This window comes from Xanthomonas sp. WHRI 7945, assembly GCF_035026585.1.
The window spans coordinates 1-57,019 of sequence record NZ_JAYIQP010000006.1 but is presented as its reverse complement, the minus strand read 5'-3'; the positions used below and the strand labels follow the sequence as shown (position 1 = coordinate 57,019).

General features: G+C 68.7%; 47 protein-coding genes, 3 tRNA genes and 2 pseudogenes. 43 read left to right on the top strand and 9 right to left on the bottom strand.

All coding sequences use genetic code 11. From position 1 onward, the window contains the following. Positions 1-166: 166 nt before the first annotated feature. The 4 genes and pseudogenes from VDQ83_RS06780 to VDQ83_RS06765 all read right to left on the bottom strand — a co-directional run. Positions 167-295: pseudogene (locus VDQ83_RS06780) on the bottom strand (archaetidylserine decarboxylase); the annotation flags it as partial. 50 nt (positions 296-345) lie between these two features. After that, positions 346-474 (bottom strand): annotated as a pseudogene (locus tag VDQ83_RS06775) (archaetidylserine decarboxylase); the annotation flags it as partial. Positions 475-524: 50 nt separating this feature from the next. Then, complete coding sequence (gene asd, locus VDQ83_RS06770; protein WP_455434322.1) at positions 525-1,373, bottom strand: archaetidylserine decarboxylase; 849 nt, start codon at positions 1,371-1,373, stop codon at positions 525-527. Further along, positions 1,370-2,023, bottom strand: a complete 654-nt coding sequence (locus tag VDQ83_RS06765) for an SCO family protein (RefSeq protein ID WP_455434321.1) — start codon at positions 2,021-2,023, stop codon at positions 1,370-1,372. Before VDQ83_RS06765 ends, asd begins: the two co-directional genes overlap by 4 nt. A gap of 79 nt (positions 2,024-2,102) precedes the next feature. On the opposite strand from VDQ83_RS06765, the gene prmB reads away from it, so the two are divergent. The 7 genes from prmB (at position 2,103) to VDQ83_RS06730 (ending at position 10,525) form a co-directional block, all read left to right on the top strand. Then, positions 2,103-3,029, top strand: coding sequence for a 50S ribosomal protein L3 N(5)-glutamine methyltransferase (gene prmB, locus VDQ83_RS06760; protein WP_455434320.1), 927 nt, complete (start codon positions 2,103-2,105; stop codon positions 3,027-3,029). A gap of 10 nt (positions 3,030-3,039) precedes the next feature. Beyond that, positions 3,040-4,143 carry a chorismate synthase gene (gene aroC / locus VDQ83_RS06755; protein WP_455434319.1) on the top strand — a complete coding sequence of 368 codons (1,104 nt, stop codon included), beginning with the start codon at positions 3,040-3,042 and terminating at the stop codon, positions 4,141-4,143. Then, positions 4,136-5,173 (top strand): 2-hydroxyacid dehydrogenase, encoded by a 1,038-nt coding sequence (locus tag VDQ83_RS06750; RefSeq protein ID WP_455434318.1) that lies wholly within the window; start codon positions 4,136-4,138, stop codon positions 5,171-5,173. Before aroC ends, VDQ83_RS06750 begins: the two co-directional genes overlap by 8 nt. A gap of 100 nt (positions 5,174-5,273) precedes the next feature. After that, positions 5,274-6,299 carry an aspartate-semialdehyde dehydrogenase gene (locus tag VDQ83_RS06745; protein ID WP_455434317.1) on the top strand — a complete coding sequence of 342 codons (1,026 nt, stop codon included), beginning with the start codon at positions 5,274-5,276 and terminating at the stop codon, positions 6,297-6,299. Positions 6,300-6,741: 442 nt separating this feature from the next. Further along, complete coding sequence (locus VDQ83_RS06740) at positions 6,742-8,763, top strand: FimV/HubP family polar landmark protein (protein ID WP_455434316.1); 2,022 nt, start codon at positions 6,742-6,744, stop codon at positions 8,761-8,763. Positions 8,764-9,092: 329 nt separating this feature from the next. After that, positions 9,093-9,866, top strand: coding sequence for a tRNA pseudouridine(38-40) synthase TruA (truA, locus tag VDQ83_RS06735; protein WP_263397856.1), 774 nt, complete (start codon positions 9,093-9,095; stop codon positions 9,864-9,866). After that, positions 9,863-10,525, top strand: coding sequence for a phosphoribosylanthranilate isomerase (locus VDQ83_RS06730; protein ID WP_455434315.1), 663 nt, complete (start codon positions 9,863-9,865; stop codon positions 10,523-10,525). Before truA ends, VDQ83_RS06730 begins: the two co-directional genes overlap by 4 nt. Before the next feature lie 465 nt (positions 10,526-10,990). Here VDQ83_RS06730 and VDQ83_RS06725 read toward each other — a convergent pair whose 3' ends face one another. Beyond that, entirely contained in the window at positions 10,991-11,881 is an 891-nt protein-coding gene (locus VDQ83_RS06725) for a LysR family transcriptional regulator (protein ID WP_455434314.1), read from the bottom strand. Positions 11,882-11,976: 95 nt separating this feature from the next. Between VDQ83_RS06725 and trpB the strand changes: the two genes are divergently transcribed. The 6 genes from trpB to VDQ83_RS06695 all read left to right on the top strand — a co-directional run bounded on the left by trpB (position 11,977) and on the right by VDQ83_RS06695 (position 18,141). After that, a complete protein-coding gene (gene trpB, locus VDQ83_RS06720) occupies positions 11,977-13,194 on the top strand; it encodes a tryptophan synthase subunit beta (RefSeq protein ID WP_455434313.1) in 1,218 nt (405 codons plus the stop codon). 3 nt (positions 13,195-13,197) lie between these two features. After that, positions 13,198-13,431: a hypothetical protein gene (locus tag VDQ83_RS06715; RefSeq protein WP_455434312.1), complete on the top strand. Its 234-nt coding sequence runs from the start codon at positions 13,198-13,200 to the stop codon at positions 13,429-13,431. Positions 13,432-13,455: 24 nt separating this feature from the next. Then, positions 13,456-14,259, top strand: coding sequence for a tryptophan synthase subunit alpha (gene trpA / locus VDQ83_RS06710; protein ID WP_455434311.1), 804 nt, complete (start codon positions 13,456-13,458; stop codon positions 14,257-14,259). 406 nt (positions 14,260-14,665) lie between these two features. Then, complete coding sequence (gene accD / locus VDQ83_RS06705; protein ID WP_455434310.1) at positions 14,666-15,556, top strand: acetyl-CoA carboxylase, carboxyltransferase subunit beta; 891 nt, start codon at positions 14,666-14,668, stop codon at positions 15,554-15,556. Positions 15,557-15,737: 181 nt separating this feature from the next. Next, positions 15,738-17,087 (top strand): phosphoglucosamine mutase, encoded by a 1,350-nt coding sequence (gene glmM, locus VDQ83_RS06700; protein ID WP_455434309.1) that lies wholly within the window; start codon positions 15,738-15,740, stop codon positions 17,085-17,087. Positions 17,088-17,202: 115 nt separating this feature from the next. Continuing rightward, positions 17,203-18,141 (top strand): isopenicillin N synthase family dioxygenase, encoded by a 939-nt coding sequence (locus VDQ83_RS06695; RefSeq protein WP_455434308.1) that lies wholly within the window; start codon positions 17,203-17,205, stop codon positions 18,139-18,141. Between the two features lie 117 nt (positions 18,142-18,258). On the opposite strand, the gene VDQ83_RS06690 is transcribed toward VDQ83_RS06695, so the two are convergent. Beyond that, positions 18,259-19,056 carry an SDR family NAD(P)-dependent oxidoreductase gene (locus tag VDQ83_RS06690; protein ID WP_455434307.1) on the bottom strand — a complete coding sequence of 266 codons (798 nt, stop codon included), beginning with the start codon at positions 19,054-19,056 and terminating at the stop codon, positions 18,259-18,261. A gap of 112 nt (positions 19,057-19,168) precedes the next feature. Here VDQ83_RS06690 and tpiA point away from each other — a divergent pair, with 112 nt between their 5' ends. The 25 genes from tpiA to pnp all read left to right on the top strand — a co-directional run bounded on the left by tpiA (position 19,169) and on the right by pnp (position 45,605). Next, complete coding sequence (tpiA, locus tag VDQ83_RS06685) at positions 19,169-19,921, top strand: triose-phosphate isomerase (RefSeq protein ID WP_455434306.1); 753 nt, start codon at positions 19,169-19,171, stop codon at positions 19,919-19,921. A 67-nt stretch (positions 19,922-19,988) separates the two neighbouring features. Further along, entirely contained in the window at positions 19,989-20,423 is a 435-nt protein-coding gene (secG, locus tag VDQ83_RS06680) for a preprotein translocase subunit SecG (protein ID WP_263397867.1), read from the top strand. A 48-nt stretch (positions 20,424-20,471) separates the two neighbouring features. Beyond that, positions 20,472-20,556 (top strand) — tRNA-Leu (locus VDQ83_RS06675). A gap of 107 nt (positions 20,557-20,663) precedes the next feature. Continuing rightward, positions 20,664-21,020: an NADH-quinone oxidoreductase subunit A gene (locus VDQ83_RS06670; RefSeq protein ID WP_263397868.1), complete on the top strand. Its 357-nt coding sequence runs from the start codon at positions 20,664-20,666 to the stop codon at positions 21,018-21,020. Further along, positions 21,011-21,565: a NuoB/complex I 20 kDa subunit family protein gene (locus VDQ83_RS06665; protein ID WP_003467428.1), complete on the top strand. Its 555-nt coding sequence runs from the start codon at positions 21,011-21,013 to the stop codon at positions 21,563-21,565. The genes VDQ83_RS06670 and VDQ83_RS06665 overlap by 10 nt, the downstream gene beginning before the upstream one ends. A gap of 34 nt (positions 21,566-21,599) precedes the next feature. After that, complete coding sequence (locus VDQ83_RS06660) at positions 21,600-22,349, top strand: NADH-quinone oxidoreductase subunit C (protein ID WP_455434305.1); 750 nt, start codon at positions 21,600-21,602, stop codon at positions 22,347-22,349. Continuing rightward, positions 22,346-23,653: an NADH-quinone oxidoreductase subunit D gene (locus VDQ83_RS06655; protein ID WP_263397870.1), complete on the top strand. Its 1,308-nt coding sequence runs from the start codon at positions 22,346-22,348 to the stop codon at positions 23,651-23,653. The genes VDQ83_RS06660 and VDQ83_RS06655 overlap by 4 nt, the downstream gene beginning before the upstream one ends. Positions 23,654-23,810: 157 nt before the next feature. Continuing rightward, complete coding sequence (nuoE, locus tag VDQ83_RS06650) at positions 23,811-24,338, top strand: NADH-quinone oxidoreductase subunit NuoE (protein ID WP_184411164.1); 528 nt, start codon at positions 23,811-23,813, stop codon at positions 24,336-24,338. A 5-nt stretch (positions 24,339-24,343) separates the two neighbouring features. Next, the gene (nuoF, locus tag VDQ83_RS06645) at positions 24,344-25,687 is read left to right on the top strand and encodes an NADH-quinone oxidoreductase subunit NuoF (protein WP_263397871.1); all 1,344 of its coding nucleotides are present in this window, start codon (positions 24,344-24,346) and stop codon (positions 25,685-25,687) included. Continuing rightward, positions 25,684-27,936 carry an NADH-quinone oxidoreductase subunit NuoG gene (nuoG, locus tag VDQ83_RS06640; protein ID WP_455434304.1) on the top strand — a complete coding sequence of 751 codons (2,253 nt, stop codon included), beginning with the start codon at positions 25,684-25,686 and terminating at the stop codon, positions 27,934-27,936. The genes nuoF and nuoG overlap by 4 nt, the downstream gene beginning before the upstream one ends. Beyond that, a complete protein-coding gene (nuoH, locus tag VDQ83_RS06635; protein WP_455434303.1) occupies positions 27,933-29,024 on the top strand; it encodes an NADH-quinone oxidoreductase subunit NuoH in 1,092 nt (363 codons plus the stop codon). The genes nuoG and nuoH overlap by 4 nt, the downstream gene beginning before the upstream one ends. 3 nt (positions 29,025-29,027) lie before the next feature. Then, complete coding sequence (gene nuoI, locus VDQ83_RS06630) at positions 29,028-29,516, top strand: NADH-quinone oxidoreductase subunit NuoI (RefSeq protein ID WP_263397874.1); 489 nt, start codon at positions 29,028-29,030, stop codon at positions 29,514-29,516. A gap of 9 nt (positions 29,517-29,525) precedes the next feature. Continuing rightward, entirely contained in the window at positions 29,526-30,179 is a 654-nt protein-coding gene (locus VDQ83_RS06625; RefSeq protein ID WP_309913016.1) for an NADH-quinone oxidoreductase subunit J, read from the top strand. Continuing rightward, complete coding sequence (nuoK, locus tag VDQ83_RS06620) at positions 30,176-30,481, top strand: NADH-quinone oxidoreductase subunit NuoK (RefSeq protein ID WP_145700751.1); 306 nt, start codon at positions 30,176-30,178, stop codon at positions 30,479-30,481. Before VDQ83_RS06625 ends, nuoK begins: the two co-directional genes overlap by 4 nt. 7 nt (positions 30,482-30,488) lie before the next feature. Further along, entirely contained in the window at positions 30,489-32,666 is a 2,178-nt protein-coding gene (nuoL, locus tag VDQ83_RS06615) for an NADH-quinone oxidoreductase subunit L (RefSeq protein WP_455434302.1), read from the top strand. A 20-nt stretch (positions 32,667-32,686) separates the two neighbouring features. After that, on the top strand, positions 32,687-34,189 hold the full coding sequence (locus VDQ83_RS06610) for an NADH-quinone oxidoreductase subunit M (protein WP_263397877.1): 1,503 nt from the start codon (positions 32,687-32,689) through the stop codon (positions 34,187-34,189). 37 nt (positions 34,190-34,226) lie between these two features. Further along, the gene (nuoN, locus tag VDQ83_RS06605; RefSeq protein WP_455434413.1) at positions 34,227-35,702 is read left to right on the top strand and encodes an NADH-quinone oxidoreductase subunit NuoN; all 1,476 of its coding nucleotides are present in this window, start codon (positions 34,227-34,229) and stop codon (positions 35,700-35,702) included. Positions 35,703-35,913: 211 nt separating this feature from the next. Further along, a tRNA-Met gene (locus tag VDQ83_RS06600) sits at positions 35,914-35,990 on the top strand. Between the two features lie 207 nt (positions 35,991-36,197). Beyond that, on the top strand, positions 36,198-36,851 hold the full coding sequence (gene rimP, locus VDQ83_RS06595; protein ID WP_309913027.1) for a ribosome maturation factor RimP: 654 nt from the start codon (positions 36,198-36,200) through the stop codon (positions 36,849-36,851). Further along, positions 36,848-38,359 carry a transcription termination factor NusA gene (gene nusA / locus VDQ83_RS06590; RefSeq protein WP_263397879.1) on the top strand — a complete coding sequence of 504 codons (1,512 nt, stop codon included), beginning with the start codon at positions 36,848-36,850 and terminating at the stop codon, positions 38,357-38,359. Before rimP ends, nusA begins: the two co-directional genes overlap by 4 nt. Positions 38,360-38,451: 92 nt before the next feature. Continuing rightward, entirely contained in the window at positions 38,452-41,157 is a 2,706-nt protein-coding gene (gene infB / locus VDQ83_RS06585; RefSeq protein WP_455434301.1) for a translation initiation factor IF-2, read from the top strand. A 119-nt stretch (positions 41,158-41,276) separates the two neighbouring features. Next, positions 41,277-41,681 carry a 30S ribosome-binding factor RbfA gene (gene rbfA, locus VDQ83_RS06580; protein WP_455434300.1) on the top strand — a complete coding sequence of 135 codons (405 nt, stop codon included), beginning with the start codon at positions 41,277-41,279 and terminating at the stop codon, positions 41,679-41,681. 241 nt (positions 41,682-41,922) lie between these two features. Next, the gene (gene truB, locus VDQ83_RS06575) at positions 41,923-42,849 is read left to right on the top strand and encodes a tRNA pseudouridine(55) synthase TruB (RefSeq protein ID WP_455434299.1); all 927 of its coding nucleotides are present in this window, start codon (positions 41,923-41,925) and stop codon (positions 42,847-42,849) included. Between the two features lie 222 nt (positions 42,850-43,071). Continuing rightward, positions 43,072-43,332, top strand: coding sequence for a 30S ribosomal protein S15 (rpsO, locus tag VDQ83_RS06570; protein ID WP_104558665.1), 261 nt, complete (start codon positions 43,072-43,074; stop codon positions 43,330-43,332). Between the two features lie 164 nt (positions 43,333-43,496). Next, entirely contained in the window at positions 43,497-45,605 is a 2,109-nt protein-coding gene (gene pnp / locus VDQ83_RS06565) for a polyribonucleotide nucleotidyltransferase (RefSeq protein ID WP_455434298.1), read from the top strand. A 419-nt stretch (positions 45,606-46,024) separates the two neighbouring features. Here the strand turns inward: pnp and VDQ83_RS06560 are convergent, their stop codons facing one another. Together VDQ83_RS06560 and VDQ83_RS06555 are read right to left on the bottom strand one after the other, a co-directional pair. After that, on the bottom strand, positions 46,025-47,398 hold the full coding sequence (locus VDQ83_RS06560; protein WP_455434297.1) for a sensor domain-containing phosphodiesterase: 1,374 nt from the start codon (positions 47,396-47,398) through the stop codon (positions 46,025-46,027). Positions 47,399-47,513: 115 nt separating this feature from the next. After that, positions 47,514-47,831 carry a DUF3175 domain-containing protein gene (locus VDQ83_RS06555; protein ID WP_263397885.1) on the bottom strand — a complete coding sequence of 106 codons (318 nt, stop codon included), beginning with the start codon at positions 47,829-47,831 and terminating at the stop codon, positions 47,514-47,516. Between the two features lie 544 nt (positions 47,832-48,375). Here VDQ83_RS06555 and VDQ83_RS06550 point away from each other — a divergent pair. The 4 genes from VDQ83_RS06550 to VDQ83_RS06535 all read left to right on the top strand — a co-directional run bounded on the left by VDQ83_RS06550 (position 48,376) and on the right by VDQ83_RS06535 (position 55,731). Continuing rightward, the gene (locus VDQ83_RS06550) at positions 48,376-52,734 is read left to right on the top strand and encodes a DEAD/DEAH box helicase (protein WP_455434296.1); all 4,359 of its coding nucleotides are present in this window, start codon (positions 48,376-48,378) and stop codon (positions 52,732-52,734) included. Between the two features lie 465 nt (positions 52,735-53,199). Further along, on the top strand, positions 53,200-54,864 hold the full coding sequence (locus VDQ83_RS06545) for a methyl-accepting chemotaxis protein (RefSeq protein WP_263397888.1): 1,665 nt from the start codon (positions 53,200-53,202) through the stop codon (positions 54,862-54,864). A gap of 10 nt (positions 54,865-54,874) precedes the next feature. Then, on the top strand, positions 54,875-55,405 hold the full coding sequence (locus tag VDQ83_RS06540) for a chemotaxis protein CheW (RefSeq protein ID WP_263397889.1): 531 nt from the start codon (positions 54,875-54,877) through the stop codon (positions 55,403-55,405). 158 nt (positions 55,406-55,563) lie between these two features. Continuing rightward, positions 55,564-55,731 carry a hypothetical protein gene (locus tag VDQ83_RS06535; protein WP_455434295.1) on the top strand — a complete coding sequence of 56 codons (168 nt, stop codon included), beginning with the start codon at positions 55,564-55,566 and terminating at the stop codon, positions 55,729-55,731. A gap of 131 nt (positions 55,732-55,862) precedes the next feature. Here VDQ83_RS06535 and VDQ83_RS06530 read toward each other — a convergent pair. Continuing rightward, positions 55,863-55,938 (bottom strand) — tRNA-Ala (locus VDQ83_RS06530). A 291-nt stretch (positions 55,939-56,229) separates the two neighbouring features. Between VDQ83_RS06530 and VDQ83_RS06525 the strand changes: the two genes are divergently transcribed. Further along, on the top strand, positions 56,230-56,634 hold the full coding sequence (locus VDQ83_RS06525) for an H-NS histone family protein (RefSeq protein ID WP_263397891.1): 405 nt from the start codon (positions 56,230-56,232) through the stop codon (positions 56,632-56,634). Positions 56,635-57,019 lie beyond the last annotated feature (385 nt).

The window sequence follows — 57,019 nt, the reverse complement described above, 5'->3', positions numbered from 1 at the left end:
GGCAATGCGTCGGGACTGAAGTCCCTCCCACAAGGAGCAGGTTCTTTTGGTTGTAGGAGGGGCTTCAGCCCCGACCGGGCATTGCCGGTAACGTCCAGTCGGGGCTGAAGCCCCTCCTGCAAAAAGCGCCGCGTCGTCCGCAATGCTTGGCTGACGCTTACGCGCGTCAGCCTTGCAGCCGCCGCGCCAGCGCCTGGCCGAGTCGCACCGGCGTTTCCGCCGCCAGCGTCGGATCGAGCGTCGCCACGCCCGGTGGCAACAGCACGATCACGGTGGAGTCGTAGTTGAAGCGCGCCGCGCCGCAGTAGATGTGGTGCGCCCGTCAGGTTGGCGCGCCGCCGCGCGTCAGCGATCCAATCGCCGTGCCAGGGCTTGGCCGAGCCGCACCGGCGTTTCCGCGGTCAGTGCCGGATCGAGCTGCGCCACGCCAGGCGGCAGCAGCACGATGACGGTGGAGCCGTAGTTGAAGCGGGCCGCGCCGCAGTGGATACGGTGCGCCCGTCAGCTTGGCGCGCCGCCGCGCGTCAGCGATCCAACCGCCGCGCCAGCGCCTGGCCGAGCCGGACCGGCGTTTCCGCCGCCAGTGCCGGATCGAGCGTCGCCACGCCCGGTGGCAACAGCACGATCACGGTGGAACCGTAGTTGAAGCGCGCCATCTCCGCGAACCGCTCCAGCACGATGCCCTTGCCGCGCCAGTCCTTGCGGGTGATGCGATCGCCGTAGCGCGGGATCTCCACGCCGTTCCATACCGTTTCCACGCCGGAGACCAGCAGCGCGCCGACCATCACCGAGGCCATCGGGCCGAAGTCGGTGTCGAAATGGCAGACCAGGCGCTCGTTGCGCGCGAACAGCCGCGGCACGGCGCGCACCGCGTCCGGGCCGACGCTGAACAGGCGTCCCGGCACATGCACGGTCTCGCGCAAGGTGCCGGTCCATGGCATGTGCACGCGGTGGTAGTCGCGTGGCGACAGGTACACGGTGGCGTACGCGCCATGGGCGAACGGCGCCGCCGCGGCGTCGTCGCCGAGCAGTTCGGCGGCGGTGAACGACTGGCCTTTGGCCTGGAAGATGCGCCCGTCCTGGATCGGGCCGAGCTGGCTGATGCGCCCGTCGGCCGGCATCAGCAGCGCCTGCGGGTCGGGATCGGCGACGCGCGCGCCGGGCTTCAACGCGCGGGTGAAGAACGCATTGAAGGTCGGATAGGCGCGCGGGTCGGGTTCGGCGGCTTCGGCCAGGTTCACCCCGAAGCGGCGCACCACGGTGTCGATCAGCCATTGCTTCAGGCCCGGCCGCGACGAATACGCCAGGCGCCGCGCCAGCGAGGACAGCAGCCGGTGCGGCAGCACATAGGTCAGCGAGGTCACCAGGCTCACGGCGCGGTCGCCTCGGTCAGCGCCTGCAGGTCGGCGGCGATCGCCGCCGGCTCGAACGGCGGACGGATCAGCCCGGTCTGGCGGCCCTGCGGATCGAGCACGGCGATCGCGGCGGAGTGGTCCATGCTGTAGTCATTGGGGTTCTCCTGGAAACGCGTGCCGGGCACCTTCTGGAACACGAAGCCCAGCGCGGTGGCGAAGCGCTCCAGTTCCGGCACGTCGGCGGTGGCGGCGAGGGTGTCCTTGTGGAAGCCATGCGCGTAGTCGCCCAGCCGCGCCGGGGTGTCGCGCTGCGGATCGACCGAGACGAACAGCACCCGCGGGCGCAGCGTCTCCGGAATCGCTTCCCACTGTTTCTGCGCCCGGGCCAGGTCGGCCAGGGTGGTCGGGCACACGTCCGGGCAGGCGGTGAAGCCCAGGAACACCAGCGTCCAGTGGCCTTTCAGCTCGCCCGGGACCAGCGGCGTGCCGTCGGACTGGCGCAGGTGGAAGTCGGGCAGGGTGCGCGGCTGCGGGTACAGGCGCACCGCGCGCGTCTCTGGCCAGGCCGGGGCGGCGGCGCTGCCGCCGAAATACTTCTGGGCCAGCAGCAAGCCCAGGCCGGCGGCCAGCGCGACCACCAGAACGGTGCCGAAGTTGCGGTTGAACATACTGATTTCCCATGCAACGAACGCTCATGATAGCGGTCGGGCCTCTATAATCGGGGGCCGAATTGCCTTGCCTGTTGCCATGACTGCCGACGCGGCCGCCGAACTCCACACGATCATCGACCTGATCCGCTACGGCACCAGCCGTTTCAACGCCGCCGGGCTGAGCTTCGGCCACAGCTACGACAACGCCCTGGACGAGGCCACGCAGCTGGTGCTGCACGCGCTGCACCTGCCGCACGACCTAGGCCCGGCCTATGGCGGCGCGCGGGTGACTACGCCGGAGAAGGCGCAGGTGCTGGCGCTGTTCGAGCGCCGCATCGCCGAGCGCATCCCCGCCGCCTACCTGACCGGCGAGGCCTGGTTCGCCGGGCTCAGCTTCAAGAGCGACGCGCGTGCGCTGGTGCCGCGCTCGCCGATCGCCGAACTGATCGAAGCCGGCTTCGAGCCGTGGCTGGCCGGGCGCGAAGTGAGCCGCGCGCTGGACCTGTGCACCGGCTCGGGCTGCATCGCCATCGCCATGGGCCACTACAACCCGAACTGGCAGGTGGACGCGGTCGACATCAGCGACGACGCGCTGGCGCTGGCCGCCGAGAACAAGGCGCGGCTGCTGGCCGACAACGTCGAGCTGGTCAAGTCCGACCTGTTCGCCGGGCTGGGTGGGCGCCGCTACGAACTGATCGTCACCAATCCGCCCTACGTCACCCATGCCGAGACCGACGCGCTGCCGCCCGAGTATGCGCACGAGCCGGAACTGGGCCTGCGCGCCGGCGACGACGGCCTGGACCTGGCGCTGAAGATCCTGCGCGACGCGCCGGCGCACCTGAGCGAGGACGGCCTGCTGATCTGCGAAGTCGGCGAATCCGAGCGCGCGCTGGTGCAGTTGCTGCCCGAGGTGGATTTCGCCTGGGTCGAGTTCAAGGTCGGGCAGATGGGTATCTTCGCGGTGGAAGCCAGCGAACTGGTCGCGCACCACGCGCGCATCGCCGAACTGGCCGCTGGCCGGTGAGCCGGCGGCCATGAGCGCGAACAGCTTCGGCACCCTGCTGACCGTCACCACCTTCGGCGAATCGCACGGGCCGGCGATCGGCTGCGTGGTCGACGGCTGCCCGCCGGGACTGGAGATCGACGCGAGCGAATTCGCCCACGACCTGCAACGCCGCGCCACCGGCAAGAGCCGCCACACCTCGGCGCGGCGCGAGGCCGACGAGATCGAGATCCTGTCCGGCGTCTACGAAGGCCGCACCACCGGCACTCCGATCGGCCTGCTGATCCGCAACACCGACCAGCGCAGCAAGGATTACACCGACATCGCCCGCCAGTTCCGCCCGGGCCATGCCGACTACAGCTACTGGCAGAAGTACGGCATCCGCGATCCGCGCGGCGGCGGCCGTTCCTCGGCGCGCGAGACCACGATGCGCGTGGCCGCTGGCGTCATCGCCAAGAAGTGGCTGGCGCAGCGCTACGGCGTGCGCGTGCGCGGCTACCTGTCGCAGCTCGGGCCGGTCCTGCCGCAGGGCTTCGCCTGGGACGCGGTGGAAGACAACGCGTTCTTCTGGCCGCACGCGGCGCAGGTGCCGGAGCTGGAACGCTACATGGACGCGCTGCGCAAGTCCGGCGATTCGATCGGCGCCAAGGTCACCGTGGTCGCCGACGGCGTGCCGCCGGGCTGGGGCGAGCCGATCTACGGCAAGCTCGACGGCGAACTGGCCGCGGCGCTGATGAGCATCAACGCGGTCAAGGGCGTGGAGATCGGCGACGGCTTCGCCGCGGTGACCCAGAAGGGCACCGAGCACCGCGACCTGATCGCGCCGGACGGCTTCCAGTCCAACCACGCCGGCGGCGTGCTCGGCGGCATCGCCACCGGCCAGCCGATCGTCGCCTCGCTGGCGTTCAAGCCCACCTCCAGCCTGCGCCTGCCCGGCGCCACGGTGGACGTGGACGGGCAGGCGGTGGATGTCATCACCACCGGCCGCCACGACCCCTGCGTGGGCATCCGCGCCACCCCGATCGCCGAGGCGATGGTGGCGCTGGTGCTGATGGACCAGGCGCTGCGCCATCGCGCGCAGTGCGGCGATGTCGGCAGCGTCACCCCGCTGGTTCCGGGCGGTGGCGATGGCTGAGTCGCGGCCGCGGGTGTGGGTCAGCCAGCCGCTGTTCGACGATGTCGTCGCACGGCTCGGCGAACATTGCGCGCTGACCACCACCGCGGACGTGACCAAGTATTCGCAGCAGGAGCTGGCCGCGGCGCTGGCGCCGCTGGACGGCGCGCTGGTGACGCTCAACGAGCGCATCGGCGCTGCCGAAATCGCCGGTGCGCCGCGCTTGCGCGCGATCGCCAACGTCGGCGTCGGCTACAACAACCTCGACCTGGACGCGCTCAGCGCGGCCGGCATCGTCGCCAGCAACACCCCCGACGTGCTCACCGAGACCACCGCCGATCTCGGCTTCGCGCTGCTGATGGCCGCGGCGCGGCGCATCACCGAATCCGAGCGCTGGCTGCGCGACGGGCAGTGGCAGCAGTGGTCGTTCCAGACCATGCTCGGCGCCGACGTGCACGGCAGCACCCTGGGCATCCTCGGCATGGGCCGCATCGGCCAGGCCATCGCGCGCCGCGCCGCCGGCTTCTCGATGCGCGTGCTGTACCACAACCGCAGCCGCCTGCCGGCCGAGGTGGAGCGCGCGCACGCCGCCGAGTACGTCGGTTTCGACGAACTGCTGGCGCGCGCCGATCACCTGCTGCTGGTGTTGCCGTATTCCCCGCAGTCGCACCACCTCCTCGACGCCGCCGCGCTGGCGCAGATGAAGCCGACCGCGACGCTGGTCAACATCGCCCGCGGCGGCCTGATCGACGAACTGGCGCTGGCCGACGCGCTCGCGCACGGGCGCCTGGCCGCGACCGGGCTGGACGTGTACGAAGGCGAGCCGGCCGTACGCCCGGAGCTGCTGGCGCTGCGCAACGTGGTGCTGACCCCGCACATCGGCAGCGCCAGCGCAGCCACCCGCCGCGCGATGGTGGCGCTGGCGGTGGACAACCTGCTGGCCGCGCTGGGCTTCGGCGCCGACGCCGGGCGCCCGCCGAATGCGTTGAACCTGGAGGCGATCGCTGGCGCCGGCACTGGCGACGGCAAGATCGCGAGCAAAAAACGATAGGGAACCTCCGGCGACCTGAGCGGCGCGCTCGGGAGGTTCCCCGAATCCAGCTGGCACTGCGGCTGTTCCCCCTTTCTCCTACTCGATCGAACAATCTCCCATGAGCAACGAATCCCGTCGTTTCAACGTCGCCGTCGTCGGCGCCACCGGCGCCGTCGGCGAAACCATGCTGAACATCCTCGCCGAGCGCGATTTTCCCATCGCCACCCTGTACCCGCTGGCCTCCGAGCGCTCGGCCGGCGGCCAGGTCGAGTTCAAGGGCCAGAAGGTCACCGTGCTCGACCTGGCCAGCTTCGACCCGACCGGCGTGGACATCGCGCTGTTCTCCGCCGGTGGCGGCATCTCCAAGGAATACGCGCCGAAGTTCGCCGCCGCCGGCGCGGTGGTGATCGACAATTCCTCCGCGTTCCGCTACGACGACGACGTGCCGCTGGTGGTATCGGAAGTGAACCCGGAGGCGCTGAAGCAGCGTCCGCGCGGCATCGTCGCCAATCCCAACTGCTCGACCATGCAGATGCTGGTGGCGCTGGCGCCGCTGCACCGCGAATACAACATCGAGCGGATCAACGTGGCGACCTACCAGTCGGTGTCCGGCGGCGGCCGTTCGGCGCTGGAAGAACTGGGCAAGCAGACCGGCCAGTTGCTCAACTTCCAGGCCATCGATCCGCAGCGCTTCCCGGTGCAGATCGCGTTCAACCTGATCCCACACATCGACGATTTCCTCGAAAACGGCTTCACCAAGGAAGAGATGAAGCTGGTCTGGGAGACGCGCAAGATCCTCGGCGACGACACCATCCAGGTGAACCCGACCGCGGTGCGCGTGCCGGTGTTCTACGGCCACTCCGAAGCGGTGGCGATCGAGACCACGCGCAAGGTCAGCGCCGAGCAGGCGCGCGCGCTGCTGGCCGCCGCGCCCGGCGTGGAAGTGGTCGACGAGCGCAAGCCCGGCGGTTATCCGACCCCGGTGACCCACGCGTCCGGCAACGACGCGGTCTACGTCGGCCGCATCCGCGAGGACATCTCGCATCCGCGCGGCCTCAACCTGTGGATCGTCTCCGACAACATCCGCAAGGGCGCCGCACTCAACGCGGTGCAGCTGGCCGAGCTGGTGGCGCAGGAAGGCTAAGCGATGCCCCCCTCTCCCATTGGGAGAGGGGCAGGGGCAGGGGCAGGGTACGGGGTACGGGGTACGGGGCGAAGCCCTCGCACTGTTTCGGTCTCATGAGGCTTCGCCCGTACCCTCATCCGCCCCTTCGGGGCACCTTCTCCCGGTGGGAGAAGGGAAGGGTGCCCGAGCGCGCAGCACAACAAGCGAAGCCGAGACTCCCCTCTCCCTTCGGGAGAGGGGTCGGGGGTGAGGGTACGGGGCGAAGCCCTCGCACTGTTTCGATTCCATGAGGCTTCGCCCGTACCCTCATCCGCCCCTTCGGGGCACCTTCTCCCGCTGGGAGAAGGGAGTAAGGCGGCGCGTCACTGCACAGGCTCCGTCGCACAGCCGCGTAGACGAACGCCACAATCCAAAGGGCAACGGCTATATTGCACGCCATGACACCAAGGGCAGGGGCGTGATGCGCCTACAACCACGCTTCTTCCGCCGCCGCCGCCATGGCGGCGACGGCACTTCCATTGCATTCGGACCGCGCCGCGGCTGGCGCGCAGCGTGCGCGCTGCTGTTGCTGGCCTGCAGCCAGGCCGCGCTGGCCCTGGGGCTCGGCGACATCCGCGTGCTGTCCAAGCCGGGCGAGCCGTTCCTGGCCGAGATCCCGGTGATTTCCAACGAGCCCGGCGAACTGGAGAACGCGCGCGTGGCGCTGGCCTCGCCGGCGACCTTCGCCCGGGTCGGGCTGCAGCGGCCGGACGGCCTGGTCGGCGACCTGCAGTTCCGTTTCGCCCAGACCAACCAGGGCCGCGCGGTGATCCGCGTCAGCAGCCGGATGCCGGTCGAGGTGCCGTCGCTGAGCTTCCTGATCGAAGTCGATTGGGGCCAGGGCCGGTTGATCCGCGAATATTCTGCCCTGGTCGACGCGCCCAACACCGCCGCGGCGATCGATGCGCCGGCGATCGACGCGCCGGCGGCCGCGGTGCCGTCCGACCGCATCGTCCGCAGCGAACCGTTGCCGGCGCCGACGCCGGCCGCCAGCACGCCGACGCCGCCACCGGCACTGCCTGCCGCACCCGCCGCGCCGGTGCGCAGCGCGCCGGCCCCGGTCGCCGCACCCGGCGACGCGCTGGCCCCGGTGCAGCGCGGACAGACCTTGTCGCAGATCGCCGGGCAGTTGGCGCGCGGCAGCGGCCATTCGCTGGACCAGACCATGGTCGCGCTGCTGCGCGCCAATCCGGATGCATTCATCCGCGGCAACGTCAACCTGCTCAAGCAGGGCGCGGTGCTGCGCACGCCGCGCCAGGAGGAACTGGCCGGCCTCGATGCTGCCGCCGCCACGGCCATCGTCCGCGAGCAGGCCGCGCAGTGGCGCCAGGCGCGCGCGCCGGTGCCGCAACCGGCGCAGGCGCAGCAGGCCGATGCCGCCGCGCCGGCCGCCGCCAAATCGGCGGCCGCCGCGACCGCTACTGCGGCATCGGGCGCACGCCTGGAAATCGCGCCGGCGGTGCCGGCGCAACGCGACAACGCGGGAACCAAGTCCGGCACCGGTGCCGGCGACGAGGGAGACATGGTGGCGACTCAACAATTGCAGCAGGCGCGCGAAGACCTCGCGGCACGCGATGCCGAGGTCCAGGAACTGCGCTCGCGGGTCGAGCAGCTGGAAAAGCTCAAGGCCCAGCAGCAGCAACTGATCGCGCTGAAGGACAGCGACCTGGCCGCGGCGCAGAAGCGCCTGGGCCAGGCCGGGCAGACCCAGGCCCAGGCGCAACCCGCGCCGACGCCGGCGTCCAACGGCTGGCCGCTGTGGCTGTGGGGCGGGCTGGCGCTGCTGGTGCTGGGCATCGGTGCGCTGCTGCTGTCGCGCCGGCGCAAGCCCTCGCCTTTGCCGCCACTGCCGCGGCATGGCTACGACACGGCGGAACTGGCCGCGGCGGTGCCGGTGGTCGCGCATCGCGAGGTGGACGCGCCGGACCTGCCGCCGCTGGACGAACACGCGCGCGACGCGGCCGAAGACGACGCGGACGCGGACCGGACCTATCAGGATCCGGCCTACCAGGACCAGGCGTTCGAGCGCGAACTGGCCGGCCATGCGCAGCGCCACGACGACGCGGACGACATGCCGGCAACGCAGCGTCCGTACGTCGCGCCGCATTCCGACCTCGAGGCCGCGCCTGCGCCGCAGGCATCGCCCGACGCCGACGAACCATGGCGGCAGCCGCCGCCGGTGCTGGCGCCGACGCCGGTCGCCGCCGCGGCGGCACGCCACGAACCGACCTGGCACCAAGAGGAGTTGCCGGCGACCGCCGAACCGATCGCCGAGCCGGCGCCGGCCTATCCGCCGATCGGCCGCGAACGCCTGGAGCTGGCGGTGGCGTACATGGACCTGGGCGACAACGAGACCGCGCGCACCCTGCTGACCGAAGTGGCGGCCGGCGGCGATCCGGCGGCACGTGCCGAGGCCCTGCAACTGCTGGGGCGCCTGGGCTGAGACCCGCGGACGGCGTGCGGCGGCTGCGCCGCCGCCGTCCTGCTTCGACAGGGAATGCGACGATGCGCGAACACCTCCTCGACAGGACGCTGCCGGTGGCACGCAGCGCAAGCTCCCGGCCGGCGGCGCGTTGCCTGGCCAAAGCCGGTCGCATGCGCGATGTCGGCGCTGCCGGCCGACCGGCTGGCATCTCCATGCCGCTGCCGCACCTGCGAACGGCCAGCGCTCCCGCCGCTCGGCAGCGCATGCCGCAGCGGCATCGCGCACGCCACAGCGCAGCGCCCTGGCCGCTCGCATCCGCGCCGCACGTAGTGTCGGAGTAGGTCGCCATGCGCTATGCGTTGGGCGTGGAATACGATGGCAGCGAGTTCCAGGGCTGGCAGCAGCTCGGCGAATCGGGTGGGCCGAGCGTGCAGGCGGCGCTGCAGGCGGCGTTGTCGTCGGTGGCCGATACGCCGGTGAGCGTGGTCTGCGCCGGACGCACCGACGCCGGCGTGCACGGCGAATGCCAGGTCGTGCATTTCGATTGCGATGCGCCGCGTGCGCCGCGCGGCTGGATGCTCGGCGCCACCGCACGGCTGCCGGCCTCGGTGTGCGTGCGCTGGTGCGTGCCGGCGGCGGACGATTTCCACGCGCGCTTCTCCGCGCGCGCGCGGCGCTACCGCTACCGCCTGCTCAACCGCCAGGTGCGCCCGGCGCTGTACCGGCAGACGCTGAGCTGGGAACGGCGGCCGCTGCAGGCCGAGGCGATGCACGCCGCGGCGCAGGCGCTGCTGGGCGAGCAGGACTTCAGCGCGTTCCGCAGCATCCAGTGCCAGGCGCTGCATGCGCGCCGCGAGCTGCAGTCGATCGCGGTGACCCGGATCGGCGAGGTCGTCGAGGTCCAGGTCCAGGCCAATGCATTCCTTCATCACATGGTGCGCAATATCGTGGGGTCCTTAATCTTGGTAGGAACAGGCGACAAGCCGGTTTCCTGGATCGGCGAACTGCTTGCCGGGCGCGACCGCAGCGTCGCCGGCCCGACCGCGCCGCCCCAGGGATTGGTGTTCGTCGGTCCCCTCTACCCCGACATCTGGAAGCTACCGGCCGAGGTCACCCTATGAATCGAACCCTGTATCGCACCCGCATCAAGTTCTGCGGCATGACCCGCGCCGGCGACATCCGCCTGGCGGGCGAACTTGGGGTGGATTCGGTGGGATTCATCTTCGCGCACGGCAGCCCGCGGCGGGTCGCCCCGGCCGAAGCCCGCGCGATGCGCCAGGCCGCCTCGCCGATGGTGGACGTGGTCGCGCTGTTCCGCGACAACCCTAAGGACGAAGTGCGCGAAGTGCTGCGCACGGTGCGGCCGACCCTGCTGCAGTTCCATGGCGACGAGGACGACGGCTTCTGCCGCGGCTTCAACCTGCCGTACCTGAAAGCGGTGCCGATGGGCGGCAGCGACATCAACGCCCGCACCTTGCAGCTGCAGTACCCGAACGCGGCCGGCTTCCTGTTCGACAGCCACGCCCCGGGCGAGGGCGGCGGCTCCGGCAAGACCTTCGACTGGACGCGCCTGCCGACCGGCCTGCACCGGCCGTTCCTGCTTGCCGGCGGCATCACCGCCGACAACGTGTTCGACGCGATCGTGGCGACGCTGCCCTGGGGCATCGACGTCTCCAGCGGCATCGAGAGTCAGCCAGGGATCAAGGACGGCCACAAGATGCGCAAGTTCGTCGAGGAAGTGCGCCGCGCCGACTGCCATGAGTTGAACACCAACTGTTGAATGGATGCGCGTGGGTCTTGGAATTTTTTACGCGCGCGTCCGCTGAAACTTTGGTGGCAAGCTGTAGGTTCTTGCACGCTATAGGAAACGCTTCAGCTGAGATGCGTTCCCGCTACAGCCCGGTCGTGGCTATGCAGTGCGGAGTTTGGGCGCAGCGCGCAGCGTCGAAGCAATCTTCACGGCTGTTTGCGCGTTCGCGCAATCGCCTTCATGTCCATCGACAGCGCTACGGCACGCGATGTGATGCCGCTTGTCGTGCTGCGACGACACGGTTGCATTGCACGCCGCCAGGCACTTGGTTGCCTTGGCCGGCGATGTCGCGCCACCTGCGTGGCACATGCAGTCGGCGCGACGACATGCACAGGTTCCCACTTGATTTTTCCGTGGCTGGTTGACGCTCAAACGGTTCGAGCACCATGCCCGGATCTGGCCGTTCGTTGCGGTGGAGGGAACCGCGCGTGTGGATCAACGCAACTGCATGCGCAGCCACGCGGCCAGCGCGGCGATGCGCGGATCCTCGCGTCCGCTCGGCGCACACAGCGCCCATTGCCCGCCAGTCTCGGCGAAGCCCCACGGCGCCAGCAGGCGTCCGTTGGCCAGGTCGTCGGCGACCAGCGGCTGCGGTGCGATCGCCACGCCGATGCCGGCCAGCGCGGCTTCGAGCAGGTAGTACAGGTGCTCGAACCCGGTGCCGTAGTGCAGTGCGGTGGCGTCCACGCCATGCGCCTGCGCCCACGCCGGCCACGCCTGCGGGCGCGAGGCGGTGTGCAGCAGCGGCTGCTGCAGCAACGCCGACGGCGGGCTCGCCGCTAATGCCTGTGCCTGCGGCAGCGCGGGGCTGAGCACCGGGCCGATCCGCTCCGGCGCCAGCACGTGCACCTGCCAGCCGTCCGGCCATGGCGCCTGGCCGAGCAGCAGGGCGGCGTCCAGCCCGTCCAGGTCGGCGGCGAAGTCGCCCTCGTGCGCGGACAGGTGCAGGGTCAGTTCGGGCAGGTCGCGCTGCAGCGCCTGCAACCGCGGAATCATCCAGCGTGCCAGGATGCTGCCCGGGCAGCCCAGCACCAGGGCACTGGCGCGCGCGGGACGGCGCAGCTCGGCCACGGCGTCCTGCAGTTGCGCGAAGGCGCCGCCGGCCGCGTCGCGCAGCCGCTCGCCGGCCGCGGTCGGGCGGATGCCGCGCCCTTCGCGCTGCAGCAGCGCCAGCCCCAATTCCTCCTCCAGCAGCCGGATCTGGCGGCTGACCGCGCCGTGGGTGACGTGCAGCTCGGCCGCCGCGGCGCCGACGCTGCGCAGCCGCGCGGCGGCCTCGAACGCGCGTAGCGCGTTCAGCGAGGGCAGGCGGCGCAGATTGGACATGTGAGATTTCCTGACGGATACCTTCAGACTTTATCGGTTTTTGCCGGGCGACGCGTGCGCTAAAGTGCGGGCCTGTCCTGCTGCCTGCGATCACCATGTCCTCCGTCCCCATCAGCGACTTCCACGCCTATCCCGACGCCAGTGGCCACTTCGGCCGCTACGGCGGCCGCTTCGTCGCCGAGACCCTGATCGGGCCGCTGCAGGAACTGGCCGCCGCCTACGACCAGGCGCGCCAGGATCCGGCCTTCATCGCCGAGTACGACAAGGACCTCAAGCACTACGTCGGCCGCCCCAGCCCGATCTACCACGCCGAGCGGCTCAGCCGCGAAGTGGGCGGGGCGCAGATCCTGCTCAAGCGCGAGGACCTGAACCACACCGGCGCGCACAAGATCAACAACACCATCGGCCAAGCGCTGCTGGCCAGCCGCATGGGCAAGACCCGCATCATCGCCGAGACCGGCGCCGGCCAGCACGGCGTGGCCAGCGCCACGGTGGCCGCGCGGCTGGGCCTGGAGTGCGTGGTGTACATGGGCGCCACCGACATCGAGCGGCAGAAGATCAACGTCTACCGGATGCAGTTGCTCGGCGCCAGGGTGGTGCCGGTGACCTCCGGCTCGGCCACGCTCAAGGACGCGCTGAACGAGGCGATGCGCGACTGGGTGACCAATGTGCAGGACACCTTCTACATCATCGGCACCGTCGCCGGGCCCGATCCGTATCCGCGCATGGTGCGCGACTTCAACGCCATCGTCGGCCGCGAAGCGCGCGCGCAGATGCTGGAAGACTACGGCCGCCTGCCGGATGCGATCAGCGCCTGCGTCGGCGGCGGCAGCAACGCCATCGGCCTGTTCCATGCCTTCCTCAACGATGCCGGGGTGAAGATCTACGGCGCCGAAGCGGCCGGCGACGGCATCGCCACCGGCCGCCACGCCGCCTCGATCGCCGCCGGCCGCCCGGGCGTGCTGCATGGCAACCGCACCTACGTGATCTGCGACGACGACGGCCAGATCACCGAGACCCATTCGGTGTCCGCCGGCCTGGACTATCCCGGCGTCGGCCCCGAGCACGCGTTCCTGTCCGACAGCGGCCGCGCGGTCTACCAGGGCATCACCGACGACGAGGCGCTGGCCGCGTTCCACCTCCTGGCGCACACCGAGGGCATCCTGGCCGCGCTGGAATCCAGCCACGCGGTGGCGCAGTCGATCAAGCTGGCGCGCGACCTGCCGAAGGACGCGCTGGTGCTGTGCAATCTGTCCGGTCGTGGCGACAAGGACGTGCACACCATCGCCGCGCGCGACGGCATGCGGATCTGAGCGATGCGCTGGGTACGCGCGACGCTGATTGCCGAGATCGACGCGCCGGGCGAGCAGGACCTGCTGCTCGACTGGCTGGATCGCTGGCGCGGCGACCTGCGTGCCTGTTCCGAAAACACCGGTTGCGGTTGCTGCGTGGATAGCTTCGATGTGGAAGCGCCGGAGCAGGCGCTGGCGGAACTGCCGCGGCACATGCTGGTCTGCAGCGCATGGCCCGATTCGCCGCCGACCGATTGATCCTCACCATTGCCTGGACCCCTCATGCGCCGCATCGACCAAACCTTCGCCCGCCTGCGCACGCAATCGCGCAAGGCGCTGATTCCCTTTCTCACCGCCGGCGATCCGTCGCTGGAGGCGACAGTGCCGGCGATGCATGCGCTGGTCGAGGCCGGCGCCGACGTGATCGAGCTCGGTGTGCCGTTCTCCGATCCGATGGCCGACGGCCCCACCATCCAGCGCAGTTCCGAGCGCGCGCTGGCGCGCGGCGCCGGCCTGGCCTACGTGTTGGAAACGGTCAGCGCGTTCCGCCGCGACGATGCGACCACGCCGGTGGTGCTGATGGGCTACCTCAATCCGGTCGAGATCCACGGCACCGCGCGTTTCGCCGACGAGGCGGTGGCCGCCGGCGTGGACGGCGTGCTGCTGGTCGACCTGCCGCCGGAAGAATCGGCCGAGACCCTGGCGATCTTCACCGCGGCCGGCCTGGACCTGATCGTGCTGGCGTCGCCGACCACCAGCGACGCACGCATCGGCCTGTTGTGCGATGCCGCGCGCGGTTACCTGTACTACGTCAGCTTCGCCGGTGTGACCGGCGCCGACCACCTCGACACCCGCGCCGCCGGCGATCGCCTGCGCCAGCTGCGCGCGCGCTCGACGGTGCCGGTGGTGGCCGGGTTCGGGATCAAGGACGCCGCCAGCGCCAAGGCCATGGCGGTGGACGCCGACGGGGTGGTGGTCGGCAGCGCGCTGGTCGCGGCGCTGGCCGAGGCGACCAACACAGAGGCGGTGCGCGAACGCGCGCTGGCGTTCCTGGCGCCGCTGCGGCAGGCGCTGGACCAGGGCTGAGGGCGCGTATCCGCCGGCGGTTGGTGCTGCCTGGCGGTAAGAGCGGCAGCTGTTTGCGGTAGCAGCTCGGCTGCGGATTTAGGGACAAGGGTGGGCTGCGTGGCTTGGCCCGTCCTTCGCCGTTGCGCTCGCATCTCGGCTTGGCCAGCATCCATGGCCGGGCGCTTCACGGCATGCGCGCCAGTGGCGCGCATGTCGTGCCCGCCCGCTCCGCCCGTAGCGGGGAGGCACGGCTCCTCTGACATGCGAGGCGATTGCGCGCCGGCGACGGGCAGTGATGTTGCGGTGCGTCAACTGACGTGGCGCTGCGGCCCGCTTGATCTCGTTGCGGCGCGATATCTAGCGGCGCGCTAGACTGTCGCCCCTTGGCGGCCCGGTGGGCCGCGCGACTGGATCGTCATTCCGCATGAGTTGGCTCAGCAAATTGATGCCCTCCGGCATCCGCACCGATAGCACGCCCAGCAAGAAGCGCAGCGTCCCCGAAGGCCTGTGGGAGAAATGCCCCAACTGCAGCGCCGTGCTGTACCGGCCGGAGCTGGAGGAGAACCTGGAGGTGTGCCCGAAGTGCGGCCACCACATGGCGATCCGCGCGCGCGCGCGGCTGGCGGCGCTGTTCGACCCGGACACCACGCCGACCGAGATCGGCGCGCGTCTGGGCCCGACCGACGCGCTGAAGTTCAAGGACCAGAAGAAGTACAGCGAACGCATCAAGATCTCGCAGAAGAGCACCGGCGAGTACGACGCGCTGATCGCGATGCAGGGCCTGCTCAAGGCGCAGCCGCTGGTCGCCGCCTCGTTCGACTTCGCCTTCATGGGCGGCTCGATGGGCTCGGTGGTCGGCGAGCGCTTCGCGCTGGCTGCGGAGACCGCGCTGCAGATCGGCGCGCCGTTCGTGTGCTTCTCCGCCAGCGGCGGCGCGCGCATGCAGGAAGGCCTGTTGTCGCTGATGCAGATGGCCAAGACCTCGGCCGCGCTCGGGCGCCTGCGCGAGGCCGGCCTGCCGTACGTGTCGGTGCTGACCCACCCGACCACCGGTGGCGTCTCGGCCAGCTTCGCGATGCTCGGCGACATCAACATCGCCGAACCGCACGCGCTGATCGGCTTCGCCGGCCCGCGGGTGATCGAGCAGACCGTGCGCGAGACCCTGCCGGAAGGCTTCCAGCGCTCGGAGTTCCTGCTCGAGCACGGCGCCATCGACCAGATCTGCGACCGCCGCGAACTGCGCGACCGCCTGTCCGAACTGCTGGCGATGATGATGCGGCAGCCGGCGCCGGCGAAGACCGAGGTGGTGGCGTGATGGTGGCGGTGGCGGTGGCGGTGACGGGACCGGGGACCGGGGACCGGGGACCCGGGAAAAGCAGGGGGCTGCGCGTCCTGTCTGCTTCGTCTGGTTGCCGGCAGTTGTACAGCCAGCACCGCTCTGGCTTCGGCTTTTGCTCTTACCCGGTCCCTGGTCCCCGGTCCCCGGTCCCGACTCCATGAGCTCGCGCAAATACTTCGGTACCGACGGCATTCGCGGCCGGGTCGGGCAGGGCGCCATTTCCGCCGATTTCGTGATGCGCCTGGGCAACGCGCTGGGCCGCGTGCTCGGCGCCGGCAGCGCAGGCAATGCGCGGCCGACGGTGGTGATCGGCAAGGACACGCGGATTTCCGGCTACATGTTCGAATCGGCGCTGGAGGCCGGACTGGTCGCCGCCGGTGCCGACGTGCAGCTGCTTGGGCCGATGCCGACGCCGGCGGTGGCGTTCCTGACCCGCACGCTCGGCGCCGACGCCGGCATCGTGATCAGCGCCTCGCACAATCCGCACTATGACAACGGCATCAAGTTCTTCTCCGCCGAGGGCGAGAAACTCGACGACGCCACCGAGAGCGCGATCGAAGCGGCGCTCGATGCGCCGTTCGCCACCGTGGAATCCGAGCGCCTGGGCAAGGCGATGCGCGCGCGCGATGCGATCGGGCGCTACATCGAGTTCTGCAAGGCCAGCGTGCCGCGCGGCTTCGACCTGCGCGGGCTCAAAGTGGTGCTGGACTGCGCGCACGGCGCGACCTACCACATCGCGCCGCTGCTGTTCCGCGAGCTGGGCGCCGAGGTGATCGCCATCGGCGCCGCGCCGGACGGGCTCAACATCAACGCCGGGGTCGGTTCGATGCACATCGACAACCTCGCCAGCAACGTGCGCAGCCATGGCGCGCAGCTGGGCATCGCCTTCGACGGCGATGGCGACCGCGTATTGATGGCCGACGACCAGGGCAATCCGGTCGACGGCGACGACCTGCTGTACGTGCTGGCGCGCGGCTGGCAGGCCAGCGGCCGCCTGCGCGGGCCGGTGGTCGGCACGCTGATGACCAACTACGGGCTGGAAAAGGCCCTGGCCGCGCTGCAGCTGCCGTTCCTGCGGGTCAAGGTCGGCGACCGCTATGTGCACCAGGCGCTGGTCGAGCAGGGCGGCGTGCTCGGCGGCGAGACCTCCGGGCACATGCTGTGCCTGGATCGCGCCACTACCGGCGACGCCATCGTCAGCGCGCTGCAGGTGCTAGAAGTGCTCAAGCGCTCGCGGCAGAGCCTGCGCGATGCGCTGCAGGGCTTGGACAAGGTGCCGCAGAAGACCGTCAACGTGCGCCTGCAGCAGGGCGCACGCCCGGCCGAAGCGGCCAGCGTGCAGGCCGCCCTGGCCGCGGCGCAGGCGGCGGTGCAGGGGCGCGGGCGCGCGTTCCTGCGCCCGTCCGGCACCGAGCCGGTGGTGCGGGTCACGGTCGAGGCCGACGACGCCACGCTGATGCAGGACACGCTGGAACGACTCGCCGAGGCGGTCCGTGACGCGGCGTGAGTCGTTCGCCATCGCCGTTGCGGTGGTCATCGCCAAGATGGCCACCTTCTACCTGCTGTACCGCCTGCTGATCTGATCGCGGCGTTTCCCTTTCACGACGACTACGGTTTCCGCCATGACTGCGCGCATCCCCACCCTGGACATCACCCGCTTCGACACAGACCGCGACGCCTTCGTCGCCGAACTGGGCGCGGCCTACCGCGAGTGGGGCTTCGCCGGCATCCGCAACCACGGCATCGCGCAGGCGCAGATCGATGCGGCCTACGGCGTGTTCAAGGCGTTCTTCACGCTGCCCGAGGACGTCAAGCGCAAGTACCACCTGCCGGGCAGCGGCGGCGCGCGCGGCTACACCGCCTTCGGCGTGGAAACCGCCAAGGACTCCAAGCACTTCGACCTGAAGGAGTTCTGGCACATCGGCCGCGAGATCCCCGACGATTCCAGGTACCGCGACGCGATGCCGCCGAACCTGTGGCCGAGCGAGGTGCCGGGCTTCCGCGAGCACGGCTACGGCCTGTACCAGGCGCTGGACCAGCTCGGCGCGCGCGTGCTGGCCGCGCTGGCGCTGCACATCGGCCTGCCCGAGCACTACTTCGCCGACAAGACCGACTCGGGCAATTCGATCCTGCGCCCGATCCACTACCCGCCGATCACCGCCGACGACATCCCCAACGTGCGCGCCGGCGCGCACGAGGACATCAACCTGATCACCCTGCTGGTCGGCGCCAGCGCCGCCGGGCTGGAGGTCAAGTCGCAGCAGGGCGAGTGGGTGCCGTTCACCTCCGACGCCGACACCATCGTGGTCAACATCGGCGACATGCTGCAGCGCCTGACCAACCACGTGTATCCCTCGACCACCCACCGCGTGGTCAACCCGCCGGGCGAACAGGCGCGCCAGCCGCGCTACTCGGTGCCGTTCTTCCTGCACCCGAACCCGGATTTCCTGATCGACGTGCTGCCGTCCTGCGTCAGCGCCGACAATCCCAGCCGCTATCCCGAGCCGATCACCGCGCAGGGCTATCTGGAAGAGCGGTTGCGCGAGATCAAGCTGAAATAGCAGGGATTGGGGATTCGGGATTGGGGATTCGCAAGAGCGGGTTCCCGCGTTGCATTTGTGTCCGGCGCGTACGTCCCGCCTTTGCGAATCCCCAATTCCGAATCCCCAATCCCGGCTTCACAACGGCCTGATCCGCTGCGAGCCGCGGCGCATCAGCCGCAGCAGCAGGGCGTTCGGCAACAGCGCGACCAGGCTCAGCAGGGCGCGGTAGAACAGCCCCGGCACCACCCGCACGCGGCCGTGTTCGGCGCCGTCGATGCCGGCGCGCGCGACCGCGTCGGCGTGTAGCCAGGCCCAGCGTGGCAGCTTGTCCATCTGCGCGCGGGTGCCGGTCACGTCGTGGAATTCGGACCAGGTGAAGCCTGGGCACAGCGCGCAGACCTTAACCCCGCGGTCGGCGTTCTCCAGCGCCAGCGATTCGCTGAAGCGCAGCATGAAGCTCTTCGCCGCCGAGTACAGGGTCTGCCCGTCGGCGCCGGGCACCAGCGCGGCGAACGAGGCGACGTTGAGGATACGTCCGTGGCCGCTGGCGCGCAGTGTCGGCAGCAGGCGCCAGGTCAGCTCGCAGACCGCGCCGACCATCACCTGCAGGAACGCGGCGTGGGTGGCCCAGTCGCTGTCGGGAAAGCGCCCCGGCACGCCGTAGCCGGCGTTGTTGACCAGGATCCGTACCGCCAGGCCGCGCCGTTCCAGTTCGGCCACCAGCGCGGCCGGTGCCGCCGGGTCGGCCAGGTCGGCGACCACGATCTGCACCGGCACCTGCGCACGCAGTTCCTCGGCCAGCGCCTGCAATAGCGCCTCGCGCCGCGCGCTGAGGATCAGCGGCACGCCGCGGCGGGCGTATTCGCGGGCGATCTCGCGGCCGATGCCGCTGGAGGCGCCGGTGATCAGGGCATGGCCGGAGGGCTGGGGCATGGGGGTCTCGCAAGGATCGGCGGCGGGCGGGGGAGGGCAGGCAGGCCGGCGGAGCCGGGCCTCACCGCGCATCGGCTATCCTTTCGGCACTTTTTCGCCGGAGAACGCGCCGATGCGACGCAAGATCGTAGCCGGAAACTGGAAGCTGCACGGCAACCGCCATTTCGCCACGGCGCTGGTGCAGGAGGTGGCCGCGGGCCTGCCCGCCGCCGGCGTGGAGGTGGTGATCCTGCCGCCGCTGCCCTACCTGGGCGACCTGATCGAGGATTTCGAGGGCCATGCGCTGCGCTTCGGCGCGCAGGACGTGAGCAGCAACGAGAAGGGCGCCTACACTGGCGAGGTCTCGGCGGCGATGCTGGTCGACGTCGGCGCCGAGTACGGCCTGGTCGGGCACTCGGAGCGGCGCCAGTACCACGCCGAGAGCAGCGAACTGGTCGCGCGCAAGTTCGCCGCCGCGCTGCACGCCGGGCTGATCCCGATCCTGTGCGTGGGCGAGACCCTGGAACAGCGCGAGGCCGGCCATACTGAACCGGTCATCGCCGCGCAGCTGGCGCCGGTGCTGGCGCTGGTCGGCGTGCAGGGCTTCGCCAAGGCCGTGGTCGCCTATGAGCCGGTCTGGGCGATCGGCACCGGGCGCACCGCCAGCCCGGCCCAGGCGCAGGCGGTGCACGCGTTCATCCGTGGCGAAGTCGCCGCCCACGATGCTAGAATCGCTGATTCGCTGCCGCTCCTGTATGGGGGCAGCGTCAAGCCCGACAACGCCGCGGAGCTGTTCGCACAGCCGGATGTCGATGGAGGGCTGGTCGGCGGCGCATCGTTGGTCGCCGAGGAATTCCTGGCCATCGCGCGCGCGGCGGCCCGTTAACCGAACGGTCGCCGCGGTGGCGGCCGCTCGCTACTCAAGTCGTACTTAAGTCCGGACGGATTTCGAAATGCTGATGGTCATCCTCAATGTGGTCTACGTGCTGGTGGCGATCGCGATGATCGCGCTGATCCTGATGCAGCGCGGTTCCGGCGCGGCGGCGGGTTCGGGGTTCGGCGCGGGCGCGTCCGGCACCGTGTTCGGATCGCGCGGCGCGTCCAACTTCCTGTCCAAGTCGACCAAGTGGCTGGCGGTGGTGTTCTTCGCCATCAGCCTGTTCATGGCCTGGTATGCCGGCCACAGCGCGCGCCCGGCGGCCGAGGCCAATCTCGGCGTGATGTCGCAGGCCGCGACTCCGGCCCCGGCCGCGCCGGCCGGCGAGCTGCAGATCCCGCAGGCGCCGGCGTCGACCGCGCCGGCCGCTGCCCCCGCCGTTGCGCCGCCCGCGCCGCAGGCGCCGGAAAATGCACAACAAAAGTCGCCTGCCCCGTCGCAGAAAGACTGAAGACGGTTACAATATGTTGCGCGGCGGGATGCCGCGCGCGATACGCAAGCCCAGGTGGCGGAATTGGTAGACGCACTACCTTGAGGTGGTAGCGACTTAGGTCGTAGGGGTTCGAGTCCCCTCTTGGGCACCATTGTTTGGCTACGGTTTCTACGCAGGAACGTCACGTCCCTGCCTGGAGAATCGTCTATCCCATGCCTGCGCGGCACGCGCGCGGGCACAGGCAAGAGAGAATTGCGAGTGCTGGCCGAATATTTGCCGACCCTGCTGTTTCTGATCGTGGCCACCGGAATCGGCGTCGCGCTGATGCTGGTGGGACGGTTCCTCGCTCCCCGGCGCCCGGACCTGAAGAAGCTCTCGCCTTACGAGTGCGGCTTCGAGGCGTTCGAAGACGCGCGCATGAAGTTCGACGTGCGCTACTACCTGATCGCCATCCAGTTCATCGTCTTCGATCTGGAAATCATCTTCATCGTGCCGTGGACGCAGGTGTTCATGGACCTGGGCGCTCGCTCCCTGGTCACCATGGGCCTGTTCGTCGGCATGCTGTTCCTCGGTTTTATCTACGTGTGGAAGAAGGGAGCGCTGGAATGGGAGTGATTCAGACCCTGGATCGCCTGATGACCAACCCGATCCCGGAAGGGCGGGTCGACGACATCCTGCGTCCCGAAGGCGAGAACCCGTTGCTCGAGAAGGGCTACGTGACCACCAGCGTCGATGCGCTGCTGAACTGGGCGCGCACCGGCTCGATGTGGCCGATGACCTTCGGCCTGGCCTGCTGCGCGGTCGAGATGATGCACGCCGGCGCCGCGCGCCTGGACCTGGACCGCTACGGCGTGGTGTTCCGTCCGTCGCCGCGCCAGTCCGACGTGATGATCGTCGCCGGCACCCTGGTCAACAAGATGGCCCCGGCGCTGCGCAAGGTCTACGACCAGATGCCCGACCCGAAGTGGGTGATCTCGATGGGCAGCTGCGCCAACGGCGGCGGCTACTACCACTATTCGTACTCGGTGGTGCGCGGTTGCGACCGCATCGTGCCGGTGGACATCTACGTCCCGGGCTGCCCGCCGACCGCCGAAGCGCTGGTCTACGGCATCTTGCAGCTGCAGAAGAAGATCTGGCGAACCCAGACCATCGCGCGCTGATTCCTCTTACTTCTTAAGAGCACGCCAAGCCCCCATGGCAGAGCAAGCATCTTCCTTTAGCGACCGACTCGGCGCCCGTTTTCCCGGCAGCCAGATGTTCGTGGTCCTCCCGCGTGGCGAAGTCACCCTGGAAGTGCCGGCCGACGCCTGGCACGCCACCTGCCTGGCGCTGCGCGACGAATTCGGTTTCGAACAGTTGTCCGACCTGTGCGGCGTGGACTACCTGGGCTACGGCAGCGACGAGTGGGATACCGCCGACGTGTCGTCGCAGGGCTTCAGCCGCGGCGTCGAAGGCAAGGGCATGGGCCGTTTCGGTTGGGGCGAGTTCCCCAGCGGCGAGACCGCCGGCGACATCCAGCCGTTGCCGGTGCCGCTGCAGCGCTATGCGGTGCTGGCGCAGCTGATGTCCTACCGCCACAACCAGCGCCTGCGCGTGCGCTGCTATGCGCCGAACGAGGACCTGCCGGTGGTGGCCTCGGTCACCGACATCTGGCCGGGCGCGAACTGGTTCGAGCGCGAGGCGTTCGACCTGTTCGGCGTGGTCTTCGCCGGCCATCCGGACCTGCGCCGCATCCTCACCGACTACGGCTTCGTCGGCCATCCGTTCCGCAAGGACTTCCCGCTGATCGGCAACGTCGAAGTGCGCTACGACGAAGAGAAGCAGCGCGTGATCTACGAACCGGTGACCTCGGTGGAGCCGCGCGTCGGCGTGCCGCGGGTGATCCGCGACGATGCGCGCTACCAGACCGCCGCAGGCGAAGCACAGAAGGAGCCCGCCAAGTGAGCGAGTACCAGCAGGCGCACGATGGGTTCGCCAGCAGTCCTGCCGAGAGCAAGCAGGAGATCCGCAATTACACGATGAACTTCGGCCCGCAGCATCCGGCCGCGCATGGCGTGTTGCGCCTGATCCTGGAAATGGACGGCGAGACCGTGGTCCGCGCCGATCCGCATATCGGCCTGCTGCACCGTGGCACCGAGAAGCTGGCCGAGTCCAAGCCGTTCAACCAGTCGATCGGCTATATGGACCGCCTCGACTACGTGTCGATGATGTGCAACGAACACGCCTACGTGCGCGCGATCGAGACCCTGATGGGGATCGAGGCGCCGGAGCGCGCGCAGTACATCCGCACCCTGTTCGACGAGATCACCCGCATCCTGAACCACCTGATGTGGGTCGGCTCCAACGGCCTGGACCTGGGGGCGATGGCGGTGATGCTGTACGCGTTCCGCGAGCGCGAAGAGCTGATGGACTGCTACGAAGCGGTCTCCGGCGCGCGCATGCACGCGACCTACTACCGGCCCGGCGGCGTCTACCGCGACCTGCCGGACCGCATGCCCAAGTACAAGGAATCGCGCTGGCACAAGGGCAACGCGCTGAAGCGGCTCAATGCCGCGCGCGAAGGGTCGATGCTCGACTTCCTGGAAGACTTCACCAGCACGTTCCCGGGCCGGGTCGACGAGTACGAGACCCTGCTCACCGACAACCGCATCTGGAAGCAGCGCACCGTCGGCATCGGCGTGGTCACCCCGGAGCAGGCCTATGGCTGGGGCATGACCGGCGCGATGCTGCGCGGCTCGGGCATCGAGTGGGACCTGCGCAAGAAGCAGCCGTACGCCAAGTACGACGCGGTGGATTTTGACATCCCGGTCGGCACCAACGGCGACTGCTACGACCGCTACCTGGTGCGCGTGGCCGAGATGCGCGAATCCAACCGCATCATCCAGCAGTGCGTGAAGTGGCTGAGGGCCAACCCCGGCCCGGTGATGGTCGAGAACTTCAAGGTGGCGCCGCCCAAGCGCGCCGACATGAAGGACGACATGGAAGCGTTGATCCATCACTTCAAGCTGTTCAGCGAAGGCTATTGCGTGCCGGCCGGCGAGACCTACTGCGCGGTCGAAGCGCCGAAGGGCGAGTTCGGTTGCTACCTGTCTTCCGACGGCGCCAACAAACCGTTCCGCGTGCACCTGCGTGCGCCGGGCTTCGCCCATCTGTCGTCGATGGACGCGATCGTGCGCGGGCACATGCTGGCCGACGTGGTGGCGATGATCGGCACCTACGACCTGGTGTTCGGCGAGGTGGATCGATGAAGCCGGGACTCGGGACTCGGGACTCGGGACTCGGCGAAGCCGGGTCTGCGCTGGTCTTTTCTGTAAACGCGGTTGTTCTTTCTCATGGTTCGGACACTGCCGGATGCGGGCTCTTGCGAGTCCCGAGTCCCCAGTCCCGAGTCCCGGAGTTCCACGCATGAAAGCGACAGGTAATTTCGAAGCGGCGCGCGACGTCGATCCGATGGTGGTGCTGAGCGACAAGACGCGCGCGCACATCGATCACTGGCTTGCCAAGTTCCCGCCGGACCGCAAGCGCTCGGCCGTGCTGCAGGGCCTGCACGCCGCGCAGGAGCAGAACCAGGGCTGGCTGACCGACGAGCTGATCGCCGGCGTGGCCAAGTACCTGGAGCTGCCGCCGGTGTGGGCCTACGAGGTCGCCAGCTTCTACTCGATGTTCGAGACCGAGAAGGTCGGCCGCAACAACGTCGCCTTCTGCACCAACATCAGCTGCTGGCTCAACGGCGCCGAGGACCTGGTCGCGCATGCGGAGAAGAAGCTCGGCTGCAAGCTGGGCCAGTCCACCGCCGACGGTCGCGTCTACCTCAAGCGCGAAGAAGAATGCCTGGCCGGTTGCGCCGGCGCGCCGATGATGGTGATCAACGGCCACTATCACGAGCACTTGACCAAGGACAAGGTCGACGCGCTGCTGGACGGGTTGGAGTAACGGCAATGGCACAGCATCCCCACGCTCCCACCGGTCCGGTCGGCCCTGCGCCGCTGCCGCACCAGGTGGTGTACACCACGCTGCACTACGACATTCCGTGGTCGTACGAGAGCTACCTGAAGACCGGTGGCTACGCCGCTTTGCGCAAGATCCTCGAAGAGAAGATCGCGCCGGAGCAGGTGATCGAGATGGTCAAGCAGTCGAACCTGCGCGGCCGCGGCGGCGCAGGGTTTCCGACCGGCCTGAAGTGGTCGTTCATGCCCAAGGGCGCGCCGCAGAAGTACATCCTGTGCAACTCGGACGAGTCCGAGCCGGGCACCTGCAAGGACCGCGACATCCTGCGCTACAACCCGCATTCGGTGGTCGAGGGCATGGCCATCGCCTGCTACGCCACCGGCAGCACGGTGGCCTACAACTACCTGCGCGGCGAGTTCCACCACGAGCCGTTCGAGCATTTCGAGCAGGCCCTGGCCGACGCCTACGCCAACGGCTGGCTGGGCAAGAACGTGCTCGGCAGCGGCGTGGACATCGACATCTACGGTGCGCTCGGCGCCGGCGCCTACATCTGCGGCGAAGAGACCGCGCTGATGGAGTCGCTGGAAGGCAAGAAGGGCCAGCCACGCTACAAGCCGCCGTTCCCGGCCAATTTCGGCCTGTACGGCAAGCCGTCGACGATCAACAACACCGAGACCTACGCCTCGGTGCCGGCGATCATCCGCAACGGCCCGGAATGGTTCCTGGGCCTGAGCAAGACCAAGAACGGCGGGCCGAAGATCTTCTCGGTGTCCGGCTGCGTGCAGAAGGGCGGCAACTTCGAGGTGCCGCTGGGCACCACCTTCGACGAACTGCTGGAGATGGCCGGCGGCCTGAAGCCGGGCCGCACGCTCAAGGGCGCAGTGCCCGGCGGCGTGTCGATGCCGGTGCTCAAGGCCGAACAGCTCAAGGGCCTGCAGATGGACTACGACACGCTGCGCGCGCTGGGCACCGGCCTGGGCTCGGGCGCCATCGTGGTGCTCGACGACAGCGTGTGCTGCGTCAAGTTCGCCTGCCGCATCTCGCAGTTCTTCCACAAGGAATCCTGCGGCCAGTGCACCCCGTGCCGCGAGGGCACCGGCTGGATGCACCGCGTGCTGGAGCGCATCGTCGCCGGCAAGGCCACGATGGAAGACCTGCACCAGCTGAGGACGGTGGCCGGCCAGATCGAAGGCCACACCATCTGCGCGTTCGGCGAAGCGGCGGCATGGCCCATCCAGGGCTTCCTGCGCCAGTTCTGGGACGAATTCGAGTACTACATCGTCAACGGTCATTCGATGGTTGACGGCAAGAAGCTGGAGGCAGCCGCCGCATGAGCGCGCAACCCAACAATCCTGGCGCGACCCCGGCCGTGGTGCCGGAGGGACACGTGACCGTCGAGATCGACGGCCAGTCCCTGGTCGTGCCCAAGGGCTCGATGATCATCCAGGCCGCCGACAAGGCCGGGATCCCGATCCCGCGCTTCTGCTACCACGAGAAGCTGCCGATCGCGGCCAACTGCCGCATGTGCCTGGTCGACGTGGAGAAGTCGCCGAAGCCGTCGCCCGCGTGCGCCACGCCGGTGATGGACGGCATGAAGGTCGCCACGCGCAGCGAGAAGGCGCTGAAGTACCAGCGCAGCGTGATGGAATTCCTGCTGATCAACCACCCGCTGGATTGCCCGATCTGCGATCAGGGCGGCGAGTGCGAACTGCAGGACGTGTCGCTGGGCTACGGCCGCTCGGTCAGCCGCTTCAACGAGCGCAAGCGCGTGGTGCCGGACGAGGACATCGGTCCGCTGGTCGCCACCGAGATGACCCGCTGCATCCAGTGCACCCGCTGCGTGCGCTTCACCGCCGACATCGCCGGGACCTACGAGCTGGGCGGCATGTACCGCGGCGAGAACCTGCAGATCGGCACCTACGACGGCAAGCCGCTGACCACCGAGCTGTCCGGCAACGTGGTCGACGTGTGCCCGGTCGGTGCGCTGACCAACAAGGTGTTCCAGTTCCGCGCCCGTCCGTGGGAGCTGGTGGCGCGCGAGTCGGTGGGCTACCACGACGCGATGGGCTCCAACCTGTTCCTGCACGTGCGCCGCGGCGAAGTGCTGCGCACCGTGCCGCGCGAGAACGACGCGGTCAACGAGTGCTGGCTGTCCGACCGCGACCGCTATTCGCACCAGGGCCTGTACGCCGAGGACCGCGCGCTGCGCCCGCTGCGCAAGATCGACGGGCAGTGGCGCGAAGTGCCGTGGGCCGAGGCGCTCGCCGCCGCCGCCGAGATCCTCAAGGCCAACCGTGGCGACGCGCTCGGCGTGCTCGCGCATCCGGCCACCTCGAACGAGGAAGGGGCGCTGCTGGCGCGTCTGGCCGACGGCCTGGACAGCGGCAACATCGACCACCGCCTGCACAACCGCGACTTCTCCGACGCCGCGCTGGCCGAACCGTTCGCCCTGCCGCTGGCGGAGATCGAACAGGCCGACGTGGTGGTGATCCTGGGCAGCAACCTGCGCCACGAACTGCCGCTGCTGCACGCCCGCATCCGCAAGGCGCAGATGCAGCGCCAGACCAGGGTGTATTCGATCAACCCGGTCGATTTCGATTTCGCCTTCAACCAGGCCGGCCGCCAGATCGTGGCGCCGTCCAGGTTCGCCGAGGGCCTGGCCGATGGCGCGCTGCGCGAGGCGGTGCGGGGTGCGGCCGGGCGCACGGTGCTGATCGTCGGAGCGCTGGCCGAGAACCATCCGCAGGCGGCCGAACTGCGTGCCGCCGCGCGCGACTTCGCCGCGGCCACCGGCGCGGCGCTGTGCCGCATCCCGCAAGGCGCCAACGCGCTGGGCCTGGCGCGCTACGGCGTGCTGCCGCGTGCGCGCAACGCCGCGGCGATGCTGGCCGAGCCGCGCAGCGCGTATCTGCTGTACGGCGTCGAGCCGGGCCTGGACTTCGCCGACGCCGCCGCGGCGCGCACCGCGCTGGCCGGGGCCAAGGTGGTGGCGTTCAGCCATTTCGCCTGCGCCTCCACCCGCGACGTGGCCGACGTGATCCTGCCGATCGGCGCGTTGCCGGAAATCGAGGCGACGCTGACCAACCTCAGCGGCAGCGAGCAGCGCACCCGCGCCGGCGGCAAGCTGCCGGGCGAGGCCCGCGAGGGCTGGCGCGTGCTGCGCGCGCTCGGCGGCGAACTGGGCCTGGGCGGTTTCGAATTCATCGACCTGGCCGGGCTGCGCGCCGGGCTGCAGCCGGTCGAGGTCGCCGCGGCGGCGTCGGCGCAGCCGGCGCGGCAGGACGACGGTCTGGAACTGGCGGCGAGCCCGGCGATCTACCGCACCGATGCGGTGGTGCGGCGCGCCCAAGCGCTGCAGCAGCATCCGCTGAACCAGGCGCCGAGCCTGGCGCTGCACCCGGACGACGCCGCCCGGCTCGGCCTGGCCGCAGGGCAGGTGGTCAAGGTCGGTACCGCGGCGGGCAGCGCGACGCTGCCGCTGGTGACGGACAAGCGGGTCGCGCCGGGCGCGGCCTGGGTTGAAACGGGCCACGGCGCGACCGCGCCGCTGGGTGCCGGTCGGGTGACGGTGGTGGCTGCATGAACGAGATGCTGTTGAACGTGGTCGACCCGCTGCACCAGTGGTTCGTCGGCCTGGGCGCGATCGGCGTGATCCTGTGGATCGTGCTGAAGATCCTGCTGATCGCCATGCCGGTGATCATCTCGGTGGCGTTCTACGTGGTCTGGGAGCGCAAGCTGATCGGCTGGATGCACGTGCGCCACGGGCCGATGTACGTGGGCATGGGCATCTTCCAGGCCTTCGCCGACGTGTTCAAGCTGCTGTTCAAGGAGATCATCCAGCCCAGCAGCTCGCACAAGGCGATGTTCGTGATCGCGCCGCTGATCACCCTGGCGCCGGCGTTCGCGGCCTGGGCGGTGGTGCCGTTCGACGCCAAGCTGGTGCTGTCCAACGCCAATGCCGGCCTGCTGTACCTGCTGGCGATGACCTCGCTGGGCGTGTACGGCATCATCCTGGCCGGCTGGGCGTCCAACTCCAAGTACGCGTTCCTGGGCGCGATGCGCTCGGCCGCGCAGGTGGTCAGCTACGAGATCGCGATGGGCTTCGCCCTGGTCGGGGTGATGATCGCCGCCGGCAGCCTCAACCTGAGCACGATCGTGGCCGCGCAGGCCGGCAACTCCGGCTTCTTCGACTGGTTCCTGGTGCCGCTGTTCCCGCTGTTCATCGTGTACTGGGTGTCCGGCGTGGCCGAGACCAACCGCGCGCCGTTCGACGTGGTCGAGGGCGAGTCGGAAATCGTCGCCGGGCACATGGTCGAGTATTCCGGCGGTGCGTTCGCGCTGTTCTTCCTGGCCGAATACGCCAGCATGATCCTGGTCAGCTTCCTGGTCTCGATCTTCTTCCTGGGCGGCTGGCTGAGCCCGATCCAGGGCTGGGTCACGGCCGACGTGTCGCCGTGGGTCAACTGGATCTGGACCGGCGGCTGGCCGTGGCTGCTGATGAAGGTGTTGTTCTTCGCCAGCGCCTACATCTGGTTCCGCGCCAGCTTCCCGCGTTACCGCTACGACCAGATCATGCGGTTGGGCTGGAAGGTGTTCATCCCGCTGACGATCGTGTGGATCGCGGTGACGGCATTGATGGTGTTCTACGGCGTGATCCAGAAGGGCGTGTAAGCGATGAATAAAGTCACCCATTACTTCAAGAGCCTGCTGCTGCTGGAGCTGCTCGGCGGCCTGTGGCTGACCCTGAAGTACACGTTCCGTCCCAAGTACACCGTGCTGTACCCGATGGAGAAGTTCCCGCAGTCGGTGCGCTTCCGCGGCCTGCATGCGCTGCGCCGCTATCCCAACGGCGAGGAACGCTGCATCGCCTGCAAGCTGTGCGAGGCGGTGTGCCCGGCGCTGGCGATCACCATCGATTCGACCAAGCGCGAGGACGGCACCCGCCGCACCACCCGCTACGACATCGACCTGTTCAAGTGCATCTACTGCGGTTTCTGCGAGGAGAGCTGCCCGGTCGATTCGATCGTGGAGACCCACGTGCTCGAGTACCACTTCGAGAAGCGCGGCGAAAACATCGTCACCAAGCCGCAGCTGCTGGCGATCGGCGACCGGCTCGAAGCCGAGATCGCCGAGCGCCGCGCCGCCGACGCTCCCTTCCGCTGAGGTCCTGAAATGGATTGGGTAAATATCGCTTTCTGGATCTTCGCCACCATCGCCGCGGTCTCGGCCGGCGCGGTGATCAGCGTGCGCAACTCCGTGTACGCGGTGCTGTGCCTGATCCTGACCTTCTTCTCCATCGCCTGCGTGTGGCTGCTGGTGGGCGCCGAGTTCCTCGGCGTGACCCTGGTGCTGGTCTACGTCGGCGCGGTGATGGTGCTGTTCCTGTTCGTGGTGATGATGCTCGACATCGATACCGCGCGGCTGCGCCAGGGCTGGGTACGCTACCTGCCGGTCGGCCTGATCGTGGCGGTGGCGATGCTGGTGCAGATGGTCACCCTGATCGGGGTCAAGGCGCGCACCGCCACCCCGTTCCCGGCCGACAACGCCGCCGCGCAGGCCGCCGACACCTCCAACATCGCGTGGCTGGCCAAGGTCCTGTTCACCGAGTTCCTGCTGCCGTTCGAGTTCGCCGCGATCATCCTGACCGTGGCGGTGGTGGCGGCGGTGATGCTGACCCTGCGCAAGCGCACCGGCATCAAGACCCAGAATCCCGGCGACCAGGCGCGGGTCAAGGCCGGTGACCGCTTGCGCATCGTCAAGATGGATGCCGAGAAACCCACGCTGCACACCCCCCCGGCCGCGGCACCGCAGGAGGGCCAGCCATGATCACCCTAGGCCACCTGTTGGCGCTCGGCGCGGTGCTGTTCTGCATCAGCATGGCCGGCATCTTCCTCAACCGTAAAAACGTCATCGTGCTGCTGATGTCGATCGAGCTGATGCTGCTGTCGGTCAACATCAACTTCGTGGCGTTCTCGCGCGAACTCGGCGACGCCGCCGGTCAGCTGTTCGTGTTCTTCATCCTGACCGTGGCCGCGGCCGAGGCCGCCATCGGCCTCGCGATCCTGGTGACGCTGTTCCGTACCCGCCACACGATCAACGTGGCCGAAGTCGATTCGCTGAAGGGCTGACCCGTAGATGGAAATCACTCTCTCCAAGAGTCTGCTGATCGCCGTGGTGCTCGCGCCGCTGCTGGGCAGCATCATCGCCGGCCTGTTCGGCCGCCAGGTCGGCCGCAAGGGCGCCCAGCTGGTCACCATCCTCGGCGTGGCGGTCAGCTGCGCGCTGTCGTGCTGGACGCTGTATCAGCTGGTCGGGCAGGGCGCCGCGCCGTTCAACCAGAACGTCTACACCTTCTTCGAGGTCGGCCACTATTCGGCCCACGTCGGCTTCATGGTCGACCGGCTGACCGCGATGATGATGGTGGTGGTGACCTTCGTGTCGCTGCTGGTGCACGTCTACACCATCGGCTACATGGCCGACGATCCGGGCTACCAGCGCTTCTTCAGCTACATCTCGCTGTTCACCTTCTCGATGCTGAGCCTGGTGATGAGCAACAACTTCCTGCAGCTGTTCTTCGGCTGGGAAGCGGTGGGCCTGGTGTCGTACCTGCTGATCGGCTTCTGGTTCAAGCGCCCGAGCGCGGTGTTCGCCAACATGAAGGCGTTCCTGGTCAACCGCGTTGGCGACTTCGGCTTCATCCTCGGCATCGCCGGCGTGCTGCTGTGGTTCGGCACGCTCGACTACGCCACCGTGTTCGCCAACGCTACCGCGGTGCTCGGCAGCGAAGCCGCCGGCGGCCTGGCCCAGGTGCAGCTGTTCCAGGGCCACCCGTGGAACGTGGCGACGATCATCTGCATCTGCCTGTTCATCGGCGCGATGGGCAAGTCGGCGCAGGTGCCGCTGCACGTGTGGCTGCCCGACTCGATGGAAGGCCCGACCCCGATCTCGGCGCTGATCCATGCCGCGACCATGGTCACCGCCGGCATCTTCATGGTGGCGCGCATGTCGCCGCTGTTCGAGCTGTCCGAGACCGCGCTGAACTTCGTGCTGTTCATCGGCGCCACCACCGCGTTCTTCACCGGCCTGATCGGCATCGTGCAGAACGACATCAAGCGCGTGGTCGCCTACTCGACGCTGTCGCAGCTGGGCTACATGACCGTGGCGCTGGGCGTGTCGGCCTACTCGGCGGCAGTGTTCCACCTGATGACCCACGCCTTCTTCAAGGCGCTGCTGTTCCTGGCCGCCGGCTCGGTGATCATCGGCATGCACCACGAGCAGGACATGCGCAAGATGGGCGGCCTGCGCAAGTACATGCCGGTCACCTACTGGACCAGCGTGATCGGCACCCTGGCCCTGGTCGGCACTCCGTTCTTCGCCGGCTTCTATTCCAAGGACACGATCATCGAGGCGGCCGCGCACCATGCGCACGAGTCGCACAACTGGATCGCGACCTACGGCTACTGGGCGGTGCTCGGCGGCGTGCTGGTCACCAGCTTCTACAGCTTCCGCCTGCTGTTCCTGACCTTCCACGGCAAGGAACGCTTCCGCGACGCGGATGCGCACGCGGTGCACGCGCACCACGACAGCGCGCACTCCGATGCCGAGGTGCAGGCCCATGCGCACGACGCGCGTGCCCATGACGACCACGCGCACGACGACCACGGTCATGGCCACGGCGCGCACGAGCCGCACGAGTCGCCGTGGGTGGTGACGGTGCCGCTGGTGCTGCTGGCGATCCCGTCGATCGCGATCGGCTTCTTCACCATCGGCCCGATGCTGTTCGGCACCGACTGGGCCGGGCATCACGCCGCGGTGGCGATCAAGGGCCAGGCGCTGGGCTTCTTCAGCGGCATCGTCGACTTCTACAACCCGGCGCGCGACAGCGTCGGCGCGCTGGCCGAGGAGTTCCACGGTCCGGTCGCGTTCGCGCTGCACGGCCTGACCCAGCCGCCGTTCTTCCTGACCGTGGCCGGTTTCGCCCTGGCCTGGATCCTGTACCTGTGGAAGCCCGAACTGGCGGCCAAGGCGCGCAAGACGTTCTCGCTGCCGGTGTGGGTGCTGGAGAACAAGTACGGTTTCGACAAGCTCTGGATCAACGGCTTCGCCGGCGGCGGTCTCGGCCTGGGCAAGGTGTCGCGTGCGGTGGATACGCATGTCGTGGACGGCGTCATGGTCAACGGCACCGCGCGCGTGATCGACCTGGCGGCCAACCTGCTGCGTCGCACGCAATCCGGTTTCCTCTATCACTACGCCTTCGCGATGATCATCGGTCTCATTGCCCTGTTGGGCGTGCTGATGCATTTCTGGCGTTGACCTGTACGGAATAAGAACACGTGTCGAACTGGCCCCTACTTACTATCCTGATCTGGCTGCCGATCCTCGGCGGCGCGCTGATCCTCGCGTTGCGCGACGCCAAGGCGGCACGCTGGGCGTCGCTGCTGGTCGCGTTGCTGACCTTCGCGTTGAGCCTGCCGCTGCTCACCGGCTTCGACTACGCCAGCGATGCGCTGCAGTTCGTCGAGACCCATGCGTGGATCCCGGCGTACGACATCGGCTACAACCTCGGTGCCGACGGCATCGCGGTCGCGCTGATCGTGCTGACCACGCTGGTCACGGTGCTGGCGCTGATCGGCGCCTGGACCTCGATCGAGAAGCGGGTCAACCAGTACGTGGCCGCGTTCCTGATCCTGGAAGGCGTTACCGTCGGCATCTTCGCCGCCACCGACGCGATGCTGTTCTACGTGTTCTTCGAGGCGATGCTGATCCCGATGTTCCTGATCATCGGCATCTGGGGCGGCCCGCGCCGCATCTACGCCGCGGTCAAGTTCTTTCTGTACACCTTCCTCGGCTCGGTGCTGATGCTGGTCGGGTTGATCTACCTGTACCTGAAGGGCGGCAGCTTCCAGCTCGCCGACCTGTACCAGCTGTCGCTGACCGCCAAGGAGCAGACCTGGCTGTTCTTCGCGTTCCTGATCGCGTTCGCGGTCAAGGTGCCGATGTTCCCGGTGCATACCTGGCTGCCGGACGCGCACGTCGAGGCGCCGACCGCCGGTTCGGTGATCCTGGCCGCGATCGCGCTGAAGATCGGCGGCTACGGCTTCCTGCGCTTCAACCTGCCGATCCTGCCCGACGCCAGCAACGAGTGGGCCTGGCTGGTGATCGCGCTGTCGCTGATCGCGGTGATCTACGTCGGCCTGGTCGCGCTGGTGCAGGAGGACATGAAGAAGCTGATCGCCTATTCGTCGATCGCGCACATGGGCTTCGTCACCCTCGGCACCTTCGTCGCCTTCGCCCTGGTCGGCTTCGGCAGCACCGACGCGGCGCGTCTGGGCCTGCAAGGCGCGATGGTGCAGATGATCTCGCACGGCTTCGTGTCCGGCGCCATGTTCTCCTGCGTCGGCGTGCTCTACGACCGCATGCACACCCGCCGCATCGCCGACTACGGCGGCGTGGCCAACGTGATGCCGTGGTTCGCCGCGTTCGCGATGCTGTTCTTCATGGCCAACGCCGGCCTGCCGGGCACCAGCGGCTTCGTCGGCGAGTTCATGGTGATCATGGCCAGCTTCCAGGCGCATCCGCTGCTCGCCTTCGCTGCGGCGACCACCCTGGTGATCACCGCCGCCTATACGCTGTGGCTGTACCGCCGCGTGTTCTTCGGCGAAGTGGCCAACGCGCACGTGGCCGAGCTGAAGGACATCAACGGCCGCGAGGCGCTGGTGCTGGGCGTATTCGCGGTGGGCGTGCTGGCCCTGGGCCTGTATCCGAAGCCGCTGACCGACCTGATGGAACCCTCGATCGCAAAGCTGGCGGCGCAGATCGCCACCAGCAAGCTGTAATCGGGCCGTCGAGCGAAATGATTCCAGAGATTTGATGATGACCACCCCTGCGCTACTGCCCCTGACTGCCGTCGACCTGCCGCCCCTGCTCCCCGAGCTGGTGCTGACCGCTGGCGCCTTCGCCCTGCTGATGCTCGATCTGTTCGTCAGCGAGCGCAACAAGGTCTGGACCCACATCGTCTCGGTCGCGATCCTGATCGCGGTGTTCGCGATGCTGCTCGCCGGCGTGGGCGGGCAGGGCGAGGTGTTCAACGGCATGTTCGTGCGCGACGCCGCCGCCGACGTGATGAAGACGGTGATCGTCGGGCTCAGCGCGCTGACCCTGATCTACGGCTGGAGCTACCTGCGCGAGCGCAAGCTGTACCAGGGCGAGATTCCGGTGCTGGTGCTGTTCGCCACGGTCGGCATGATGATCCTGGTCTCGGCCGGCAGCCTGCTGATGGTCTACCTGGGCCTGGAACTGCTGGCGCTGTGCTCGTACGCGCTGGTCGCGTCGAACCGTGACAACGGCATGGCCACCGAGGCGGCGATGAAGTACATCGTGCTCGGCTCGCTGGCCTCGGGCCTGCTGCTGTACGGCATGTCGCTGATCTACGGCGCCACCGGCACGCTGAGCCTGACCGGCATCCACGAGGCGATCGGGTCCAGCCAGGAGCGCACCCTGTTGCTGACCGGCACCATCTTCATGATCGCCGGCGTGGCGTTCAAGCTCGGCGCGGCGCCGTTCCACATGTGGCTGCCCGACGTGTACCAGGGCGCCCCGGCGCCGATCGCGCTGTTCATCAGCTCGGCGTCCAAGCTGGCCGCGTTCGGCATGGCCTACCGGCTGCTGGAAGTGGGCCTCGGCCCGCTGGCCGAGCAGTGGCACTGGGTGATCGGCGGCCTGGCCGCGCTGTCTCTGCTGGTCGGCAACCTGATGGCGCTGGCGCAGAGCAACCTCAAGCGCATGCTGGCGTATTCGACCGTCTCGCACATCGGCTTCCTGCTGCTCGGCGTGGCCGGCGGCGGCGAGCGCGGCTATGCGGCGGCGCTGTTCTACGCGATCTGCTACGCGGTGATGTCCACCGCCTCGTTCGGCGCGATCATCGCGATGTCGCGCAGGGGCTTCGAAGCCGAGCACATCGACGACTTCAAGGGCCTGAACGCGCGCAACCCGTGGATGGCGCTGCTGGTGCTGTGCATCATGGCCTCGCTGGCCGGCGTGCCGCCGTTCCTGGGCTTCTGGGCCAAGCTGGCGGTGCTCGGCGCGGTGGTCGCGGTGCCGACCGACAACCTGTGGTGGACCGGCCTGGCGATCCTGTCGGTGCTGTGCGCGGTGATCGGCGCGTTCTACTACCTGCGCGTGATCAAGGTGATGTATTTCGACGAGCCGGTCGGCGAACCGTTGCCGGCCAACGACGACCGCGTGCTCGGCGTGGTGCTGGGGGTCAATTCGATCGGTCTGCTGGCGCTGGGCCTGGCCTGGAGCCCGCTGATGGCGTGGTGCCAGCGCGCCTTCGCGCACCTGGCCTGATCGCGCGCGAAAGCGCTGTTTTCAAGCCGTTTGCGACAACGCCGCCGCTTTGGCGGCGTTGTCGTTTGTGCATCGAGCGATGCTATCGCTATTCCGCAATCGGTCGCTTGCGGGTATCATGTCGCTCGAAGACCGGCGGCATCGCCACCGGGTCGGATGGAAAATCAGGGCTTGCAATCATCGCGCTGATTCTTCATAATTCCGCTTCTGCTGCGGGGTGGAGCAGTCTGGCAGCTCGTCGGGCTCATAACCCGAAGGTCGCAGGTTCAAATCCTGCCCCCGCTACCATATTTGTCTACAGCGGCAACCAGTGCATCGGTTGCCTGCGGTAGGGAAATCTGGGCTTCGCGAAGACGCATGTTCCCGTCTTTGCAACCGGAATCCAGCGTTACCGGAGTCGTACCGGATAAGGGGCCCAACGGGCCCTTTGTCGTTTCCGGGGTCCGGGAAAACCGCCAGGACCGATTCTCCATTCATTCTGATGCAAGGCAGGCTGTGAGCGACAAGGCAAACGAAATCGCGAATCTGCTGGGCCCGACCGTGGACGCGTTGGGCCTGGAGTTGCTGGGGGCGGAATACCTGCCGGCCTCGGGCGGCGCCACGCTGCGCCTGTATATCGACGTGCCGCTGGCCGAACAGCCCGAGCGCACCGTCAACATCGACGATTGCGAACGGGTCAGCCGCGAAGTGTCGGCGCAGCTGGACGTGGAAGATCCGATCAGTGGCAACTACACGCTGGAAGTGTCCTCGCCCGGCGTGGACCGCCCGCTGTTCACCGCGGCGCAGTTCGCGCGCCACCAGGGCGAATCGGCCAAGGTGGTACTGAAGCTGCCGCTGCAGGGCCGTCGCCGCCTGCAGGGGCGCATCGCCCAGGTCGACGCGGACGCCGGCCGCATCGTGTTCGAAGTCGATGGCGCTGAACTGGCGGTGGACTTCGACAATATCGACAAGGCGCGGATCCTGCCCGACTGGGCGGCGCTGGGCCTGGCTCCGACCAAGCCGGGCAAGGCGCCCAAGCAGCCGGGCAAGATGGCTCCCAAGCCCAAGCTCTTGCCCAAGCGCAAGCCGGCTGGCAAGACCGCAAAATCCAATAAGAAACCATCCAACGAACCGGCGGCCGACAAGGCTGCGCGCGGAGTGAAAGAATGAGCAAGGAACTGTTGCTGGTAGTCGACGCGGTGGCCAACGAAAAGGGCGTGCCGCGCGAAGTGATCTTCGACGCGATCGAGGCCGCATTGGCGTCGGCGGCGAAGAAGCGCTACCCCGATCAGGACGTGCTGACGCGCGTCACCATCGATCACAAGGACGGCAATTACGAAACCTACCGCCGCTGGGAAGTGGTGGCCGACGACGTGGTGATGGAATCGCCGGACCGGCAGATCCGCCTGATGGACGCGGTCGACGAGGCCGAGGGCGTGGACGTCGGCGACTACATCGAAGAGCAGATCGAGAACCCGGATTTCGGGCGCATCGCCGCGCAGGCCGCCAAGCAAGTGATCGTGCAGCGCGTGCGCGAGGCCGAGCGCCAGCAGGTGGTGGATGCGTGGAAGGATCGCGTCGGCGAACTGATCACCGGCGTGGTCAAGCGCGCCGAGCGCGGCAACATCTATGTCGACCTGGGCGGCAACGCCGAAGCCTTCATCCCCAAAGACAAGGGCATCCCGCGCGACGTGCTGCGCGCCGGCGACCGCGTCCGCGGCTACCTGGCCGAAGTGCGTTCGGAGCCGCGCGGCCCGCAGCTGTTCATCAGCCGCGCCGCGCCTGAATTCATGATCGAGCTGTTCAAGCTGGAAGTGCCGGAAGTGGGCCAGGGCCTGGTCGAGATCAAGGCTTGCGCGCGCGATCCCGGCGACCGCGCCAAGATCGCGGTGCTGGCGCACGACACCCGCACCGACCCGATCGGCGCCTGCATCGGCATGCGCGGTTCGCGCGTGCAGGCGGTGTCCAACGAGCTCAACGGCGAGCGCGTGGACATCGTGCTGTGGAACGACAACCCGGCCAACTTCGTCATCAACGCGATGGCGCCGGCAGAAGTGCAGTCGATCATCGTCGACGAAGAGAAGCACTCGATGGACCTGGCCGTGGCCGAGGACCGTCTGGCCCAGGCGATCGGCAAGGGCGGCCAGAACGTGCGTCTGGCCAGCCGCCTGACCGGGTGGCAACTCAACGTGATGACCGCCGAGCAGGTCGCGGCCAAGTCCGAGGCCGAGCAGGCCGTCGCCCGCCAGCTGTTCATGGACAAGCTGGAAGTGGACGAGGAAATCGCCGCGATCCTGGTCGCCGAGGGCTTCAACTCGGTCGAGGAAATCGCCTACGTGCCGGTCGGCGAACTGCTGGCGGTGGAAGGCTTCGACGAGGACATCGTCGAGGAATTGCGGGCCCGCGCGCGCGATGCGCTGCTCAACGAGGCGCTGGCCGCCGAGGAAAGCGACGACAGCGGCGTGCCGACGGCGGACCTGTTGGCCCTGGAAGGCATGGACGAAGCCACCGCCTATGCGCTGGCCAGCCATGGCGTGCGGACCAGCGAGGACCTGTCGGATCTGGCCGCCGACGAAATCCTCGAGTTCGGCATCGAGGACCTGGACCAGGAGCGCGCCGCCGCGCTCATCCTGGCCGCCCGTGCCGAGGAGATCGCCCGATTGGAACGCGGCGAATGAGTCAGCGATGAATGCCGCCCTGAACCGATCAGGGCTTAGAATCCGCGCTACCTTCGCACGCGAGGGGGCGCCAACCAGATCATAGGATCCGAATGTCGCAGCAAACCACCATCCGCAAGCTGGCCGAACTGGTGAACACGCCGGTCGATAAACTGCTGGTTCAACTGGCCGAGGCCGGGATGAAGTTCAGCGGTCCCGACCAGGTCGTGACCAGCACCGAAAAGATGAAGCTGCTCGGCTTCCTGCGCCGTACCCACGGCAAGACCGACAAGCCGGTCGAGGAAGAAGCCCAGGCCGCGCCGAAGAAGATCACCCTGAACCGGCGCAAGCTGCAGGAAGTGACGGTCAGCGCCGGGCGCAGCAAGACCACGGTCAACGTCGAGGTCCGGCAGAAGCGGACCTACGTCAAGACCGCCGAGGACTTGGCCGCCGAGCGCGCGGGCATGTCGTCGGGCGGACGGGTGGATGACGAGCGCGCGGAGATCCTGCGCAAGCTGGAAGCCTCCAAGCAGCGCAATCTGGCCGAACAGCAGAAGCTCGCCGAGCAGGACCGTGCGCGCGCCGAGGAAATCGAGCGCAAGCGCCAGGCCGAGCAGGACGCGCGCGACCGCGTGGAAGCCGAGCGCAAGGCCGCGCAGGCCGCTGCGGAAGCCGAGTCGGCGCCGCCGGCGGCTGCGCCTGTCGCCGCGGCGACGCCGAATGCCGGTGCCGCCACTGGCGGCGCCGCCGCCGCGCCGCGCGCGCCGCGTCCGGCCACCGCGCCGCACCATCCGCCGAAGCCGGCCGCGCCGCGCAGCGACGACCGCAACGCGGGCAACAAGCACAAGACCCGCGGCTCGCACGTGATGGTCGCCGGCGTCGAGGACGACGACAGCACCAGCCGCTTCGCCGGCCAGTTGCACCTGTCCGCGGCCGATCGCGCGCGCCGTTCCAACGTGCGCGGCAAGCCGCGCGGCGGCAACAGCGGCGGCCGTCGCCAGCCCGAGGTCTCGCGCAGCGGCGGCGGCGCGCACGGCTTCGAGCGTCCGACCGCACCGGTGGTGCGCGAAGTGGCGATCGGCGAGACGATCACCGTGGCCGACCTGGCACAGAAGCTCGCGCTGAAGGGCGGCGACGTGGTCAAGGCACTGTTCAAGATGGGCGTGATGGCCACCATCACCCAGTCCATCGACCACGACACCGCGGCGCTGATCACCGAAGAGCTCGGCCACAAGCCGGTGCGCGCGGGCAGCGCCGACGCCGAGGACGCGCTGCTGGCGCACACCGAGGACGAGCAGGGCGAGAAGCTGCCGCGGCCGCCGGTGGTCACCATCATGGGCCACGTCGACCACGGCAAGACCTCGCTGCTGGACTACATCCGCCGCACCAAGGTCGCCTCTGGCGAAGCCGGCGGCATCACCCAGCACATCGGTGCCTACCACGTCGAAACCGACCGTGGCGTCATCAGCTTCCTGGACACCCCGGGCCACGCGGCCTTCACCTCGATGCGCGCGCGCGGCGCCAAGCTGACCGACATCGTGGTGCTGGTGGTGGCGGCCGACGACGGCGTGATGCCGCAGACGATCGAGGCGGTCAAGCACGCCAAGGCGGCCGGCGTGCCGCTGATCGTGGCGGTCAACAAGATCGACAAGTCCGGCGCCGATCCGCTGCGGGTCAAGAACGAACTGCTCTCGCAGGACGTGGTCGCCGAGGAATTCGGCGGCGACACCCAGTTCGTCGAAGTCTCGGCCAAGACCGGCGCGGGCATCGATACGCTGCTCGACGCGATCTCGCTGCAGGCCGAAGTGCTGGAACTGAAGGCGGTGTTCGATGGCCGCGCCAGCGGCGTGGTGATCGAATCCTCGCTGGACAAGGGCCGCGGCCCGGTGGCGACGGTGCTGGTGCAGCAGGGCAGCCTGAAGCGCGGCGATTACCTGGTGTGCGGCGTGCAGTACGGCCGCGTGCGTGCGCTGTTCGACGAGACCGGCGGCCAGCCGTCCGAGGCGGGCCCGTCGATCCCGGTGCAGGTGCTGGGTCTGTCCGGCGTGCCGGATGCCGGCGACGACTTCGTCGTGGTCGACGACGAGCGCCTGGCCAAGGACGTGGCGCAGCAGCGCGAGACCAAGCGCCGCGAATCGCGCCTGGTGTCCTCGGCGGGCAGCCGCATGGAAGACATCATGTCGCAGCTCGGCAAGGGCGAAGGCCAGCTGTCGCTGAACCTGGTGATCAAGGCCGACGTGCAGGGTTCGGTGGAAGCGCTCAAGCAGTCGCTGGTGGCGCTGTCCAACGAGCAGATCCGCATCAACGTGATCCACTCCGGCGTGGGCGGCATCACCGAGTCCGATGCGAACTCGGCGCTGGCCTCCAAGGCCACGGTGATCGGCTTCAACGTGCGTGCGGACGCTTCGGCGCGCCGCATCATCGAAACCAACGGCATCGACCTGCGCTACTTCTCGATCATCTACGACGTGATCGACCAGGTGAAGCAGGTGGCCTCCGGTCTGCTCGGCGTGGAGATCCGCGAAGAGATCATCGGTACCGCCGAGGTGCGCGACGTGTTCCGCAGCTCCAAGTTCGGCGCGGTCGCCGGCTGCATGGTCGTGGAGGGCGTGGTCAAGCGCAACAAGCCGATCCGCGTGCTGCGCGACAACACCGTGGTGTTCGAAGGCGAGCTGGAATCGCTGCGTCGCTTCAAGGAGAACGTCGACGAGGTGCGCAACGGCACCGAGTGCGGCATCGGCGTGAAGGCGTACAACGACGTCAAGCCGGGCGACCAGATCGAGTGCTTCGAGCGCATCGAAGTGCAGCGCACGCTGTAATGCACGTCGGGACCGGGAACCGGGGACCGGGGACCCGGGAAAAGCAAAGGCAACCGCTCTTGCTCTTCCCGGTCCCCGGTCCCCGGTCCCCGGTCCCGCATTAAAAGAGATCCCGGACCATGGCAACAAAATCCTTCCACCGCACCGATCGCGTGTCCGCGCAGGTCCGCCGCGACCTGGGCACGATCGTGCATTCGGCCGTGCGCGATCACGGCCTGCCGTCGGTCAGCGTGTCCGATGTCGAGATCAGCCGCGACCTGGCCCATGCCAAGGTGTTCGTCACCGCGTTGCTGCCGGAGCGTTCCGCCGAAGCGGTCAAGGGCCTGAAAGAACTGGCGCCGCAGTTGCGCAGCGAGCTGGCGCGGGCGATGAAGCTGCGCCACGTGCCCGAACTGCATTTCCACTACGACGATTCGGTCGACCGCGGCGAGCGCATCGACAACCTGCTGCGCGACATGCCCGAACTGCAGCAGTCCGAAGACGAAAGCGACAGCGATAGCGAGGCGGCTCCGTCCAAGGAGTGAACGGTCGCACGATGCGCAAGCATCGATGCCGTACGCAAGCCGCATTGGCGAACGGCAAGCAGGTTCTTGCATCGATGGCCGTGCTTTTCCAGCGTCGTCGCCTGCGATAGTCGTACCCGCTGTCCGCTGACCATTCGGCAGCTATCACCAAGTCCAGCCTGCGCCATCGCAGGCTTTTACCGTCCGACTCCCGATTGCGCTTTTCCGAGTCCCGAGTCCCGAGTCCCCGGTCCCGAATCCCATGCCCGTCTTCGGCCCCCGACTGCCCCGCATTTCCTTTCGTCGCCTCGACGGCATCGTGCTGCTCGACAAACCGGCCGGCATGAGCTCCAACGCCGCGCTGCAGGCGGCGCGGCGCCTGTTCCGCGCGGAGAAGGGCGGCCATACCGGCAGCCTGGATCCACTGGCCACCGGCCTGTTGCCGTTGTGCTTCGGCGAAGCGACCAAGCTGGCCGGGCTGCTGTTGGGCTCGGCCAAGGCCTACGAGGCGCAGATCGTGCTTGGGGTGACCACCGACAGCGACGATGCCGACGGCGCGGTGCTGCGCACCCGGCCGGTGCCGCCGATCGATGCGGCGACCCTGCAGGCGGCGCTGGCGCCGCTGCGCGGTCGCATCCGCCAGCGCGCGCCGATCTATTCGGCGCTCAAGCAGGGCGGCGAGCCGCTGTATGCGAAGGCGCGCCGCGGCGAGGCGATCGAGGCGCCGGAGCGCGAGGTCGAGGTGCACGCCATCGACGTGCTCGCCCACGAGGGCGAGCGCCTGCACCTGCACGTGGCTTGCGGCTCCGGCACCTATATCCGCAGCCTGGCCCGCGACCTGGGCGAGACGCTGGGCTGCGGCGCGCATATCGCCGGGTTGCGTCGCTTGTGGGTGGAGCCGTTCCGGGAGCCGCGGATGGTGACCCTGGAGCAGTTGCAGCGGCTCGCCACGCAGGACCCGGCGGCGCTGGACGCGCTGCTGCTGCCGCTGGCCGCCGGCCTGGCCGATTTCCCGCCGCTGTGCCTGGACCATGCTGCGGCGCAGCGCTTCCGCATGGGCCAACGCCTGCGCGATGCCGCCTGGGCGCCGGGCGCGGTCGCGGTGTTCGGCGCCGACGACCTGCCGCTGGGGCTGGGCCAGGTCGACGCCAGCGGGCTGCTGGCGCCGCAGCGCATGTTCAACCTGTGATCCGGCGCGCGCAGGGCGCGCCGGCGGGTCGCGGAAGGGCGGTCGGGCACGCGACCGAATCGTGACGCAGCGTTAACACCTTGTCCGCCAGGGCTGGGACCGGTACAATTCCGCGGCCTTTACGGCATCCCTGCGCTCCGGCGCAATCCTTCGCAATCGGCGAGCCAGGCGGTGCGTCATCAGCACGTTCCTGCCGGCCCCGCATCTCAGAGAAAACACACCATGTCCGTCGACACCCAGAAAGTCATCGAAGAAAACAAGCGCGGCGCCGCCGATACTGGCTCCCCGGAAGTGCAGGTGGCCCTGCTGACCGCCCGCATCGAGCTGCTGACCGGCCACTTCAAGACCCACAAGAAGGATCACCACAGCCGCCGCGGCCTGCTGCAGATGGTCAACCGCCGCCGCAGCCTGCTCGACTACCTGAAGAAGAAGGATGGCGAGCGCTACAAGGCGCTGATCGAGAAGCTCGGCCTGCGTCGCTGAGGCAACGAACCCCACCGCGGCGCAGTGATGCGCCGCGGTTTTGTTTTGGGTAGTACCGTGGCCCGGGGAATGCTCCGCGCCGCCGGCCGGATCCTCCCGGCCACCCGCCAGCGGCATGGGCCGTCAGCGGTCCATTCGAAGACAGCATCATCCAAGGAAACCCCGTGGCAAAAATCACCAAAACCTTCCAGTACGGCAAGCACACCGTCACCCTCGAAACCGGCGAGATCGCCCGCCAGGCCGGCGGCGCCGTCATCGTCAAGATGGACGACACCGTACTGCTGGTCACCGCCGTCGCCGCCAAGAGCGCGCGCGAAGGTCAGGACTTCTTCCCGCTGACGGTCGACTATCAGGAGAAGTTCTACGCCGGCGGCCGCATCCCCGGCGGCTTCTTCAAGCGCGAGGGACGTGCGACCGAGAAGGAGACGCTGATTTCGCGTCTGATCGACCGTCCGATCCGTCCGCTGTTCCCGGAGGACTACAAGAACGAAGTGCAGATCATCGCCACGGTGATGTCGATGAACCCGGACATCGACGGCGACATCGCCGCGCTGATCGGCGCCTCGGCCGCGCTGTCGCTGGCCGGCACCCCGTTCAACGGCCCGATCGCCGCCGCCAAGGTCGGCTACAAGAACGGCGAGTACATCCTCAACCCGACCGTGTCGGAGCTGAAGGATTCGCAGCTGGAGCTGGTCGTGGCCGGTACCGCCAACGCGGTGCTGATGGTCGAGTCCGAAGCGGCGCTGCTGTCGGAAGAAGTGATGCTCGGCGCGGTCACCTTCGGCCATCGCGAGATGCAGAAGGTCATCAACATCATCAACGAGTTGACCGTCGAAGCCGGCACCAAGCCGTCTGACTGGGTCGCCCCGGCGAAGAACGAAGGCATGATCGCGGCGCTGAAGGAAGCGGTCGGCGATCAGCTGGCGTCGGCGTTCCAGGTGCGCGACAAGCTGCAGCGCCGCGACGCGATCTCGGCGATCAAGAAGGACGTGCTGGCGCAGTTGACGCCGCGCGCCGCCGTGGAAGGCTGGGTCGTGGCCGACCTGTCCAAGGAATTCGGCGAGCTGGAATACCAGACCATGCGCGGCTCGGTGCTGAGCACCAAGGTGCGCATCGACGGCCGTGCGCTGGACACCGTGCGTCCGATCAGCGTCAAGGCCGGCGTGCTGCCGCGTACCCATGGCTCGGCGCTGTTCACCCGCGGCGAGACCCAGGCGATCGTGGTCACCACGCTGGGCACCGCCCGCGACGGCCAGGTGATCGACGCGGTCAGCGGCGAGTACAAGGAAAACTTCCTGTTCCATTACAACTTCCCCCCCTACTCGGTGGGCGAGTGCGGCCGCTTCGGCGCGCCGAAGCGTCGCGAGATCGGCCACGGCCGCCTCGCCAAGCGCGGCGTGCTGGCGGTGATGCCGAGCATGGAAGAGTTCCCGTACACGATCCGCGTGGTCTCGGAAATCACCGAGTCCAACGGCTCCTCGTCGATGGCCTCGGTGTGCGGCAGCTCGCTGGCGCTGATGGACGCCGGCGTGCCGGTGAAGGCGCCGGTCGCGGGCATCGCGATGGGCCTGGTCAAGGAAGGCGAGGACTTCGTGGTGCTGTCGGACATCCTGGGTGACGAAGATCACCTGGGCGACATGGACTTCAAGGTCGCCGGTACCGCCGAAGGCGTGTCCGCGCTGCAGATGGACATCAAGATCGAAGGCATCACCGAAGAGATCATGAAGCAGGCCCTGGCCCAGGCCAAGGCCGGCCGCCTGCACATCCTCGGCGAGATGGCCAGCGCGCTGACCGGCCCGCGTTCGGAGCTGAGCGACTACGCGCCGCGCCTGCTGACGATCAAGATCCACCCGGACAAGATCCGCGAAGTGATCGGCAAGGGCGGCTCGACCATCCAGGCGATCACCAAGGAAACCGGCACCCAGATCGACATCCAGGACGACGGCACCATCGTCATCGCCTCGGTCAACGCGATCGCTGCGCAGGCCGCCAAGGCGCGCATCGAGCAGATCACCTCCGACGTGGAGCCGGGCCGCATCTACGAAGGCAAGGTCGCCAAGATCATGGACTTCGGTGCGTTCGTCACCATCCTGCCGGGCAAGGACGGCCTGGTGCACGTGTCGCAGATCTCCAGCGACCGCGTCGAGAAGGTCAGCGACGTGTTGAAGGAAGGCGATCTGGTCAAGGTCAAGGTGCTGGAAGTCGACAAGCAGGGCCGCATCCGCCTGTCGATGAAGGCCGTCGAGGAAGGCGAGGGCGTGACGGCCGAGTAAGCCGTCGGCGTCATCGCTGCGAAAAAAGCGGGCTTCGGCCCGCTTTTTTTATGGGCGCGGTTGGCGGAGTGCGTTGCTGAGCGGTCGGGACGCGAAGGCCACGATCGATCCCTGTAGGAGCGGCTTCAGCCGCGACCGGGCTTTCCTGGTGAATGCCCGGTCGCGGCTGAAGCCGCTCCTACAACATCTATCCAGATCCTCTGGAGGTTCGCCGCGGGCTAGGTTTTATGGGCGGCGTGGGCGCGAAGCACGCATGCTGGCTCGGCGCTCGAGGTACCAAGGGGCGAGGAACATTGTGGGAGCGACTTCAGTCGCGACGGGCATTACTGGCACAGCCCGTCGCGACTGAAGCCGCTCCCACAACGCCGTACCAGCTGCGATACCCCGGCCGACATGCCCCGGCGAAGCTTGCAGCCGACTCAGACCGGCTCGTCGCCGGCCGCCGGATACCGCGCCAGGTGCGCCGACAGCGGCCCCGGATGCGCCAGTTGGTAGCCCTGGCCGTAGCGCGCGCCCAGCGCCTGCAGCGTGGCCAGTTCGCTCTCGGTCTCGATGCCCTCGACGATCACGCTGGCGTCGGTCTCGGCGGCGAAGGACAGGATCGCCAGCGCCAGTCGCTGGCGCCGCGGTTCGGCGTCGATGCCGCGGGTCAGGGTCAGGTCCAGCTTGATGATGTCCGGCGCCAGGTGCAGCAGGTGGCGCAGGCTGGCGAAGCCGGTGCCGGCGTCGTCCAGGGCGATGCGCAGGCCCTGCCGCTGCAGCGCGCCGATATGCTCGGACAGGCGCGGATAGTCCGGCGCCTGCAACTGCTCGGTGATCTCCAGCACCACCCGCGACAGGTCGTGGCCGTGCAGCAGCGCCTCCAGCTGCGGATGCAGCAGGGTCTGCGCGGAGACGTTGATCGCCAGGTACAGCGGCGGCGGCAGCTGCGCCAGCAGGTCCAGCGCCTTGCGTGCGGCGGCCAGTTCCAGCTCCAGCGCCAGCCCGACCTTGCGCGCGTCGTCGAACCAGCGCAGCGGCGGCAGGCCGGGATGGGACGGAAACCGCGACAGCGCCTCGACCCCGACGATGCGCCGCGAGGCCAGCGCCAGTACCGGCTGGGTCACGATCTGCAGGCGCGCGTTGGCGACCGCCTCGCGGATCCGCGTGGCGATCGCCGCCTTCTCGCGGAACGCGTGTTTCTCCGCGTCCTGCCGGCGCGCGATATCGGTCTGCAGCGCGGCGCGGTCCATCGCCAGCGCCAGGGTCGCGCCGACCAGGGTCGCCAGCATCTCCAGCGTGCGCACGTCCTGCGGGGTGTAGCTGCAGCGGTACGGCGACATCACCTTGAGCACGCCGATGCCGCGCTCGCCGTAGCGCAGCGGCGCCACCAGCATCGAGCGCAGGCCGACCTTACGGCAGGCCTCGCGATTGACCCGCGGGTCTTCTTCCGAATCGTCGCAGCGCAGCACCTGGCCGCTGCGCATGCACAGCCCAGACAGGCTGCTGCCGTTGGGCAGGCGCAGGCCCAGGTGCTGTTCGGCGACGCCGCTGGCCGACCAGTACAGCATGTCGTCGCCGTCGCGCATCTCCACCACCGCACCGGTGGAGCGGGTCAGCTCCTGCGCGCGGCGGGTCACCACGTCGACCACCTGCAGCGGGTCGCTGCCGGCTGCGGCGATCTCGCCCTGGGCGAGGATGATCCGCGACAGCAGCAAGGCGTCTTCGCTCATTGCCGAGGCGGCGGAGCCGCGCTCGGCATCGGCATCGGCAGGGCGCTGGACCCGGTCCGAAACGTCGGGTTGCTTGGTCATGTCCGGATCATGCGCCGATGGGTCGGCGCAGAGCAACGGGGCGCCCGGAGCGGTCAGCCGGGCACGGGATCGCCGCACGCGCCGGGCTGCGCCGCCGCGCGCCGGGCCGCGGCATTCAAACGGCGGTGCGGTCCTTGCGCGGCTTGCCGTACAGGCTGCGCAGTTCGTCCTTGGCCTGCTCCAGCACTTCGCGGCGCTGCGCCGGCAGCTGCTTGCCGGCACGGTTGATGTAGAAGGTCAGCATCGACATCGCCGAGCGGTAGGGACCGGTGCGGCGGCGCGCGCTCTGGTCGGCGGAGTGCTTGAGCGAACGGGCGATGGACACCGGATCGTCGCGTTCGAACACGCTGGGCGTGAGATCCAGCGCATCGCTGCTGTCGTTGATGCGCTGCACCCAGTGGGCGGTGGAAACGTTCGGGCTGCTGTGTGCCATGGACGATGCTCCTTGCTGGTGACGAAGTGGAACGAGGGCGTTAACGCAGGAACTGCGCTGCGCCGACAGTAGGCGCAGGGGTGGGAAGGCGATATGCGCTGCGCGCATGCACGCCGGCGGCATGCGTGCACGCTTCACCGCGCCCGGATGTGCGACGGGCGGCGCGGCCGATGCGTTCGAACAACGCCGGCGCGAATGCCTGCCGACGTCGACGCTGCTGTTCGATCATGCTGCCATGCCGCATGCAGGACTCCCCGAGCGAGTGTCATGTCCGTTGCGCCGATGCTGGATGCGCAAACGTGACGACGTCGACAACATAACCGCGCATCTCGGGTCTCGTGGTAGACAGTGCGATTTCCGATGAACGATTAACCGGAAACCCCTGCAAAACAGCTGCATCGCGCCTGCACGCTTGATCGGCGCTGGTAACGTCACCAGTTATCGATGGGTACGCCGTTGCCGCGATTGTCGCGTGAGACAATCGGTCGGGTCCGCTTCCGCCGGCCTTGCACCCGCTCGCAATGGCCGCGCCGCAGGAGACCGCATGTCGTTGCCGCAAGCACGCTTCCATCCCGCCGTCGCTCGCTGGTTCGAGCGCCGTTTCCCTGCGCCGACGCCGGCGCAGGCGGCCGCGTGGCCGGCGATCCAGGCCGGGCGGCATACGCTGGTGGCGGCGCCGACCGGCTCCGGCAAGACCCTGACCGCGTTTCTCGCCGCGCTCGATGCGCTGGTGCGTGAAGGCCTGCGCGAGGGCGGGCTCGCCGATCGCACCCAGGTGCTGTACGTGTCGCCGTTGAAAGCGCTGTCCAACGACATCCAGCTCAATCTCGACGCGCCATTGGCCGGCATCCGCGCCGAACTGGCCGCGCTCGGCCTGCCCGACGTGGAAATCCGTACCGCGGTGCGCACCGGCGACACGCCGCAGCGCGAGCGCGCGCAGGCGCGGCGGCGCCCGCCGCACGTGCTGGTGACCACGCCCGAATCGCTGTACGTGCTGCTCGGCTCGGTCTCCGGCCGCGACGCGCTGCGCCACGTGCGCACGGTGATCGTCGACGAGATCCATGCGCTGGCGGCGAACAAGCGCGGCAGCCACCTGGCGCTGTCGCTGCAGCGCCTACAGCAGCTGTGCGCGGTGCCGCCGCTGCGCATCGGCCTGTCGGCGACGCAGAAACCGATCGATGCGGTCGCGCGCTTCCTGGTCGGCAGCGCCGCGGTGCATGCGGGGCTGCCCGATTGCGAGATCGTCGACATCGGCTATGCGCGCGCCCGCGACCTGGCGCTGGAACTGCCGCCGACGCCGCTCAGCGTGAGCATGTCCAACGACCAGTGGCAGCAGGTGTATGCGCGCCTGGCCGAGCTGGTGCGCACGCATCGCACGACGCTGGTGTTCGTCAACACCCGGCGCATGGCCGAACGCACCGCGCGCCACCTCGGCGAGTTGCTCGGCAACGACGCGGTGGCGGCGCATCACGGCAGCCTGGCGCGCGAGGCGCGGCTGCTCGCCGAGCAGCGGCTCAAGGCAGGCCAGTTGCAGGTGCTGGTCGCCACCGCATCGCTGGAACTGGGCCTGGACATCGGCGACGTGGACCTGGTGTGCCAGCTCGGCTCGCCGCGCTCGATCGCCAGTTTCCTGCAGCGCGCCGGGCGCTCCGGCCATGCCGTCGGCGGCACCCCGAAGGCGCGGCTGTTTCCGCAGTCGCGCGACGACCTGGTCGAATGCGCGGCGCTGCTGGACTGCGTGCGCCGCGGCGAACTGGATACGCTGCACATGCTCGACGCGCCGCTGGATGTGCTGGCGCAACAGCTGGTCGCCGAGGTGGCGTGCCAGGAATGGGAAGAAGACGCGCTGTACGCGCTGGTGCGCGGCGCCTGGCCATACGCGACGCTGCCGCGCGAGCGCTTCGACGCGGTGCTGCGGATGCTCAGCGACGGCTTCAGTACCCGGCTCGGCCCGCGCGCCGGATATCTGCATCGCGACGCGGTGCACCGCCGCGTGCGCGAGCGCCGCGGCGCGCGCATGGCCGCATTGACCTCCGGCGGCACCATTCCCGAGACCGGCGACTACAGCGTGCTGCTGGAGCCGCAGGCCGAGAACATCGGCACGGTCAACGAGGACTTCGCGGTCGAGAGCCTCAGCGGCGACGTGTTCCAGCTCGGCAACGCCAGCTACCGCATCCTGCGCGTGGAGCCGGGGCGGGTGCGGGTGGAGGACGCGCGCGGCGCGCCGCCGAACATCCCGTTCTGGCTCGGCGAGGCGCCGGGGCGCAGCGACGAGCTGTCGGCCGGCGTGTCGCGGCTGCGCGCGCAGTTGGAGCAGTGCCTGGAGCAGGGCGGCGCGGCGCAGGCGCTGGCCTGGCTGCACGAGGAAGTGGCGCTGGACGCGGCCGCGGCGCAGCAGCTGGTCGACTACCTGGGCCGCGCGCGCACCGCGCTGGGTGCGCTGCCCACGCAGCGCTGCATCGTGCTGGAGCGCTTCTTCGACGACAGCGGCGGCACCCAGCTGGTGATCCACAGCGTGCACGGCAGCCGTATCAATCGCGCCTGGGGTCTGGCCCTGCGCAAGCGCTTCTGCCGCACCTTCAATTTCGAACTGCAGGCGGCCGCCACCGAGGACGCGATCGTGCTGTCGCTGTCGACCCGGCACAGCTTCGCGCTGGAGGAGGTCGCGCGCTACCTGCACCCGTCGTCGGCGCTGGAGGTGCTGGTGCAGGCGCTGCTGGAGGCGCCGCTGTTCGGCGTGCGCTGGCGCTGGAACGCGACCAACGCGCTGGCCTTGCCGCGCTTCACCGGCGGGCGCAAGGTCGCCCCGCAGCTGCAGCGGATGAAGTCCGAGGATCTGCTGGCCACGGTGTTCCCGGACCAGGTGGCCTGCGCCGAGAACCTGGTCGGCGAGCGCGAGATTCCCGAGCACCCGCTGGTCGCGCAGACGCTGCACGACTGCCTGCACGAGGCGATGGACAGCGACGGCTGGCTGCAGCTGCTGCGCGGCATCGCGGACGGCAGCGTGCGCGTGCTGGCGCGCGATCTCGCCGCGCCGTCGCCGCTGGCGGCCGAGGCGCTGGATGCGCGGCCGTACGCGTTCCTCGACGATGCGCCGCTGGAAGAGCGCCGCACCCAGGCCGTGCAAAGCCGCCGCTACCAGGATCCGGACAGCGCCGACGACCTGGGCCGGCTCGATCCGGAGGCGATCGCCGCGGTACGCGAGGAGGCCTGGCCGCAGCCGCGCAGCCGCGACGAGATGCACGAGGCGCTGGTCGCGCTCGGCGCGCTGGACGCCGCCGAAGCCGCTGCGCACGACGCGTGGCCGGACTGGCTGGCGGAACTGGCGGCCGATGCGCGTGCCACCCGGTTGCAGGGCGTCGGCAATGACGGCGCCGCGCTGTGGGTCGCGGCCGAGTCGCTGGCGCTGGTCGCGCCGCTGTATCCGCAGGCCGTGGCGCAGCCGCGCATCGCCGTGCCCGACGGCTATGCGATCGACGACTGGCAGCGCGACAGCGCGCTGCGCGAGCTGCTGCGCCTGCGCCTGGCTGCCCTGGGGCCGGTGACCGCGGCCGCGCTGGCGGCGCCGCTGCGGCTGCCGCTGCGCGAGGTGCAGGCGGCCTTGCTGGCGTTGCAGCGCGACGGCTACGTGCTGCCCGGCCGCTTCAACGCCGATGCCGGCGACGACGAGTGGTGCGAGCGCCATCTGCTGGCGCGCATCCATCGCTACACCCTGGGCCGGCTGCGCCGCGAGATCGAACCGGTGGCGCCGCGCGACTACGCGCGTTTCCTGTTCCGCTGGCAGCACCTGGACGGCGAAGGCCGGGTCGCCGGGGCCGAAGCGCTGGCCAGCGTGCTGGCGCAGCTGGAAGGCTTCGAGGCGCCGGCGGCGCTGTGGGAAAGCGAGCTGTTGCCGGCGCGGGTACGCGACTACGCCCCGGCCTGGCTGGACGAACTGTGCAGCGCCGGACGCACGCTGTGGACGCGGCTGCGCCCGGCCGCGGCCAGCGCCGGCGGCGCCGGCTCGCTGCGCAGCACCCCGATCCTGTTGTTGCCGCGGCGCAGTGCCGCGCAATGGTCGCGGCTGCTGCCGGCGGCGGCCGCGCCGGTCGCGCTCGGCTCGCGCGCGCAGAAGGTCGCCGACTACCTGGAGGCACACGGCGCTTCGTTCTTCGACGAGATCGCCGACGCCACGCGGTTGCTGTCCACCGAACTGGAAGAGGCGCTGGCGGACCTGGTGGCGGCCGGCCGCATCCACTGCGACAGCTACGCCGGGCTGCGCGCCTTGCTGGTGCCTGCCTCCAAGCGGCCCTCGGCGCTGTCGCGGCGGCGGCGCCGGGTGCCGTTGTACGGCATCCAGGATGCGGGCCGCTGGGCGCTGTTGCGCGGCGCCACCGATGGCGGCGACGCGGCCGTGCGCGGCGAGGCCATCGAACACCTGGCGCGGACCCTGCTGCGCCGCTACGGCGTGGTCTGCTGGCGCCTGCTCGAGCGCGAGGCGGCGTGGCTGCCGCCGTGGCGCGAGCTGCTGCGCGTCTATCACCGGCTGGAGGCGCGCGGCGAGATCCGCGGCGGCCGCTTCATCAGCGGGCTGTCCGGCGAGCAGTTCGCGCTGCCCGAGGCGATCGGCCTGCTGCGCCAGCTGCGGCGCCAGCCGCACGATGGCGCCTGGCTGTGCATCGCCGCCGCCGACCCGGCGAACCTGCTCGGCGGCGTGCTGCCGGGCAACCGCGTGCCGCGGGTTCCCGGCGCGCGCGTGCTGTACCGCGACGGGCTGCCGATGGCGACTTGGGTCGCGGAGCGTTTCGAACCGTTGCAGGACATGAGCGCCGTCGACAGCGCCGCGGCGCGGCAACGGCTGAGCGAGCCGGTTGCGTCGGGCACGCGCGACGCCATCGCCGCGATGCTCGCCGGCATGGGCTGACGACGCCGCAGTGAGACCCGATCGCCGCTCTCGCTCGACAAGCAGCGCGATGCCGTTCGATTGAGGTTCTTCACGTGTTGTCTACAAATTATTGTGGTGCAAATCACCATTTTTTTCGGGATTCCGGGGCGGTAATTTCCCGTTGAGAAAAGTGCGGCACTAAGCGGCAGGCATGGGCCGCGTACCTTTGCCGACCGAAGAGCCTCGCCCAGAAAGGTCCTATCCGTATTCAGCGAAGGTCCGCCGTCGCCCGCGTCTGTGCGCAATTCCGCACTTGTGGTGGCGATTAAAGGGGAATCGGGGAGCGCCGATAGCTCTCAGGCAACGGGCGATGCAGCGCTACGCAGCGCATCGCTGCAGTCCGCACGTTGATGCTCGTTTCCGAGCCCAGCAGGGTGCAACGGGAAGGACATCCGGACGCGTCGTCTTGGCGCGGTCGTTACCAAACAAATCGGGGAAGACATCATGTTGGGCAATATGAAGATCGGTATCAGGCTTACCTGCGCGTTCCTGATCGTGGCCGCCATCGGCGCCTGCATCGGCGCGATCGGCATCCGCAATTCCGGACGCATCAACGACTACGCCACGCAGTTGTACGAGCGCGAACTGGTCGGCCTGTCCAATATCAAGGAAGCCAACATCAACCTGATCTACGCCGGCCGCGCGCGCTCCAACCTGCAGCTGTCGACCACGCAAGAGGACCGTGCCAAGCACCTGGCCAGCATCGACAAGTACACCGCGAACGTGGTCGATTACGTCGCCAAGGCGCGCGTTTCGTTCAGCAGCCCGGAGTCCAAGGCCAAGCTGGCGCGTTTCGACGAGGTCTGGAAGCAGTACCTGCTGCATCGCGGCCAGTTCATCGAAAAGGTCGCCAAGGAGCCGCTGCAGGAAGCCAATCCGGAACTCATCGCGCTGTCGGCCTCGGTGCGTAGCGCCTCCGACGAGCTCGACGTGCTGATGAGCGAACTGGCCACCATCAAGGAAGCCCGCGCGGCCGAGGCAAGCGCGGAAACCGGCGCGATCCATGTCAGCGGCGCCAGGATGCTGACCGCGATCATCATTGGCGGCGTGTTGCTCGGCGTGTGCCTGGGCTTCTTCATCAGCCGCAGCGTGACCAAGCCGATCGGCAAGGCGGTGGACGTGGCCAATGCGCTGGCCGACGGCGACCTGAGCGTCGTGATCGAAACCACTTCGAAGGACGAGGCGGGCCAGCTGCTGCTGGCGATGCGGCGCATGGTCGAGAAGCTGCAGCAGGTGGTCGGCGAGGTCAACGCCAGCGCGCAGACCCTGGCCGGCGCGTCGGAGGAGGTCAGCGCCACCGCACAGTCGCTGAGCCAGGCCTCGACCGAGCAGGCCGCGGGCGTGGAGGAAACCAGTGCATCGCTGGAGCAGATGACAGCATCGATCGGGCAGAACACCGAGAACGCGCGCATCACCGACGGCATGGCCGCGCAGGCCGCCAAGGAAACCGTGGAAGGCGGCGAAGCGGTGGTCGCCACCGTGGCGGCGATGAAGCAGATCGCGCAGAAGATCGGCATCATCGACGACATCGCCTACCAGACCAACCTGCTCGCGCTGAACGCGGCGATCGAGGCCGCGCGCGCCGGCGAGCACGGCAAGGGCTTCGCCGTGGTCGCTGCGGAAGTGCGCAAGCTGGCCGAGCGCAGCCAGGTCGCCGCACAGGAGATTGGCGAAGTGGCCGGTTCCAGCGTCGAGCTGGCGGAAAAGGCCGGACGCCTGCTGGAGACCATCGTGCCCAGCATCAAGCGGACCTCCGACCTGGTGCAGGAAATCGCCGCGGCCTCGCTGGAGCAGTCCTCCGGCGTGGCGCAGATCAACTCGGCGGTGGTGCAGCTGAGCCAGACCACGCAGCAGAACGCCACCGCGTCCGAGGAACTGGCCGCGACCGCCGAGGAAATGAGTTCGCAGGCCGAGTACCTGCAGCAGTCGATGGCGTTCTTCCGCCTGGGCCATGGCGAGGCGCCGCGCCCGCCGCGCGCAGCCGACAAGCCCAGCGCCAAGGCGCTCGGCAGCAGCCGCATCGAGCCCAAGCGCGTGCGTCCGCGTGCGCCGCAGCCGGCGTACGCGATGACGGCGGGTCCGGACGAATCGCAGTTCGCCAGCTTCTGAGGAGCACGCCATGCGCGCACAACTTGGCAACGCAGCGGCCGTGCCGCTGGACGCGGATCCGGCGCTGGCGTCGGTCCCGGCGCAGTTCCTGACCTTCCAACTGGAACAGGAACTGTTCGGCCTGAACATCGACGGCATCCACGAGATCATCGAATACCGTCCGCCGACCGCGGTGCCGACCATGCCCGCCTGCGTGCGCGGCGTGATCAACCTGCGCGGCGCGGTGGTGCCGGTGGTGGACCTGCAACTGCGGCTCGGCCGCGCGCCCAGCCGCGTCACCCGGCGCAGCTGCATCGTGATCGTGACCGCAGAGGACGCCGGCACCACCCAGGCGTTCGGCCTGCTGGTCGATGCGGTCAGTGCAGTGCTGGACATCCCGGCGCAGCAGATCGAGGCGGCGCCGTCGTTCGGCAGCGGCATCCGCCAGGAGTTGCTGCAGGGCATGGGCAAGCTGGAGGACCGCCTGGTGATCCTGCTGGACCGCGCGCGCCTGCTGCGCGTGGACGACATCGCCGAGACGGCGCTGCCGGCGGCGGCCTGAGGACGAAGGAGTGCGCCGATCCCGTGGCATACACCGACGCGATGCGTGAGAGTCGGTGCATGGTCGCGATCGAAGGCTGCGCCGTGATACGCGCATCACGGCTGCCTCGCTAGTGTTTGCGGGACAGGGCATGCGCCCGCCACAGCGAGGTCCGGACCATGGCAGACAAAGACAAGCAGCAGCAGGGCAAGCAGCAAGGGATCCAGGAGGGCCGACAGGACCGGGCGCAGGACGAAGTGGCCAAGCAGCGCCCCGGTCTGGAGGACCAGAAGCTGCGCGAAGCGCACGAGCGCGGGCCCAAGTCCGACAACGACCAGGCCGGCTGAGCCGCACGTCGCGGACCGGCTGGTCCGCCAGCCTGCGGCGTGCAGGGCAACGGTGCGCTGGCATCCCGCAGGCGGCACCCCGAAGACACAAAAAAGCCCCGGAGTCGCCTCCGGGGCTTTCATCTGAAAAGTGGTGGAGCGGAAGGGGATCGAACCCTCGACCTTCGCATTGCGAACGCGACGCTCTCCCAGCTGAGCTACCGCCCCACATCAGACGCGTAGTCTAACTGGCCCGGGGCATGCGTGCCAAGAGGGCGATGCGGATCGGCGCCGGCGCGGCGTCCCAAGCGCGGCGCGAGGCGGCGGCAAGCCAGGGCGCCGCATGCGCGATCGTCGCCGCGTCCGGCTGCGGCCGAAGTAGGGAATGCGGCGCCGCATTTGGGCAACCGCCTAACGGAGTCGATATAATCGCAGGCCGAAATCCTCGTCAGACGATTTCGTCGTTCCGGATGAAATATTCCGTCCGTTCCAAATCTTTTATTCACGGGTCCTTGAAAAATGACGGAAGTTCGCAACTTGCAACAAATCGCCGAAGCCAAGGCCAAGCTGCAGGAAGAGATGCGCAAGCTGGAAGAGCAGGAGAAGCAGGCGCGCGAAGGCGAGACCAGCGCTGCGCATGCCAACGTGCTGTCGCTGCTGGAGCAGTTCGCCGAGTTCTTCAGCGCCAAGCAGCGCAACGAGATCGCCGCCTACGTGACCAGCGCCGCGCCGAAGGCCGCCAGCGCCAAGTCCGCCGGTGGTCGCAGCGAGGTCAAGCCGAAGTACCAGCTGCCGCACACCGGCGAGACCTGGTCCGGCCGCGGCCGCACGCCGAAGGCGTTCGCCGCCTGGGAAGGCACCGCCGCCTACAACGAATGGAAGGCGCGCCACCCGGATCTGAAGTTCCCGCTGGTCAAATACTGATCGGGCGAAAAAGGCCAGGTATCCCCTGGCCTTTTTTATGGGCGAGGGTTTTTACGCGGTATGGCATTGGCCGCGCTTTCGCCAGGATAAACGGAGAGGCCAGGCGATAAACGATCGCGTCCGCCATGCCGGAGAACGCTCATACGCCGGCATGGCGATCGCGTGGTACGAATATCCGCCGCCGCGCCGTGGGGCCGAGCCGTTCCACCAACATGTCGCGCAGCGCTAGGACCTGCGTGCTCGGGCGAAGGGCAGATCCTGCGTTTAGCACCTGCGGATACGTCGCGATTGCCAGGTACCTTTCGTCTGTGCTCGGGGCGACCCTGTGGGAGCGACTTCAGTCGCGACGGCTTTACCGGTAGAGCCCGTCGCGACTGAAGTCGCT

What these genes read in the sequence shown, in the direction of transcription:
- VDQ83_RS06725 (WP_455434314.1), bottom strand. Translation starts at nt 11,881, where the DNA reads ATGTCCAATCTGCGCCGCCTGCCCTCGCTGAACGCGCTACGCGCGTTC.
- VDQ83_RS06535 (WP_455434295.1), top strand. Translation starts at nt 55,564, where the DNA reads ATGGCAGACAAAGACAAGCAGCAGCAGGGCAAGCAGCAAGGGATCCAG.
- nuoI (WP_263397874.1), top strand. Translation starts at nt 29,028, where the DNA reads ATGAATAAAGTCACCCATTACTTCAAGAGCCTGCTGCTGCTGGAGCTG.
- secG (WP_263397867.1), top strand. Translation starts at nt 19,989, where the DNA reads ATGCTGATGGTCATCCTCAATGTGGTCTACGTGCTGGTGGCGATCGCG.
- VDQ83_RS06625 (WP_309913016.1), top strand. Translation starts at nt 29,526, where the DNA reads ATGGATTGGGTAAATATCGCTTTCTGGATCTTCGCCACCATCGCCGCG.
- nuoF (WP_263397871.1), top strand. Translation starts at nt 24,344, where the DNA reads ATGGCACAGCATCCCCACGCTCCCACCGGTCCGGTCGGCCCTGCGCCG.
- glmM (WP_455434309.1), top strand. Translation starts at nt 15,738, where the DNA reads ATGAGCTCGCGCAAATACTTCGGTACCGACGGCATTCGCGGCCGGGTC.
- VDQ83_RS06665 (WP_003467428.1), top strand. Translation starts at nt 21,011, where the DNA reads ATGGGAGTGATTCAGACCCTGGATCGCCTGATGACCAACCCGATCCCG.
- VDQ83_RS06715 (WP_455434312.1), top strand. Translation starts at nt 13,198, where the DNA reads ATGCGCTGGGTACGCGCGACGCTGATTGCCGAGATCGACGCGCCGGGC.
- nuoL (WP_455434302.1), top strand. Translation starts at nt 30,489, where the DNA reads ATGGAAATCACTCTCTCCAAGAGTCTGCTGATCGCCGTGGTGCTCGCG.
- aroC (WP_455434319.1), top strand. Translation starts at nt 3,040, where the DNA reads ATGAGCGCGAACAGCTTCGGCACCCTGCTGACCGTCACCACCTTCGGC.
- truA (WP_263397856.1), top strand. Translation starts at nt 9,093, where the DNA reads ATGCGCTATGCGTTGGGCGTGGAATACGATGGCAGCGAGTTCCAGGGC.
- prmB (WP_455434320.1), top strand. Translation starts at nt 2,103, where the DNA reads ATGACTGCCGACGCGGCCGCCGAACTCCACACGATCATCGACCTGATC.
- VDQ83_RS06695 (WP_455434308.1), top strand. Translation starts at nt 17,203, where the DNA reads ATGACTGCGCGCATCCCCACCCTGGACATCACCCGCTTCGACACAGAC.
- VDQ83_RS06690 (WP_455434307.1), bottom strand. Translation starts at nt 19,056, where the DNA reads ATGCCCCAGCCCTCCGGCCATGCCCTGATCACCGGCGCCTCCAGCGGC.
- VDQ83_RS06525 (WP_263397891.1), top strand. Translation starts at nt 56,230, where the DNA reads ATGACGGAAGTTCGCAACTTGCAACAAATCGCCGAAGCCAAGGCCAAG.
- nuoG (WP_455434304.1), top strand. Translation starts at nt 25,684, where the DNA reads ATGAGCGCGCAACCCAACAATCCTGGCGCGACCCCGGCCGTGGTGCCG.
- nuoK (WP_145700751.1), top strand. Translation starts at nt 30,176, where the DNA reads ATGATCACCCTAGGCCACCTGTTGGCGCTCGGCGCGGTGCTGTTCTGC.
- nusA (WP_263397879.1), top strand. Translation starts at nt 36,848, where the DNA reads ATGAGCAAGGAACTGTTGCTGGTAGTCGACGCGGTGGCCAACGAAAAG.
- accD (WP_455434310.1), top strand. Translation starts at nt 14,666, where the DNA reads ATGAGTTGGCTCAGCAAATTGATGCCCTCCGGCATCCGCACCGATAGC.
- nuoE (WP_184411164.1), top strand. Translation starts at nt 23,811, where the DNA reads ATGAAAGCGACAGGTAATTTCGAAGCGGCGCGCGACGTCGATCCGATG.
- VDQ83_RS06765 (WP_455434321.1), bottom strand. Translation starts at nt 2,023, where the DNA reads ATGTTCAACCGCAACTTCGGCACCGTTCTGGTGGTCGCGCTGGCCGCC.
- VDQ83_RS06555 (WP_263397885.1), bottom strand. Translation starts at nt 47,831, where the DNA reads ATGGCACACAGCAGCCCGAACGTTTCCACCGCCCACTGGGTGCAGCGC.
- rbfA (WP_455434300.1), top strand. Translation starts at nt 41,277, where the DNA reads ATGGCAACAAAATCCTTCCACCGCACCGATCGCGTGTCCGCGCAGGTC.
- VDQ83_RS06550 (WP_455434296.1), top strand. Translation starts at nt 48,376, where the DNA reads ATGTCGTTGCCGCAAGCACGCTTCCATCCCGCCGTCGCTCGCTGGTTC.
- nuoN (WP_455434413.1), top strand. Translation starts at nt 34,227, where the DNA reads ATGACCACCCCTGCGCTACTGCCCCTGACTGCCGTCGACCTGCCGCCC.
- VDQ83_RS06540 (WP_263397889.1), top strand. Translation starts at nt 54,875, where the DNA reads ATGCGCGCACAACTTGGCAACGCAGCGGCCGTGCCGCTGGACGCGGAT.
- VDQ83_RS06750 (WP_455434318.1), top strand. Translation starts at nt 4,136, where the DNA reads ATGGCTGAGTCGCGGCCGCGGGTGTGGGTCAGCCAGCCGCTGTTCGAC.
- trpA (WP_455434311.1), top strand. Translation starts at nt 13,456, where the DNA reads ATGCGCCGCATCGACCAAACCTTCGCCCGCCTGCGCACGCAATCGCGC.
- VDQ83_RS06660 (WP_455434305.1), top strand. Translation starts at nt 21,600, where the DNA reads ATGGCAGAGCAAGCATCTTCCTTTAGCGACCGACTCGGCGCCCGTTTT.
- VDQ83_RS06745 (WP_455434317.1), top strand. Translation starts at nt 5,274, where the DNA reads ATGAGCAACGAATCCCGTCGTTTCAACGTCGCCGTCGTCGGCGCCACC.
- infB (WP_455434301.1), top strand. Translation starts at nt 38,452, where the DNA reads ATGTCGCAGCAAACCACCATCCGCAAGCTGGCCGAACTGGTGAACACG.
- tpiA (WP_455434306.1), top strand. Translation starts at nt 19,169, where the DNA reads ATGCGACGCAAGATCGTAGCCGGAAACTGGAAGCTGCACGGCAACCGC.
- truB (WP_455434299.1), top strand. Translation starts at nt 41,923, where the DNA reads ATGCCCGTCTTCGGCCCCCGACTGCCCCGCATTTCCTTTCGTCGCCTC.
- rpsO (WP_104558665.1), top strand. Translation starts at nt 43,072, where the DNA reads ATGTCCGTCGACACCCAGAAAGTCATCGAAGAAAACAAGCGCGGCGCC.
- trpB (WP_455434313.1), top strand. Translation starts at nt 11,977, where the DNA reads ATGTCCTCCGTCCCCATCAGCGACTTCCACGCCTATCCCGACGCCAGT.
- VDQ83_RS06740 (WP_455434316.1), top strand. Translation starts at nt 6,742, where the DNA reads ATGCGCCTACAACCACGCTTCTTCCGCCGCCGCCGCCATGGCGGCGAC.
- VDQ83_RS06560 (WP_455434297.1), bottom strand. Translation starts at nt 47,398, where the DNA reads ATGACCAAGCAACCCGACGTTTCGGACCGGGTCCAGCGCCCTGCCGAT.
- VDQ83_RS06730 (WP_455434315.1), top strand. Translation starts at nt 9,863, where the DNA reads ATGAATCGAACCCTGTATCGCACCCGCATCAAGTTCTGCGGCATGACC.
- nuoH (WP_455434303.1), top strand. Translation starts at nt 27,933, where the DNA reads ATGAACGAGATGCTGTTGAACGTGGTCGACCCGCTGCACCAGTGGTTC.
- VDQ83_RS06545 (WP_263397888.1), top strand. Translation starts at nt 53,200, where the DNA reads ATGTTGGGCAATATGAAGATCGGTATCAGGCTTACCTGCGCGTTCCTG.